This is a genomic window from Cellvibrio sp. GW822-FHT04B05, assembly GCF_058800985.1.
Genome location: NZ_JBXAMU010000002.1, coordinates 173,015 through 230,685, shown reverse-complemented (window position 1 = coordinate 230,685; position 57,671 = coordinate 173,015). Strand labels below are relative to the sequence as shown.

At 46.6% G+C, this 57,671-nt stretch carries 55 protein-coding genes (2 of these 55 running past the window's edge); 33 read left to right on the top strand and 22 right to left on the bottom strand.

Features of this window, described 5'->3' with window-relative positions; genetic code table 11:
* From AC1RJL_RS06645 to AC1RJL_RS06605, 9 genes are all read left to right on the top strand, one after another.
* Positions 1-336, top strand: partial view of a type II secretion system F family protein gene (locus tag AC1RJL_RS06645; RefSeq protein ID WP_492912171.1) — the final stretch only. It extends 885 nt beyond the left edge of the window; only the last 336 of its 1,221 coding nucleotides appear in the window; its start codon lies off the left edge, out of view; the stop codon is at positions 334-336.
* Between the two features lie 7 nt (positions 337-343).
* Positions 344-856, top strand: coding sequence for a hypothetical protein (locus AC1RJL_RS06640; RefSeq protein ID WP_492912169.1), 513 nt, complete (start codon positions 344-346; stop codon positions 854-856).
* A gap of 135 nt (positions 857-991) precedes the next feature.
* Positions 992-1,444 carry a type II secretion system protein gene (locus AC1RJL_RS06635; RefSeq protein ID WP_492912167.1) on the top strand — a complete coding sequence of 151 codons (453 nt, stop codon included), beginning with the start codon at positions 992-994 and terminating at the stop codon, positions 1,442-1,444.
* Positions 1,445-1,471: 27 nt separating this feature from the next.
* Positions 1,472-1,900: a pilus assembly FimT family protein gene (locus AC1RJL_RS06630; RefSeq protein WP_492912165.1), complete on the top strand. Its 429-nt coding sequence runs from the start codon at positions 1,472-1,474 to the stop codon at positions 1,898-1,900.
* Positions 1,884-2,333 carry a type IV pilus modification PilV family protein gene (locus AC1RJL_RS06625; protein ID WP_492912163.1) on the top strand — a complete coding sequence of 150 codons (450 nt, stop codon included), beginning with the start codon at positions 1,884-1,886 and terminating at the stop codon, positions 2,331-2,333. The genes AC1RJL_RS06630 and AC1RJL_RS06625 overlap by 17 nt, the downstream gene beginning before the upstream one ends.
* 41 nt (positions 2,334-2,374) lie before the next feature.
* Positions 2,375-3,127, top strand: a complete 753-nt coding sequence (locus AC1RJL_RS06620; protein ID WP_492912161.1) for a prepilin-type N-terminal cleavage/methylation domain-containing protein — start codon at positions 2,375-2,377, stop codon at positions 3,125-3,127.
* Positions 3,117-3,623, top strand: coding sequence for a pilus assembly PilX family protein (locus tag AC1RJL_RS06615; RefSeq protein ID WP_492912159.1), 507 nt, complete (start codon positions 3,117-3,119; stop codon positions 3,621-3,623). The genes AC1RJL_RS06620 and AC1RJL_RS06615 overlap by 11 nt, the downstream gene beginning before the upstream one ends.
* Positions 3,624-7,565: a PA14 domain-containing protein gene (locus tag AC1RJL_RS06610; protein ID WP_492912156.1), complete on the top strand. Its 3,942-nt coding sequence runs from the start codon at positions 3,624-3,626 to the stop codon at positions 7,563-7,565.
* Between the two features lie 21 nt (positions 7,566-7,586).
* Positions 7,587-8,003, top strand: coding sequence for a DUF2721 domain-containing protein (locus AC1RJL_RS06605; RefSeq protein ID WP_492912154.1), 417 nt, complete (start codon positions 7,587-7,589; stop codon positions 8,001-8,003).
* A gap of 46 nt (positions 8,004-8,049) precedes the next feature.
* Here the strand turns inward: AC1RJL_RS06605 and AC1RJL_RS06600 are convergent, their stop codons facing one another.
* The gene (locus tag AC1RJL_RS06600) at positions 8,050-8,586 is read right to left on the bottom strand and encodes a glycine cleavage system transcriptional repressor (RefSeq protein WP_492912152.1); all 537 of its coding nucleotides are present in this window, start codon (positions 8,584-8,586) and stop codon (positions 8,050-8,052) included.
* Between the two features lie 132 nt (positions 8,587-8,718).
* Here AC1RJL_RS06600 and AC1RJL_RS06595 point away from each other — a divergent pair, with 132 nt between their 5' ends.
* Positions 8,719-8,946 (top strand): YheU family protein, encoded by a 228-nt coding sequence (locus tag AC1RJL_RS06595; protein ID WP_492912150.1) that lies wholly within the window; start codon positions 8,719-8,721, stop codon positions 8,944-8,946.
* Between the two features lie 43 nt (positions 8,947-8,989).
* Entirely contained in the window at positions 8,990-10,042 is a 1,053-nt protein-coding gene (gene rlmM / locus AC1RJL_RS06590; RefSeq protein WP_492912148.1) for a 23S rRNA (cytidine(2498)-2'-O)-methyltransferase RlmM, read from the top strand.
* Between the two features lie 100 nt (positions 10,043-10,142).
* On the opposite strand, the gene AC1RJL_RS06585 is transcribed toward rlmM, so the two are convergent.
* The gene (locus AC1RJL_RS06585) at positions 10,143-10,544 is read right to left on the bottom strand and encodes a hypothetical protein (RefSeq protein WP_492912146.1); all 402 of its coding nucleotides are present in this window, start codon (positions 10,542-10,544) and stop codon (positions 10,143-10,145) included.
* A 107-nt stretch (positions 10,545-10,651) separates the two neighbouring features.
* Here AC1RJL_RS06585 and tusA point away from each other — a divergent pair, with 107 nt between their 5' ends.
* Positions 10,652-10,885 (top strand): sulfurtransferase TusA, encoded by a 234-nt coding sequence (gene tusA / locus AC1RJL_RS06580; protein WP_492912144.1) that lies wholly within the window; start codon positions 10,652-10,654, stop codon positions 10,883-10,885.
* 106 nt (positions 10,886-10,991) lie between these two features.
* On the opposite strand, the gene AC1RJL_RS06575 is transcribed toward tusA, so the two are convergent.
* A complete protein-coding gene (locus AC1RJL_RS06575) occupies positions 10,992-11,693 on the bottom strand; it encodes a hypothetical protein (protein ID WP_492912142.1) in 702 nt (233 codons plus the stop codon).
* A 210-nt stretch (positions 11,694-11,903) separates the two neighbouring features.
* On the opposite strand from AC1RJL_RS06575, the gene AC1RJL_RS06570 reads away from it, so the two are divergent.
* From AC1RJL_RS06570 to AC1RJL_RS06560, 3 genes are read left to right on the top strand one after another with little or no spacing between them, the layout of a single operon-like run.
* Positions 11,904-13,052, top strand: coding sequence for a 4-phosphoerythronate dehydrogenase (locus AC1RJL_RS06570; RefSeq protein WP_492912140.1), 1,149 nt, complete (start codon positions 11,904-11,906; stop codon positions 13,050-13,052).
* Positions 13,045-14,184 carry an ATP-NAD kinase family protein gene (locus AC1RJL_RS06565; RefSeq protein ID WP_492912138.1) on the top strand — a complete coding sequence of 380 codons (1,140 nt, stop codon included), beginning with the start codon at positions 13,045-13,047 and terminating at the stop codon, positions 14,182-14,184. The genes AC1RJL_RS06570 and AC1RJL_RS06565 overlap by 8 nt, the downstream gene beginning before the upstream one ends.
* A complete protein-coding gene (locus tag AC1RJL_RS06560; protein ID WP_492912136.1) occupies positions 14,184-15,119 on the top strand; it encodes a class I SAM-dependent methyltransferase in 936 nt (311 codons plus the stop codon). The genes AC1RJL_RS06565 and AC1RJL_RS06560 overlap by 1 nt, the downstream gene beginning before the upstream one ends.
* Positions 15,120-15,162: 43 nt before the next feature.
* Here AC1RJL_RS06560 and AC1RJL_RS06555 read toward each other — a convergent pair whose 3' ends face one another.
* Complete coding sequence (locus tag AC1RJL_RS06555) at positions 15,163-16,377, bottom strand: pyridoxal phosphate-dependent aminotransferase (RefSeq protein ID WP_492913444.1); 1,215 nt, start codon at positions 16,375-16,377, stop codon at positions 15,163-15,165.
* A gap of 95 nt (positions 16,378-16,472) precedes the next feature.
* Here AC1RJL_RS06555 and msrB point away from each other — a divergent pair, with 95 nt between their 5' ends.
* From msrB to AC1RJL_RS06535, 4 genes are all read left to right on the top strand, one after another.
* Entirely contained in the window at positions 16,473-16,874 is a 402-nt protein-coding gene (gene msrB / locus AC1RJL_RS06550; RefSeq protein WP_492912134.1) for a peptide-methionine (R)-S-oxide reductase MsrB, read from the top strand.
* Between the two features lie 232 nt (positions 16,875-17,106).
* Positions 17,107-18,207: an efflux RND transporter periplasmic adaptor subunit gene (locus AC1RJL_RS06545; RefSeq protein WP_492912132.1), complete on the top strand. Its 1,101-nt coding sequence runs from the start codon at positions 17,107-17,109 to the stop codon at positions 18,205-18,207.
* A 12-nt stretch (positions 18,208-18,219) separates the two neighbouring features.
* Positions 18,220-21,339: an efflux RND transporter permease subunit gene (locus AC1RJL_RS06540; RefSeq protein WP_492912130.1), complete on the top strand. Its 3,120-nt coding sequence runs from the start codon at positions 18,220-18,222 to the stop codon at positions 21,337-21,339.
* A 170-nt stretch (positions 21,340-21,509) separates the two neighbouring features.
* On the top strand, positions 21,510-22,193 hold the full coding sequence (locus AC1RJL_RS06535; protein ID WP_492912128.1) for a LamG-like jellyroll fold domain-containing protein: 684 nt from the start codon (positions 21,510-21,512) through the stop codon (positions 22,191-22,193).
* A gap of 68 nt (positions 22,194-22,261) precedes the next feature.
* On the opposite strand, the gene AC1RJL_RS06530 is transcribed toward AC1RJL_RS06535, so the two are convergent.
* The 3 genes from AC1RJL_RS06530 to AC1RJL_RS06520 form a co-directional block, all read right to left on the bottom strand.
* Positions 22,262-23,050 (bottom strand): protease inhibitor BamI-like protein, encoded by a 789-nt coding sequence (locus AC1RJL_RS06530; RefSeq protein WP_492912126.1) that lies wholly within the window; start codon positions 23,048-23,050, stop codon positions 22,262-22,264.
* Between the two features lie 78 nt (positions 23,051-23,128).
* Complete coding sequence (locus tag AC1RJL_RS06525) at positions 23,129-24,532, bottom strand: carbohydrate-binding protein (protein ID WP_492912124.1); 1,404 nt, start codon at positions 24,530-24,532, stop codon at positions 23,129-23,131.
* Between the two features lie 589 nt (positions 24,533-25,121).
* Positions 25,122-26,849 carry a proline--tRNA ligase gene (locus AC1RJL_RS06520; RefSeq protein ID WP_492912122.1) on the bottom strand — a complete coding sequence of 576 codons (1,728 nt, stop codon included), beginning with the start codon at positions 26,847-26,849 and terminating at the stop codon, positions 25,122-25,124.
* Between the two features lie 153 nt (positions 26,850-27,002).
* On the opposite strand from AC1RJL_RS06520, the gene AC1RJL_RS06515 reads away from it, so the two are divergent.
* Entirely contained in the window at positions 27,003-27,425 is a 423-nt protein-coding gene (locus tag AC1RJL_RS06515) for an HIT domain-containing protein (RefSeq protein ID WP_492912120.1), read from the top strand.
* A gap of 72 nt (positions 27,426-27,497) precedes the next feature.
* On the opposite strand, the gene AC1RJL_RS06510 is transcribed toward AC1RJL_RS06515, so the two are convergent.
* The 8 genes from AC1RJL_RS06510 to AC1RJL_RS06475 form a co-directional block, all read right to left on the bottom strand.
* The gene (locus tag AC1RJL_RS06510; protein ID WP_492912118.1) at positions 27,498-27,980 is read right to left on the bottom strand and encodes an HU family DNA-binding protein; all 483 of its coding nucleotides are present in this window, start codon (positions 27,978-27,980) and stop codon (positions 27,498-27,500) included.
* Between the two features lie 376 nt (positions 27,981-28,356).
* Positions 28,357-28,857, bottom strand: coding sequence for a DUF7931 domain-containing protein (locus AC1RJL_RS06505; RefSeq protein WP_492912116.1), 501 nt, complete (start codon positions 28,855-28,857; stop codon positions 28,357-28,359).
* A gap of 12 nt (positions 28,858-28,869) precedes the next feature.
* Positions 28,870-29,313 carry a GNAT family N-acetyltransferase gene (locus AC1RJL_RS06500; protein ID WP_492912114.1) on the bottom strand — a complete coding sequence of 148 codons (444 nt, stop codon included), beginning with the start codon at positions 29,311-29,313 and terminating at the stop codon, positions 28,870-28,872.
* Positions 29,314-29,317: 4 nt separating this feature from the next.
* Positions 29,318-30,472 carry a ribosomal protein uL16 3-hydroxylase gene (locus tag AC1RJL_RS06495; RefSeq protein ID WP_492912112.1) on the bottom strand — a complete coding sequence of 385 codons (1,155 nt, stop codon included), beginning with the start codon at positions 30,470-30,472 and terminating at the stop codon, positions 29,318-29,320.
* Positions 30,473-30,646: 174 nt separating this feature from the next.
* Entirely contained in the window at positions 30,647-32,026 is a 1,380-nt protein-coding gene (purB, locus tag AC1RJL_RS06490) for an adenylosuccinate lyase (protein ID WP_492912110.1), read from the bottom strand.
* A gap of 70 nt (positions 32,027-32,096) precedes the next feature.
* On the bottom strand, positions 32,097-32,720 hold the full coding sequence (gene hflD / locus AC1RJL_RS06485; RefSeq protein ID WP_492912108.1) for a high frequency lysogenization protein HflD: 624 nt from the start codon (positions 32,718-32,720) through the stop codon (positions 32,097-32,099).
* A gap of 42 nt (positions 32,721-32,762) precedes the next feature.
* Entirely contained in the window at positions 32,763-33,896 is a 1,134-nt protein-coding gene (mnmA, locus tag AC1RJL_RS06480; protein WP_492913442.1) for a tRNA 2-thiouridine(34) synthase MnmA, read from the bottom strand.
* A gap of 65 nt (positions 33,897-33,961) precedes the next feature.
* Positions 33,962-34,411 carry an NUDIX hydrolase gene (locus AC1RJL_RS06475; RefSeq protein ID WP_492912106.1) on the bottom strand — a complete coding sequence of 150 codons (450 nt, stop codon included), beginning with the start codon at positions 34,409-34,411 and terminating at the stop codon, positions 33,962-33,964.
* A 149-nt stretch (positions 34,412-34,560) separates the two neighbouring features.
* Between AC1RJL_RS06475 and AC1RJL_RS06470 the strand changes: the two genes are divergently transcribed.
* From AC1RJL_RS06470 to AC1RJL_RS06440, 7 genes are all read left to right on the top strand, one after another.
* The gene (locus AC1RJL_RS06470) at positions 34,561-35,007 is read left to right on the top strand and encodes a hypothetical protein (protein ID WP_492912104.1); all 447 of its coding nucleotides are present in this window, start codon (positions 34,561-34,563) and stop codon (positions 35,005-35,007) included.
* 395 nt (positions 35,008-35,402) lie between these two features.
* A complete protein-coding gene (locus AC1RJL_RS06465; RefSeq protein WP_492912102.1) occupies positions 35,403-36,527 on the top strand; it encodes an efflux RND transporter periplasmic adaptor subunit in 1,125 nt (374 codons plus the stop codon).
* 94 nt (positions 36,528-36,621) lie between these two features.
* A complete protein-coding gene (locus AC1RJL_RS06460; protein WP_492912100.1) occupies positions 36,622-39,702 on the top strand; it encodes an efflux RND transporter permease subunit in 3,081 nt (1,026 codons plus the stop codon).
* A gap of 113 nt (positions 39,703-39,815) precedes the next feature.
* Positions 39,816-40,916 (top strand): iron-sulfur cluster carrier protein ApbC, encoded by a 1,101-nt coding sequence (apbC, locus tag AC1RJL_RS06455; RefSeq protein WP_492912098.1) that lies wholly within the window; start codon positions 39,816-39,818, stop codon positions 40,914-40,916.
* Between the two features lie 256 nt (positions 40,917-41,172).
* Positions 41,173-42,268 (top strand): peptide chain release factor 2 gene (prfB, locus tag AC1RJL_RS06450; RefSeq protein ID WP_492912096.1). Its coding sequence is split into 2 segments (ribosomal slippage): positions 41,173-41,244 and positions 41,246-42,268, totalling 1,095 coding nucleotides; the frame shifts between segments, so codons are not numbered across the junction.
* Between the two features lie 119 nt (positions 42,269-42,387).
* Positions 42,388-43,890, top strand: coding sequence for a lysine--tRNA ligase (lysS, locus tag AC1RJL_RS06445; protein ID WP_492912094.1), 1,503 nt, complete (start codon positions 42,388-42,390; stop codon positions 43,888-43,890).
* Positions 43,891-44,310: 420 nt separating this feature from the next.
* A complete protein-coding gene (locus AC1RJL_RS06440) occupies positions 44,311-45,948 on the top strand; it encodes a glycosyl hydrolase family 18 protein (RefSeq protein WP_492912092.1) in 1,638 nt (545 codons plus the stop codon).
* Positions 45,949-46,030: 82 nt separating this feature from the next.
* Here the strand turns inward: AC1RJL_RS06440 and AC1RJL_RS06435 are convergent, their stop codons facing one another.
* Complete coding sequence (locus tag AC1RJL_RS06435) at positions 46,031-46,885, bottom strand: RluA family pseudouridine synthase (RefSeq protein ID WP_492912090.1); 855 nt, start codon at positions 46,883-46,885, stop codon at positions 46,031-46,033.
* A 28-nt stretch (positions 46,886-46,913) separates the two neighbouring features.
* Between AC1RJL_RS06435 and AC1RJL_RS06430 the strand changes: the two genes are divergently transcribed.
* From AC1RJL_RS06430 to AC1RJL_RS06420, 3 genes are all read left to right on the top strand, one after another.
* The gene (locus AC1RJL_RS06430) at positions 46,914-47,447 is read left to right on the top strand and encodes a YaeQ family protein (protein ID WP_492912088.1); all 534 of its coding nucleotides are present in this window, start codon (positions 46,914-46,916) and stop codon (positions 47,445-47,447) included.
* 5 nt (positions 47,448-47,452) lie between these two features.
* Complete coding sequence (gene trxA / locus AC1RJL_RS06425) at positions 47,453-48,316, top strand: thioredoxin (protein ID WP_492912086.1); 864 nt, start codon at positions 47,453-47,455, stop codon at positions 48,314-48,316.
* Positions 48,317-48,467: 151 nt separating this feature from the next.
* On the top strand, positions 48,468-49,403 hold the full coding sequence (locus AC1RJL_RS06420; protein WP_492912084.1) for a YidC/Oxa1 family insertase periplasmic-domain containing protein: 936 nt from the start codon (positions 48,468-48,470) through the stop codon (positions 49,401-49,403).
* A 33-nt stretch (positions 49,404-49,436) separates the two neighbouring features.
* Here the strand turns inward: AC1RJL_RS06420 and ylqF are convergent, their stop codons facing one another.
* The gene (gene ylqF / locus AC1RJL_RS06415) at positions 49,437-50,375 is read right to left on the bottom strand and encodes a ribosome biogenesis GTPase YlqF (RefSeq protein ID WP_492912082.1); all 939 of its coding nucleotides are present in this window, start codon (positions 50,373-50,375) and stop codon (positions 49,437-49,439) included.
* A 19-nt stretch (positions 50,376-50,394) separates the two neighbouring features.
* Entirely contained in the window at positions 50,395-50,712 is a 318-nt protein-coding gene (locus AC1RJL_RS06410; RefSeq protein WP_492912080.1) for a hypothetical protein, read from the bottom strand.
* Between the two features lie 123 nt (positions 50,713-50,835).
* Between AC1RJL_RS06410 and AC1RJL_RS06405 the strand changes: the two genes are divergently transcribed.
* On the top strand, positions 50,836-52,104 hold the full coding sequence (locus tag AC1RJL_RS06405; RefSeq protein ID WP_492912078.1) for a sugar efflux transporter: 1,269 nt from the start codon (positions 50,836-50,838) through the stop codon (positions 52,102-52,104).
* A gap of 27 nt (positions 52,105-52,131) precedes the next feature.
* On the opposite strand, the gene AC1RJL_RS06400 is transcribed toward AC1RJL_RS06405, so the two are convergent.
* Genes AC1RJL_RS06400 through AC1RJL_RS06390 form a run of 3 tightly spaced genes read right to left on the bottom strand, consistent with a single transcriptional unit; the run spans position 52,132 to position 54,826 of the window.
* Positions 52,132-52,815, bottom strand: a complete 684-nt coding sequence (locus AC1RJL_RS06400) for a hypothetical protein (RefSeq protein WP_492912076.1) — start codon at positions 52,813-52,815, stop codon at positions 52,132-52,134.
* 38 nt (positions 52,816-52,853) lie between these two features.
* Positions 52,854-53,273, bottom strand: coding sequence for a DNA polymerase III subunit chi (locus tag AC1RJL_RS06395; RefSeq protein WP_492912074.1), 420 nt, complete (start codon positions 53,271-53,273; stop codon positions 52,854-52,856).
* Between the two features lie 2 nt (positions 53,274-53,275).
* Positions 53,276-54,826 carry a leucyl aminopeptidase gene (locus AC1RJL_RS06390; protein WP_492912072.1) on the bottom strand — a complete coding sequence of 517 codons (1,551 nt, stop codon included), beginning with the start codon at positions 54,824-54,826 and terminating at the stop codon, positions 53,276-53,278.
* A gap of 233 nt (positions 54,827-55,059) precedes the next feature.
* On the opposite strand from AC1RJL_RS06390, the gene lptF reads away from it, so the two are divergent.
* Together lptF and lptG are read left to right on the top strand one after the other, a co-directional pair.
* On the top strand, positions 55,060-56,160 hold the full coding sequence (gene lptF / locus AC1RJL_RS06385) for an LPS export ABC transporter permease LptF (RefSeq protein ID WP_492912070.1): 1,101 nt from the start codon (positions 55,060-55,062) through the stop codon (positions 56,158-56,160).
* The gene (lptG, locus tag AC1RJL_RS06380; protein WP_492912068.1) at positions 56,153-57,211 is read left to right on the top strand and encodes an LPS export ABC transporter permease LptG; all 1,059 of its coding nucleotides are present in this window, start codon (positions 56,153-56,155) and stop codon (positions 57,209-57,211) included. The genes lptF and lptG overlap by 8 nt, the downstream gene beginning before the upstream one ends.
* A gap of 6 nt (positions 57,212-57,217) precedes the next feature.
* Here the strand turns inward: lptG and AC1RJL_RS06375 are convergent, their stop codons facing one another.
* On the bottom strand, positions 57,218-57,671 hold the 3' portion of the coding sequence (locus AC1RJL_RS06375; RefSeq protein WP_492912066.1) for an RDD family protein. Its footprint extends 23 nt past the window's final position; only the last 454 of its 477 coding nucleotides appear in the window; its start codon lies beyond the right edge, outside the window — the gene reads right to left on this strand; its stop codon occupies positions 57,218-57,220.

The following is a 57,671-nucleotide window of genomic DNA, read 5'->3' as shown; positions in this document are numbered from 1 at the left end:
AGCGCACGCGCCGTGGATAACCCTTATCTCGGCGATAAAATCCGCGGTATTCGCGCTGGTGTAGAGCGTGGTGAAGGATTATTCCAAACTCATTTAGTCAGCGGTATGTTTACACCATTGGTATTGCAAATGATTTCAGTAGGGGAGGAGAGTGGTCAGGTAGATGCGTTGCTGGCTGAAGTGGCTGCTTTTTATGAAAGCGAAGTGGAATACGATGTAAAACAGTTAAGCGATAGAATTGAGCCGATTATGATTGTGATTATGGCCGGTTTTGTCACTGTGCTTGCCTTGGGTATTTTTCTGCCCATGTGGGATATGTACAGCATTCAAAAGTGAGGCGCTTTTGATCCAGACTTACCACCATGGGCGATTCGAGTTTTTTGTGGTGATGATCGTTATCGCGATTGTCGCGCTTGCCGCATTTGGCCGTTATTCCTTAATGGCAGAGGATGCGCGAATTTTACGTATGGAAATTATATCTCACCACTTTATGACTGGCGCTGCCAACAGCAGGGTTCAGTTAATAATAGAGAAAGTGTCCAACCAAAATGGACCAATACAGCAGCTCGATATTGGCGGGCAAGCGCTCTATTTTTCTCCGCAAGGCTGGCCAGCCTCCATTTTCGGACCAGTTACCAATAACTATCAACCTACGGATGATGATTGCTATCAATTGTGGCAACTACTATTACAAAACCCTTCACCTATAGCAAAAGGCGAAGGAGGGGATAGTAGCAGGGATTATCGTTCATTTGCGCAGCCCAATAGCTGCCGCTATGAAACTACTGATCGACGTGCCTATTTTGATTATTACCCTCTGGATGGCAGGTTAATCTTTATATCAGCGGGGCATTAATCCTTTAACATTAATTAACTTATAAACTGGCATTCTTGATAGCTTTGACTATATTCGATTTAACTAAATGCGTTTTTGTTCGCAGGCACTGTAAGTGTTAGCGATGCATTAAAGCGGTAGCGTGGCTCTGTCGTATTGAGCCAGGTATATATTGTTTCACTATTTTCTTTTTATTGGTGCGGAGCTTTGTTTATGAAACAGCAATCTGGTTTTACGTTGATTGAATTAATTGCGGTAATTGTGATTCTCGGGATTTTGGCGGCGACAGCCATTCCGAAATTTGTGGACTTGTCGGCTGCGGCGGAAGATGCTGCGGTAAAAGGCGTGGCAGGTGCATTGGCAAGTGCATCGGCCCTGAATCATGCAAATAATATTGCTAATGATGCAGGTCTTACAATAACTTCTCCGTTAGTTCCAGTAGCTTCATGTCCTGATGTGGCAAATGCACTTGATGGAGGCTTACCCAATCCTGTTGGATCTTATGTTATTACACCCACAACCGCTATTGCAGAAAAAGCCTCAGAAGTGTGTACAGTTACTTACAAAGGTAAAACTGCCAATTTTACCGCCTACGGGGTTACTCCATAATTTTGCAATTCGAAACCATGAAAATTCATGAAAAAAACGCACAGAGGCTTTACATTAATTGAACTAGTTACTGTAATGATTCTGGTAGGTGTTTTATCGATTACGCTTTTTAGTCGGTTAGGTTCAGTTGGAACTACTTCCGTGCAGTCAGGCCGCGATGATCTCATCGCGGCCTTATTTTTTGCGCAGCAACAGGCCATGATGCGACCGAATATTACTCTAGTAGTTGCCTCTAATTCGATCAGCGTCAATGAAAATGGAGCGCCTATTTCTGTATCAAGTACACATTATCCTCTAGCCATGCCTGCCGGTGTTACCCTCACACCTGTCAATCTTGCTTACGATAAATTAGGCAGAACAACACCAACTGATATTACGCTGACTGGGTCAGGTAATAGCAGTGGTGTTTCCGCGAAGGTCAGAGTAGATGCGAGTGGTTATGCCTTTGCCAACTAATTCATTCAAACAAAAACTCTGCATTCAATTGGGTGTTAGTCTGATTGAGATGGTTGTATTTATTGTGGTAGTAAGTATTGCTTTGCTTGCGCTGGTGGGTGTTTATCGGCAGGCCACAATTAATAATGTTGATCCTATTGTGCGTGTGCGAGCGCTGGAGGCTGCGCAATCAAAACTCGATGAAATTCTTTCATTGAAATATGCTGAAAATACACCAACCGGCGGTGTTCCCGCATGCGCTGCTTGTGATGATACTCCCGATGCCAATATGAATGATGTTGATGATTACCGGGGTTGGAGTGACGCTCCTTATCCCGGTTATAATCGCAGTGTTACCGTAACAACCAATAACAATATTAAATTGATTACGGTGAGTGTAACCACGCCAACCGGTGAAACCATTTTATTGTCCGCTGAACGAGCCAATTTTTAATGAAAAATTGCCTGTGTAAAAATAGGGAAGTTTCAATAAAAATGACCGTTATCCAATCTGGTTTTACCTTGATTGAATTAATTACGGTGATGGTACTGCTCGCTATTCTTGCCACTATCGGCACAGGGTTTGTTGTAAAAACGACCGAGGCCTACCAGAGCACCCAGACCCGCGCATTGCTGGTTAATACTGCACGGCAGGCATTGGAACGGATGTCAAGGCAATTGCGCGGTGCTTTGCCTTATTCTGTGCGTACGACTAACGGTGGCCGCTGTATTGAGTTTATGCCTATAGCCGCAGGCGGAAATTATTTTACTCCCGTTCCTGATGAAGTAAATCTTGCGGCACCCAGTCAAACTATTAATGCCTCACCTGTGAATATTGACTTCGGGTCGCCTGTGTATGTCACCATAGGTGCTATGAGTCCCGAAGAAATTTATAACACTAATGCCTCCCGAGCAAGATATTTAAGCGGAGCAATTACGTTGGATACTGAAAAACAATGGAAACGTAATTCTATCAACAAGCGCTATTATTTGCTTGATAATCCTCAGGCGTTTTGTGTGGTTGGCACTGAATTACATTTTTATCAAGGCCTGGCGATTTCCGAAAATGATGTTTCCGTGGGGGCAGGTGCCAGCATAATTGCGCGCAATGTTTCTGCGACAACTCCATTTTCATTGCAGATGGGTAGTGAAAATCGCAATACTCGAATTAATATTTCATTAGATTTTTCCAATGGTGGCGAGTCGGTTACTTTTACCCAGGGAGTATTGATCCGCAATGTTCCCTAATTTCGTATATAGAAATAACAACCGGTATCAGCGCGGTTTTTTGCTGCCGCTCGCACTATTTATATTGGTAGTGATGGGCGTACTTGCATTGACAATCTCGCGCACCAGTATTCAAACTCAAACCTCCACTGTTCAGGAATTTACTAATATCCAGGCATTTTATGCAGCAGAAAGCGGTGCGCAGCGTGGAATGCAGGCGTTATTTTTATCAACCACTGCTCGCCAAGTGACAGACCAAACTTGTGCCAATATGGCGATCAACCATAATTTTGCTGGCGTAAGTGGCCTGCAAATTTGTACAGTCAGGGTAACCTGTATTTGTCTTTATCAAGACGGCAGTGCGTGTGTCCATGGAAATGCCGCTAATTATTTGCTTACATCTGCGCCGGGTGTAACGAAAAGCTTTTATACGTTGAGAAGTAATGGTACCTGCGGACAAGACCAATATCGCGCCGAGCGAATCATTGAAGTTGGTGCTTATCGGGAGCAGGAATAAATGCAAATAATATTTCATTTTTTCCATTATCCAATCTGTAAAAAAATACACTGGCTGTTTGTCTTTTTATTAATTGGATTTTGCTGTGCATCCAATGCGGCCACTTACAATCTTTCTACCGGTTCCTATCCCCCTTGCACTGGCGGCAGCGGTTGGAGCGTGAGTGGAACAACATACACCTGTGGCGGTGATGGCCGTGTGACATTAGCGGCCGGCGATGTCCTTACATCTAACACCAACATTACTATTTCTGCCAACAACGGTTTTTCGCTGAATAACAATACTATTGGTTCTTCTGCGAATCGGATTAATCTGGTTTCCACTTATGGGGCCTATAACGCATCAGCGACTACTACTATCTGGGGCAATATTACTAGCGACGGTGTTATTACTCTGGCAGGAACTACTGTTAATGGCACAGTCACTACCAACGGTAATATCAACCTCGCTGGTGGCGGAGTGACGGGATTGGTCAGGAGTAGCGGTAATACCATCACGACTAACGGTACTAATTTAAGTGGTGGTGCAACAGCGCAATCCGGTATGTCAATTACCGGCGGTACATTGGCCGGTAATTTTGTCATGACATCGGGTAATGCGATGACCTTGACAGGTGTAGTCATGACCAGCGGCAGTATTTCAGGCGCGAATAGAGTGACGATCCAGGGAGGCAGTGTATTGGGTTCAGCATCTTCTACCGTGAATGTCAGCACTACCAGCAATGAAATTAATGTTAACAATTCTATTGTCTATGGCAATTTAACAGCCGCCAGTAGTTCAACGGTAAATGTAACTAATGGCGCTACTATTTATGGAACATGTTTACCTAACTCAACTCCTGCAAATGCCTGTGGTGCTACACCTCCACCGCCGATGAATTGCCCTGCGGGAATATCCAGCGGTATCACCGGCAATTATTACAACAACATTAGTCTCACTGAACCTTCAACTGCATCGCGTTCTGATGCTCCGATTGATTTCAATTGGGGTGCCGCTGCACCTGGGCCAAACGGTATCAATGCCGATAACTTTTCTGTGCGCTGGACGGGTTATGTGCGGGTAACCCAGTCAGGTAATTATCGTTTCCAAACGGTATCTGATGATGGCGTGCGTTTATATGTGAATGGCAATTTGGTGATTGATCGTTGGAATAATCACTCAGCAACAACGGATACCACCGCCGATATCCTTTTAGTTGCCGGTAACGCCTATACCATTGTGCTGGAGTATTACGAAAGCGGTGGTGATGCAGTCATACGGTTGCATTGGCGTTTGCCCGGCGCAACTTCTTATGTAGCGATTCCCGGTGGGCCATTACCTACCATGGGAGCGGGTTTATATGAGTGTACACCTGTTGTCGTCCCGCCAATCAGTTCGTGCCCAACCAATTTGTCGGCAGGGATTACCGGTAATTATTTTAACAACCAAACGTTAACCGCACCGATAACAGCAACCCGTCTTGATGGTCCGATTAATTTTGATTGGGGAACCGGTGCCCCTGGGCCAGCAGGGATTGGTGATAATAATTTTTCAGTCCGTTGGAGTGGTTATTTACGTGTTACACAATCCGGTGTTTATCGTTTTCAAACGAATTCTGATGATGGTGTGCGTTTAACTGTAAATGGAGATTTAATAATTAACCAATGGAATGATCATTCAGTGGCGACACATACCAGTGCAGCCGTGAATTTAATGGGAGGAAATAATTATCCAATCACTATGGAATTTTATGAAAATGCTGGTTCTGCAGTAGCACAATTACTTTGGCAAACACCGGGCAGTAGTGCCTACACAGTTATTCCGAGGGGATCGACGCCAATATCAAATGCTGGTCTTTATGATTGTGTAACAACACCAGGGAGTTATTTGATTACTAATAATGCGCAAGGTATTACTTGTGCTGCGGAACCTGTAACAGTGATTGCACGGAATACCGCTGGTGTTGTTTACAATCCTCCCAGTGGCACAGTGGTAATATTAAGCACTACACCTGCCACAGGTGCTTGGGTGGGAGGGAATACCTATGTTTTCAGTGGCAACGAATCCAGTTTTACAAAATATTTGCAACAGACAACACCCTCCGTGTTAAGGATTGATGCCAACAGCGCAACGGCGACAGGTACATCCAATATAACTTTTGTTGATACAGTTTTAAGGATCGCGCTTAATTCTGCGCTTGCAAATATTCCTACCCAGGTTGCTGGTGTAAACGGTAATGCAATTGCCAAAGTAATCAGTACCAATCCAAAAACGGGTGTGTGTGAAGCAAAAGTGACCTCACGCACATTGCCTGTTGGATTGGCGTTCACTTGTAACAATCCCATCACATGTGTGGCAGGACAATCATTTACAGTCAACGGTTCGCCGATTACACCGAATAATAATGCTGCTCCTGTGACATACAGCAATATTAATTTGTCATTTAATGCCAATGCGGAAGCACCGATGACCATCAATTACTCTGATGTTGGTCAGGTGACAGTGCACGGTCGTTTAACGATTCCTGCATCGGGTGTTGATCCGGCATTAACGTTGTCGGGTAGTAGCAATCCATTTGTGGTAAAGCCTCATACGTTAGCTGTGAGTAGTATTACTAATTTATCCGATATTCCAACACCACAAACGACTAACAGTGGTAATGGATTTATCGTAGCGGGTGAAAAATTTAAAGTGTCTGTACAGGCGCGCAATGCGAATGGTGCCATTACGCCGAATTTCGGAAATGAAACTGCATCAGAAAAAGATGCGATTTCTTTGACCGCATCGACTTTGGTTCATCCTGTAGGAGGCACATTAAGCGCGTTAATTAACACGGGCAGTTTTGCTGTTGCAACCCCGGCGGGAACTTATGTCAATGCTGGCATTCAATGGGATCAGGCAGGTAGCATTCGAGTTATGCCAGCGTTAAGTGATAACGATTATTTATCAGCAGGTAATATTGCCAACTTTAGCGATGGCAATATTGTTGCGGGACGTTTTTATCCCCATCATTTCACATTGATTGATCCTACGCTTACAAATGTTAGTTGCAGCGTATTTTCCTACATGCAACAGCCACTGAACTTGAGTTACTCGATAGAGGCCAGAGGTCTTGCAAATAATAAATTAACTAATTACATCCCGGCTTATGGGGCTATGCCAACGATTAATTACGTAACAGAAAATGCAGATTCTGGTACAAATTTATCACGCTTCTCAGATAGTGCAACCCATACATGGGCTGCCGGTGCGTTATCGATTAATTCAACTACAGCTACTTTTAGTCGCCTTCTTCCTGGCCAAATTCCTGATGGTCCTTATGCAAGTCTTCAGGTGGGTTTGCAATTAACTGATACTTTTGATGCGCGCAGTTTGCAAAATTTAGATATGAATGCAGCTTCAACAGGTATTTGCAGTGGATCATCGTGTACTGCAATTAAGTTGGGATCGACATTCAATATGCGGTACGGCCGTTTACGCCTGGATGATGCATTTGGTCCAGAAACCGCTGCATTGCCTGTTAATTTTTTGACGGAGTATTGGATTACAACAAACACTACTACCGGAGAGGGGCGTTTTATAAGAAATGGTAGCGATAGTTGCACGACTATTGATCGCATTTATGTTAAGTACAGTCATATCGACGGAACAAGTCTATCACCCGGGGTTTTTGTAATGCCATTGAGTGGTGGTCAAACTACGGGCACCTATCCATTTGGCTTACCAACAAACAATTATATTTCTTTTAGTGGCGGTGATGCGGGACATTTTTTTACCGCCCCTACCAATAGTGCGCAAGGTCAATTTAATGTAGATATAAATTTAACTGAATATCCCTGGCTGCGATTTGATTGGAATCAAGATGGTAATTATTCGGATACCAGTTTGCCCACTGCGCGCTTTGGCTTCGGTAGCTACCGCGGTCATGACCGTGTAATCTATTGGCGTGAAAAATTTCAATAGTCATACCGAGACGATGTACCTATGGAAATGACCATTACCACCCCGAGTTTATTATTCCCGGCAATTTCATTATTGATGCTGGCCTACACCAATCGCTTTGTGGTACTGACCAATGTTATCCGGCAGTTAAGCAATCTTGAAGATGCACATTCAAAAGATGTGGTCGTGCGCCAAATAGATAATTTGCGTTTGCGGGTACAGGTCATTCGCCAAATGCAGGCTTACGGTGTGCTCTCATTTGTGTTATGTACTATGTCAATGTTTTCGTTATTACTGGGGTGGCACCTGACCGGACAATTTTTGTTTGCGGTTAGCCTGTTGCTGTTGGTGGTGTCATTAACCTTTTCGTTTTACGAAGTTAATATTTCAACCAAGGCAATTAATATCGAGTTGGAAAAATTTGATGCAAAGTTGCTGGAAAAAAATAAGCAGCCTTAAGCTGCTTATTTTCCATCTGAGTTATTATTCGAGGTCTGGTGGAGTTCTATGCATAAGGCTTTTCGGTCGATGATTCCAACCTGATATCCACTGCCAGTTCATCGGCAATTTTATCCAAATAGTCATAAAGCTCGTTCATATCGACTGATTTGGGTACCTCAATAATCCCGGTTGCTTCGAACAGGGGCTCTCCGGACCAAGGCATACTCGAACATGCCGTTTCCAGCTCACCCATGTTAATATGGCGGGCAGCAAAGGCTTGGGCAATTTCCCGTACAATCCCCGGTCTGTCATTACCCACAACGCTGAAGTTAAATTCGCGGCATTCCGGCTTGCTGGTGCTAACGGCGTTTTCGACAACAATTTTAAAGCCCTTGCTCGCCAGCTCATTCAGGGCAGTGCGCAATTCGTTCTGATGGGCATCGGCTACCGCCACTTGAAGGATTCCAGCAAATTTTCCGGCAAGTTGTGCCATGCGGCTTTCAAGCCAGTTGCCATGGTGTTCGCTAATGGTTTGTGCGAGTTGTTCAACAACACCGGGGCGATCATCGCAGAGAACAGTTAAAACCAGTTGTGTATTCACGGTGATTCCTTATTGTTAGGTAAATATGTTGCCAGATTGGATGAAGTGAAGATTACTCTGCTTGTCGCAACTGGACAAGACGGCTATTGCACCATAGGTTAGTTTCCTCAGAAACAGGTAGAAAGAAAGCAGATGATTATTCCTTTTGAACAATTATCGAGTGGTGCGTTACAGGGATTAATTGAAGAGTTTATTACCCGAGAGGGTACAGATTACGGTATGGAAGAAGTATCACTCAGTACTAAAGTTGAACAGGTTAAACAGCAATTAAAACGCCGTGAAATTGTGGTGGTATTTGATACTGCTACCGAATCTGTAAGTATCTTATCGCGCCGTGATGCTGAACTCCTGGAGCAATAATGCTCCTTTATATTCATGATGCTATTAGCTTAATGAGAAAACTGTGAATCATTTATTTTTACATTGTCGTGCCGGTTTCGAAAAAGAGTGTGCGGCAGAAATTACTGACTTGGCCGGTGAATTGGGCATTTATGGTTATAGCAAAACCAAAGATAGCAGTGCCTATGTAGTCTTTATCACGCACGAACCGAATGGTGCTGATTTGATTGCCAAGCAATTGCGCTTTACCAAATTTATCTTTGCTCGCCAATGGTTTGTAAGCGCGGGATTGATTGAGGATTTACCAGTCACTGATCGTGTATCGCCATTATTGGCAGTCGCTGAAGCGCTTCCGCGAACCCGTGAGTTGGTCATTGAAACTATTGATACTAATGAAGGTAAAGAGCTTTCCGGTTTAAGTAAAAAATTTACTGCACCGTTTGAAAAGGCACTTAAGGCAAACAAATTATTTCAACCGGGCAGTAATATGCGGTTACACCTGGTTTTTATTTCAGGTACACAAGCTTACCTGGGTGTTATCCCCAATTACAACTCGTCACCTTGGCCGATGGGAATTGCCCGGTTGCGTTTACCGAAGGAAGCGCCCAGCCGTGCAACGCTGAAATTGGAAGAAGCCTGGCATCACTTTATTCCGGCTGATGACTGGGATAAACGTTTAGCGTCCGGTATGCGAGCGGTGGATCTTGGTGCTGCACCGGGCGGCTGGACCTGGCAGCTGGTACAGCGCGGAATGTATGTTGAAGCAGTAGATAATGGCCCGATGGATAAAAACTTGCTGGAGACTGGTCAGGTATTGCACATTTTGACCGATGGTTTTTTGTACGAACCGAAAAAACCGGTGCAGTGGTTGGTGTGCGATATTGTTGATAAACCTGCGCGCGTGACCAGCATGATCATTCGATGGTTTACCAAGGCTAATTGTCGCGAAGCTATATTTAATTTGAAATTACCGATGAAGCAACGCTACATGGAAGTAAAAAAATGCGAAGAGCGTATCCGTACGGAATTGGAGAAGGCTGGCTTTAAAGTTGATATTCAATTCAAGCAGTTGTATCACGATAGGGAAGAAGTTACCGGTCATCTGCGCGTACATTAAGCCCGAAAATACAGTAAGTGGGCAAATATAGCCAGAAAGAACTATTGGCCGCGTGCCAATAGTTCACTTGATGTACTGAAAGAAAATTTTTAGCGAAGGATCAGTGATAGGACGTACGATCGTTTTGATCTGCCGCAGTATGTGCAAGTACCCATTCTGTGAGTAGTACCCAGTCTTCGATAAGCGTGCGCATTAGCACCATATGACTTGGCGGCAAATCAGGTTGCTTTAATGCGTCTTCTCCAATTGCGGTCAAAACAGATACTATTTTTCCAATAGTGTGGGCTTTTAATGAGGCCAATACCTCAGCATTGAGAAGCATTTCACCTGTATAGGCAGACTGCAAATCTTCATAGGATACCGTGGCAGTATTATCAATAGTTTGTTTAACAGCGTGCGCCAGCAGCGGATGATTATTTCGCAATAGGCGAAATGTAAGTTCCAAGGCTTGGCGACTAAAAAAGTCGGTGGGCATATAATCGCTTAATATTTTCCGAGACATCGAACAATGTTCCTCGGTGGTTAAGTACTCTCCTGGACGTTTTCCATTGACCTAAGAATAGCAATCGGTTGGCTATTTGCCGAAGAGTTTATAGACGATTTAAAACTATGAATTTAACAATTGATAAAAGTTTGGATACTTCCGGCCTGCTATGCCCGGAACCGGTGATGATGCTACACAAAATTATGCGCGAAGCTGCTAGCGGGAATGTTATTGAGATGGTCGCAACTGATCCCTCTACTGTACGTGACGTTCCCAAATTTTGTTTGTTTCTTGGCCACGAGTTGATCGAGCAAAAACAAACAGAAACTCATTATTTTTATTATATTCGTAAAAGTTAGAAAAATATTTTTTGCTACGTTTTGTTATAGAATTGGTTTTATTTCGACCATAACAAATAACGCCGCTAGTGCGGCGTTATTTGTTAGGTGGAACACTTGAATAAAATTACTGTATGCCATCTACCAGTAGCGAAATTGCAGCCATCGCCTCAGGATCTTCCGCTTTAATTTTGTTCGCAATTTGATGTTGGAAAAAATAGCGGAATGATTCACTGGCTTGTGCTTCGTACAAAGAGTCATCACCGGGTAAAACCGGGGTGCTGATCACTTTGGCCGGATCACTGATCATTGCATAGACACTGCCGTCAAAATGCAGGCTCCAGCTAACGACTTCAACCAGTGACAATCGCTTGCTATCGGGTATAGCTAATACAGCGTGAGTACCTATTGTATCGGGAAGTTCCTGGATTACATCATCGCCGCTCTCGCACAGGACTTCGTAATACTCAGCAGCAGTTTCCAGTTCGATCACCTTGTGCATCGGGGCCTCAAAGAAGAGCTCATCAATACCCGGATCGTAATATCCCTCCCAGTGGCCATTCAGCGGGTCGCACAGGTCAGGGCAGGGGACTATATCGTTTAGCCATGGAACCAGGCCAACAACTTCGCCATTAGAGCGCAGGCCCCAGCAAAGGATTTTAAGGCTATAGAGTTTTTCGGAGCTGGTATCGTTGGAGTAGAGCATTTCCAATCCGTCCAATTCAGGTGCGAGACGGATAAAGCGCTCTTCATGAAGGGCTGAATAGGTTTTCCTGGTGAAGAGATCAACCACATTATCCATGTTGTGGCCAGTGTGCGAGGTCTTCATAATACCACCCCCTAAAGTGAGGCAGGATCTGATTCAGGAATCAGCTGCCGAACAATGGTTTTAACGTCACCATCACTATATAAAGTATATGCTAAATACCCAAAGCACAACTGCTATGGGCAACTTTTTTATTCCATAGGTTTCTCTGGCGACAACTTTTATCGCTGATTCAATCTATAGGAGCCTTTTTTCGGGAATAAGCGAGTGGTTATGAGAATTATTGCGGATGAGAACATCCCTCTGGTAAATGAGTTTTTCGGTCATTTGGGAGACATTGTGTGTTTGCCTGGCCGCAATATGACTGCTGCTGCTGTGCGCGATGCCGATGCCCTGATTGTACGCTCGGTAACCAAGGTTAACCCATTGTTGTTGGCCGGAAGCAGGGTGAAATTTGTAGGTACCTGTACTATCGGTGTTGATCATCTGGACCAGGATTATCTTGATACAAATAACATCCGCTGGTCGAGCGCACCTGGTTGCAATGCCAATTCGGTGGTCGAATATGTGTATGCAGCGCTTTGTCATTTGGATATCAACTGGCTGCCAGTAAAGTTTGGCATTATTGGCTGCGGCAACGTGGGTGGTTTGCTTTACAAGCGACTTAAAGCACAAGGCGTTGATGTGCGTTGCTATGACCCTAATCTGACGCTCGCGCAAAACCCTGATCTGGTTTCGCTCAATGAGGTGTTGGCCTGCGACATTATCAGTATGCATACGCCGCTCGTTACTACCGGCCCGCATCCGAGCTTTCATTTGTTCGGACGCAAGCAATTACTGCAGTTAAAAAGTGGGGCAGTGCTAATTAACTGTGGTCGAGGAGCGGTTATCGACAATCAAGCGTTGCTGGATGTTTTAAATGAGCGCAACGATTTAAATATCGTATTGGATGTATGGGAACCTGAACCGGATATTTCATTAGAGCTACTCAACAAAGTATTGTTGGGAAGCCCGCATATTGCTGGTTATAGTTATGATGGGAAATTAAACGGTACAGAAATGATTTACCAGGCACTCTGCCGCCATCTTGATAGAACACCGCTCGCATCACTTGACGTATTAGTTCCGTCGCTTGCTAATAATGAATTGCGAATTGATACCAATATTCATCAATCCGGCGATATTTTCCAAATCGTAAAATCGCTGATCAAGCAGGTCTATGACATTGCCGCTGACGATTCGCGCTTGCGTGCACAGGCCTCCCAAGCGCTTGCAGGCAATGTAATTTTTGGCGAAGGTTTTGATGGATTGCGTAAACACTATCCTAAACGCCGCGAATTCCATAACTATCAAGTGCATTTGGATAATATCAGCGCTGCGGATAAACAATGGCTGCAAGTGTTAGGGTTTCACTGTGTTTAAACTTGGTTTAATCGTTAATCCTTATGCCGGTCTTGGCGGTAGCGTTGGATTGAAAGGCTCTGATGGCGATGCAATTCGCACTGAAGCAATTGCTCGTGGCGCAGAACCGCGAGCATTGCAACGCATGGAACGTGCACTGCAAATTATCAGCAGTTTTAAAGATCAGGTTGAGATATTGTGTTTTGCAGGAGATATGGGTGAAGCCAGCGCACGTGCCGCAGGTTTTATTATGCATGTTATTGGTGAGGCGCAGCAGCAACCAAGCAGTGCGCTGGACACTTGTGCAGCAGCCACAACCCTAATGCAACAAAATGTGGATTTAATATTATTTGCCGGTGGCGATGGTACTGCGCGTTTGATAGCCGATGTGGTGGGCAAAAGCCAGCCGGTATTAGGTGTACCTTGTGGAGTAAAAATGCATTCCGGTGTGTATGCCAATGCGCCGGAAGCAGCGGGTGAAATTCTCAAACAACTATTAACCGGGACACTGGTAAATATTGTCGAGCGCGATGTAAAGGATATTGATGAGGACGCTTTTCGTAATGGCCAGGTGCGCGCCCGACTTTACGGCACATTAATGGTGCCGGAAGACTCACAATTTTTGCAGCAAGTAAAAAACGCAGGCACCGAGCGTGATGAATTAGCTCAGCTGGATGTTGCTCATGAAATGATTGACCAATTACAACCCGACACTCTTTATTTAGTTGGGCCGGGTTCAACAACCCATCTTTTTTTACATGAGCTGGGATTGGAAGGAAGTTTGTTGGGGGTAGATTTATTATTGGATAATGAATTAATTGCTGCTGATGTGAGTGCCACACAAATTATTGCATACCTGAATCATTTTTCTGGTCCGGTAAAAATGATTATTACAGCAATTGGTGGTCAAGGGCATATTCTCGGCCGTGGCAACCAACAATTTACGCCTGCAATTTTGCGGCGTGTCGGCAAAGACAATATTTATATTATTGCCGCGCGTGGAAAAATCCTGGCGCTAAACGGCCGCCCGCTTTTAGTCGATACTAATGATCCTGAGCTGGATATTGCATTCGGCGGCTATCGCCCTGTGATTACCGGTTATCGCGAAACCATTATGTATCCTGTAGGTTATTCAGCAGAAGGCAAGCATTAATGCAGGTTATTGTTGATCGTCTTGAATTGCTCGCCAAAGAAGTTCATACCCAAACTGAAATTGATAGTCACCGTGTGTTTCACGGTCGCGGTCGTACTTTTCCGGCGTTGGAATTTGTGACGATTGATTTTTTCCAACCCGCGCTCCTGGTAACGCTTTTTTTTGAACCACCAGCATCGTGGCTGGATGAATTGATTTCGCGCACTGAGCCGCTATTTAAATTCACTTCAACAGTAATGGTAGTTCAGCGTCGCTATTTGCCCGGTGCACCAAGTGAAATTGTGTGGGGGACATTACCTGATTCTATCTATGCCCGTCGGGGAAAATCGTTATTTAATTTGCATTTGACGCAGCAGCAAAATTCAGGTTTCTTTTTGGATATTGAATCGGGCCGGATGTGGATTGAACAGCATGCGGCAGGTAAGCGAGTGCTTAATCTGTTTGCGTATACCTGTACTTTTTCAGTAGTTGCTATAGCGGCTGGAGCAGAGAAGGTTGTCAATGTCGATATGAGTAGCGCTGCGCTAAACCTTGGGCGAGCTAACCACCAGCTTAATAATCTGGCAAAAAATAAAAGTGAATATGTGGCAGAAAATATCCTGAAATCCTGGAGCCGCGTTAAAAAGCCCGGGCCATATGATCTGGTTATTATCGACCCACCGTCTTACCAAAAAGGCAGTTTTATCGCGGCAAAAGATTACGCCAAGGTAATTCGCCGTTTGCCGGAGTTGATGCCTACAGGTGGCTTGGTGTTGGCCTGTTTAAATGCGCCGGAATTAAGTGAAGGGTTTTTAAAACAACAATTTGTTGAGCAATGTCCACAGGCAGAATTTGTTGAACGCGTAATACCCCATGCTGATTTTCCGGATGTAGATCCGGAGCAGCAATTGAAACTCTTGGTTTATCAGCTTCCTGCCGGTTTAGCCGGAACATAAAAAACCCGGCGCAAGGCTGGGTTTTTTATAGATCGGCGCAAAATTACTGTGAGTAGCGCGATAAAAAATCGCCGAAGCGGGTAATCGCTTTGGTCAAATCATCTTCACGCGGTAAAAACACGATGCGGAAGTGATCGCGATCCGGCCAGTTAAATGCCGTACCTTGTACCAGCAATACTTTTTCCTGCAGTAAGAAATCCAGGATCATTTGTTGATCATCTTTAATTTTGTACATGTTCAAATCCAGTTTTGGGAACAGATACAAAGCGCCTTTGGGCTTTACACAAGATAGGCCGGGAATTTCTGCAATCGCTTTTAGTGCGGTATCGCGTTGGTCGCGCAAACGGCCGCCGGGAATAATCAGCTCGTTGATACTTTGATACCCGCCCAGCGCCGTTTGTACTGCATACATAGCGGGTACGTTGGCGCAGAGGCGCATAGATGAGAGCATCTCCAAACCTTCAATGTAACTGCGTGCGCGATGCTTGGCTCCGCTGATTACCATCCAGCCAGAACGGAAACCCGCCAAACGGTATGCCTTGGAAAGACCATTGAAGCTAACGCAAAGCACATCCTGCGCAAGGAGGCCCATGGGGATGAATTCTGCATCGTCATACAGGATTTTGCTGTAAATCTCGTCAGCAAAGATAATCAGGTTGTGGCGACGTGCGAGTTCAACAATCGCTTCGAGTAACTCGCGGCTGTATACCGCACCCGTAGGGTTGTTGGGATTGATCACCACAATGCCGCGGGTTTTATCGCTGATTTTGCTTTCGATATCAGCCAGGTCAGGAAACCAGTCAGCTTGCTCATCACACAGATAATGGCGGGCTTTACCGCCAGCAAGGTTTACCGCAGCGGTCCAGAGTGGATAGTCGGGGGCGGGCACCAGAATTTCATCGCCGTTATTCAGCAGTGCCTGCATGGCCATCACGATTAGCTCGCTGGCGCCGTTTCCGAGAATAATATCCTCAATTTCCACGCCTGGAATCTGCAGGCGCTGGCACTCGTGCATGATCGCTTTACGCGCTGCAAACAAGCCTTTGGATGCGGTATAGCCCTCGGCATTGGCGAGGTTATGAATGACATCCTGGATGATTTCATCCGGTGCCGAGAATCCGAATGGGGCAGGGTTGCCAATATTCAGTTTCAGAATTCGGTGGCCTTCTTCTTCGAGGCGATTAGCATGCTCCAATACCGGGCCGCGTATGTCGTAACAGACTCCGTTGAGTTTGTCAGATTTCTTAATCGGGTTCATTTGCAGTAAGATGCCTTGATTGCGGTCGCGCGTGATTGCGGTTGAAAACACTCGAATAATCGACCTTAACTAGTTGATCTGTCAAGGAAATCCTTATGGCTGATAACGAAAATCTGACTGACGCCGAATGGCGGGAAAAATTAACCCCTGAGCAGTACCGGATTTGCCGTGAAAAGGGCACTGAGCGCCCCTTTACTGGTGAGTATTGGCAGGAGTTTAGCGCGGGTAATTATCGCTGCCGCTGTTGCGGCGAACTCTTGTTTGATGCCGATACCAAGTTTGATGCAGGCTGTGGTTGGCCAAGCTTTTATGCACCTACGAGCAAAACAGCGATTCGTGAGCATATGGATACCAGCCACGGCATGTTCCGTACAGAAGTCTTGTGCCGAAAATGTGACTGCCATCTCGGGCATGTATTTACCGATGGACCTGCACCAACCGGGCTGCGTTACTGCATTAACTCTGCTTCGATTTCGTTTACACCCGAAGAAAAATAAATCCGGAGCCGGAGCGGCAAGCCCGGCTTTAACTTTCACTTTATTTGCACTATTGATCCAAAAGGTTCGATTTTGTAAACAAGTGTTAAATTCACATTATTGTTGCTATGGAACTTTATCCTGCGAATTAATTGATTCTTAATAACACTTATTTAGATAATTTTGGTAACCATTCATCGCCATAGAAATAGACAACTATAAACGGGCGAAAACCTACTCCAGGGAGAACTTCATGAAATTAACCCGCCATTTATTGAGCGGTCTGTGTGTACTTACGTGTGCATCTATTGTGCATGCCCAAGCGCCGGCAAACGCGCCGGTTGAAGTTATTATCCAGCCTGCAAGTATAAAAAATATTACTACCAGCATAGAGGCGCTGGGTACTCTGCGCGCCAATGAATCTATCACGCTAACGTCTAATGTGACAAAAAAAGTTACGCGCATTAATTTTGAAGATGGTCAACGGGTCGCTAAAGGCGATGTGTTAGTTGAGACCACCAGCGTCGAAGAATCTGCGCTGCTGCAAGAGGCGCGCTTTAATGCTGATGAAGCGAAGAAACAGCTTGATCGTGTCACTGCCTTGGTAAAAAACGGTGCAGCCTCTGAATCGTTATTGGATCAACGCGTTCGCGAATATGAATCGGCGCGTGCCCGTTACAACGCAACTGAATCCCGCTTGAAAGACCTCGTCATTTTGGCGCCCTTCAACGGTGTAGTGGGTTTGCGTAATGTCAGTGTCGGTGCACTGGTATCGCCTGGTGATCCGATCACCACATTGAATGACGACAGCAAAATGAAGCTCGACTTTACTGTGCCTGCTGTTTATTTGCGCAGCCTGGTAGTGGGATTACCTATAGTGGCGGAGAGTCGTGATTTGGGTGGCAAAGTATTCCAGGGTGAAGTTTTCAGTATTGATAACCAAATAGATGAAGTAACCCGCGCGATTAAGGTGCGTGCATTGCTGAACAATAAAAACCATGAATTAAAACAAGGCATGTTGATGAAAGTGGATTTAAAAGCAGGTGCCCGTGATGCCATTGTTATTTCTGAATCCGCTTTAGTACCGCTAGGTAGCAACAATTTTATTTTCCTGCTTAAGAAAGAGCAAAACGGTTTTATTGTAGAGCGTAAACAAATTGTAATTGGCGAGCGTCTTACCGGTGCGGTAGAGGTTCTCAGTGGTTTGGCAGCTGGCGATAAAGTTGTTACCCACGGCCTGCAAAAAATCCGTTCCGGGCAGCAAGTGAAAGTTCTTTCAGAAGAAAAGCCGGTTACCGAACATATTGGTAAGCCCACGCATTTATCTGATCTGTTACCCAAGAAAAAACAGTGAGGATAAACTGCAATGAAGTTATCTGATATTTCTATCAAACGACCGGTCTTTGCATCGGTCATTTCGCTATTATTAATTGCATTCGGGTTGGTTGCATTTGAACGGTTAACGCTGCGCGAATATCCGAATATTGATCCCCCGGTTGTTTCAATCCGCACCAATTATCCCGGTGCGGCCGCCAGCATTGTAGAAACCCGCATTACCAAAGTAATTGAAGACAGAATTTCCGGCGTGGAGGGAATCCGTTTTATCGAATCGTCGGCTGAAAATGGTGTTTCGAATATTGTGGTACAGTTTGATACTGGCCATGATATGGATTCCGCTGCAAATGACATTCGCGACCGCGTGAATGGTGTGCTCGATAATTTGCCTGATGAGGCAGATCCACCCGAAGTACAAAAAGTCAGCTCCGATGAAGACGTTATTCTCTGGTTTAATTTAACCGGCGAGAATATGACTATCCCCCAATTAACCGATTATGCGCAGCGATATCTTGTGGATCGTTTTTCTGTCATAGATGGCATCGCCCGTGTGCGCATTGGCGGAGAGCAGCGCTACGCAATGCGTGTCTGGCTTGACCGACGTGAACTTGCAGCGCGCAACCTCACGGTTAACGATGTTGAGACCGCCTTGCGTGCTGAAAACGTCGAGCTGCCTGCGGGAAGCATTGAATCGCTTGAGCGTCAATTTACGGTGCGTATGGCGCGTACCTATCGAACGGTGGATCAATTCAATCAACTGGTAGTCAAGCGCGGTGGTGATGGACACTTGATTCGCCTGGGTGATATTGCAAAAGTGGAAAAAGGCACCGAGGAAGATCGTAATTTATTTCGCGGTAATGGTATTACGCAAGTCGGTATTGGTATCGTAAAACAATCGACGGCGAATACGATTGATGTTGCACGTGGCTCCAAAGCAGAGCGCGACAGAATTAATGAAATTTTACCTAAAGGGATGAAGCTGGAAGATAGTTTCGATAGCTCGGTTTTTGTCGAACGTGCGATTCACGAAGTTTATATCACCCTTGGGATCGCTATAGTTCTGGTGGTGTTGGTGATATATGTTTTTCTCGGCAGCGTACGCGCAATGTTGGTACCTGCCGTCGCAGTTCCTGTTTCCATCATTGCAACTTTTACAGTGCTTGCCATCATGGGGTTCTCCGTCAATATGCTGACTTTATTGGCGCTGGTTCTGGCAATCGGTTTGGTGGTTGATGATGCTATTGTGGTGTTGGAAAACATCATGCGGCACATGGAGGAAAAAGGAAAAACACCATTGCTTGCTGCCTATGATGGAACCCGCGAAGTAGGCTTCGCCGTTATTGCCACAACATTGGTATTAATTGCGATTTTTGTTCCTATCGTATTTTTGAAGGGCGACATCGGGCGATTATTTTCCGAATTTGCTATCACCATGGCCGCCGCCGTTGGATTCTCTGCGCTGATAGCATTAACTCTTTCACCTATGCTCGCCTCCAAGGTGCTGGTGAAAAATACCAATAGAAATCGCTTTCTGGAAAAAATAAATGATGGTATGGGACGTTTGCGTATCCACTATAAACACGGAATCCGCTGGTGTTTGGGACGCTCCAAAATACTCGTTGCCGCATTTGCAATATTATTGTTGAGTTCTTTTTTCCTGTCGCAATTGATTCCCTCTGAATATGCACCGCCGGAAGATCGCGGCAACTTTAACGTGATGGTTAATGGACCTGAAGGGGCAAGCTACGCCTATATGGAAGAGTACATGACTGAGATTGAAAACCGTTTGATGAAATACGTTCATAACGGCGAAATTTCGCGCATGATGGTGCGTGCCCCTCGTTCGTTTGGTGCCGTAGAGAGCTTTAACAGCGGTATGGTAATTGTGGTGATGAATGACTGGGGAGTGCGCCGTAATTCTTTTGATGTGATGAGCGATATTCGCGCCGATTTAAAAGACTTGCCCGGTGTAACAACTTCCGTTGTGATGCGGCAGGGATTTGGCTCTCAAGCGCAAAAGCCGGTGCAGTTTGTATTGGGCGGCGGTACTTATGAAGAGCTTGCCCAGTGGCGGGATATTTTGCTGGAAAAACTGGAACAAAATAATCCAGGTTTAATTGGTATTGATTGGGACTACAAAGAAACCAAGCCGCAAGTTGAAGTGATTATTGATACTAACCGCGCAGCCGATCTCGGTGTGAGTGTCAGTAATATTGGGCGCACTTTGGAGGCAATGCTGGGTTCGCGTCGCGTAACGACTTACATTGATGACGGTGAAGAGTACGACATTATCCTGCAAGGTGAGCGCGATGAGCAGCGCACCACAACCAGCTTGCAGAATATGTACGTGCGCTCTGAGCGCAGTGGGGAGCTGATTCCATTGTCCAATTTGGTGACGTTAAAAGAAATTGCTGATGCAAGCCGTCTCAACCGCTACAACCGTATGCGCTCATTAACCATTGAAGCTAACCTTACTGAAAACCTGGCACTGGGCGAAGCCCTGAGTCACATGAATGGATTGGTGCGCGAGCATTTGCCCGGTACTGCGGTGGTGGATTACAAGGGGTTATCACGGGATTTCCAAACAGCGGGAAGCTCGGTGATGTTTATTTTCCTGCTCGGAATTTTGATTACCTTTTTAGTATTAGCTGCGCAATTTGAAAGTTATGTGCATCCCTTTGTAATTATGCTGACGGTGCCATTGGCGATATTGGGGGGCATGCTCGGGCTTTATTTAACGGGCAGTAGCTTTAATCTCTATTCGCAGATTGGTTTGATTATGCTGATCGGGCTTGCGGCGAAAAACGGTATTCTTATCGTAGAATTTGCCAATCAATTGCGTGATCGCGGTGTAGAGTTTACCGAGGCATTATTAGAGGCATCATCAGCGCGTTTGCGTCCAATTTTAATGACCAGCCTCACTGCTGTAGCAGGTGCTATTCCGTTGGTGATTTCATCGGGTGCCGGTGCGGAAACACGCTTTGTAATTGGTATCGTGGTGATCTCGGGCGTGATAGTGGCGACTGCTTTGACGCTATTCCTGGTTCCAGTCGCCTACAGTCTGCTTGCCCGTAATACCGGTTCGCCAGGTGATGTCGAGCGTAATTTGCTACAAGACCAAGCGCGTTATAGTGGTCTTGACGATGAATAATATTTGAGCCATCCGTTGATAAGGTGTACCTCCTGTTGGGGACACCTTATTTTGCTAATATTTATTAATAATAAAAGTTCAGCCATATTTTTGGTTATTAACCGGTATTCCTATTTATTCACTTAACAATAAAGGTGTAGCGACTAACCGCGTTACAAATTGGTATGGGAATGTTCCTCGCTGTATTAATATCTTGTACCGTTTTTTTACTTGCCTGCACATCACCCTCAAAAACTCTATCTGATGCCGTGGTGTGGGATATCAATTCCTTAAGCTGGATTGGTGGTAGCCATGTCGATGTTACAGGTAATCCCCGTATTATTAATTCGAGAAATAGAAACGCAGTACATTTTGATGGCGACGGCGACCGTTTGCTGGTAGATGCCAATCCCTTGGGCGATGCGACAGAATTTACCATCGAAATTATTTTTAATCCGGCAGATGCTTATCCGAACAATCTGGAACCACGTTTCCTCCATATTGAGTCGCCGGATAATCCGAACCGTCGCATCACAATTGAGCTGCGCTTGAATAATAAAAAGCAATGGTATCTGGATGCTTATATCAAATCGGAAAAATCGCAATGCACTTTAATCGATCCCACAAAAGTCCATCCTGTAGGTCAATGGGCTCATGCGGCGATCACTTACAAGAATCGTGAATTTATTTCTTTTGTGAATGGCAAACAGGAATTGGCAGGGCAGGTAGATTATTTGCCGATTGCAGACAATGCTAAAACCTCAATTGGTGCGCGAATGAACCAGGTGCATTGGTTTAAGGGTGATATTTTGCAGGTGCGAATTAGCCCAAGAGTATTGTTGCCGTCAGATTTTTTGAGCGTTCCTACTCCTTAGTTATTTTATGATGTTGCCTTGCATATAATATTGGCCCTCGATGAGGGCCATTTTTTTGCCCGGAATAATTAATGATTGTGCGATGGGTGCTTCTGATTTTTTGCGTAATCAGGATCGACATCAGCAGGATGGATTGCATCGCTTACTGATGTGTCTGCTTTGAATAATAGCTGGCTGGAAGCAACCCAACCCTTATTGCCGTGTGCTTGCAATACATAATGGCCATCAGGCGTGTCCACGCCTCCGACAGTTAATTTTTCGCCGCGGGTAAAACTCACATTGTATTTTTGCCCATCATCTCCTTGTATATGGCCATACCAACTAATGCTGTTGTAATCGTGCTTTTCAACTCTATCAATTGTGACTTTATAATCTTTTCCATTTTGATCGACGCGTACATTGACCTGGTCACCCGGAACCAGGGTTTCAATTTTTAAACTATCAAGCTCAATGAATTGACGTCCGTCATTAAATTCTGCCTGCTCCAATGGCAGCTCGCGTGGAATATTATCAGTAGGTGACCAACTGTCAGCGCGATTGACAGCAGCGGCAACTTCTTGCGGTGAAAACTCCTGGTTTGGCCTGCGCTGTTTCATTGTGGCAAGGCGTTCATCCAATTCAGGTGTGCTGGTAAAGGTAGTACTTGAGGATGCTACGTTTGACACTGATACCTCGTTATTTTTTGCCAGCTCATTTGGGTCAGAAACTGTAGCGCCGGTACTTTCATTACGTGCGGTTTGGATTTGCTGCTGTTGCATATTAGTTTCTATTGCGGGGCGTGAGAAAAAATAGACACCACCCAACACAATGCCACTGATAGCCAAGGTTGTTAACCAAAAGCGTTGTTGAGTTTGCATAGGAAATATCTCTGATTATTATTTTGAATATAGTAATGTGAAGATGACGCATCCTTGCGTGTACGCTACGTGACGATATCAGCGTTTAATCCGAATCCAGTTCAGGTTCCAGCCACCCACTTTTGCAAATATACCAAAGTTGTATGTGCCTGCATTGATGTGTACTGTGTGGCTGATGGTGGTCCAATTCTGCCAGCCACCGGTTGATGGGATAGCCAATTCACCGAGAAGAATTCCGCCACCGTTTAAATCCGCTGACAAACGTCCACCGCCAGGACTCGCTACGCGATACTCAATGGTGTAAGTCCCACTGGTCGGAATGGTGATGTTGTTGTAAGCCATCCAATCATTGGTATCGATCCAGCCAACGTTTAGACCGCCACCGGTGTCAGTTGTAGCTTCAGTCTGTACACCGTTATTGGCAAAATAGTTTTCTGCCTGGATCAAGGTATTGAATCCGCCGGTTGTGGACACAACAATCGAGCTGGCAGTATCGTTAAAACCATCGCTTACCAGGCAGTTGACATCAGCAGTTTTGGTGATTGAGTTACCGGTGAAATTATCGTTTTGGTAAAGCGTAACGCTGTAGCCCGCTTGTACACGCAACGACGAAATATCATCGTTCATAATTCCGCGTGATTGTAATTGTCCGAGGTTATAGCTGCCGACGCCAAGGCCTACGTTATAGCCACCGTAGTTGCAATGCTGCGCAACTTGAACCGGGCCAGAAGAACCTGCGGTTGGTCTGAAACCAGCTATTTCGTCGCGCACATTGTGGATAGCCAAGGCGCCATAGGCTTCATTGGTTTGGCCCACCGGGATGCCACAGGGAAGCCCACGGCAGGTCAGGTTGGGATTGGAGAAACGGTTTACGCGGGTGGTGTTGAATACACCTTCGTACGCCATGATATCAACGAAGACATTATCCACACCGTAACCAACACCATAACGGAAACGTGCGCCGGATTGATCACCTTGTTTGCGCGAATGGTTGAGTCCCATGTTGTGGCCAAGTTCATGTGCCATCACAATTGGGCCGCAACCTGGCGCTGTTACGTTCCAGGTCCAGTTTTTATCTACGGCTACATAGCCGACGCCGCAAGCGCCTTTTTGGTGAAGCTGCGATACAAAGTCAGCGCCCAGTTGGTCGCGCAGTGCGATGGCGGCATTGTTGAGGCGTAGGTTGCCCAGTACAGCGCCCATATCGGCACCGGCTTGTTCCATTTCGCGTACACCGACCAGACGTAGCTGCACATCAATCTGGCTATCGGCATAGGCCGCATTCATTTGGTTAACCCAGCTGTTCATAGCTGTTTGCGGATCACCGCTAAAATAATTTTTAGTGTAGTTATCGTACAGCACTAGCAGATCTACAGTAGCGGCCTGCGCGACGCTGGTAAATGCGCAGCTGGTTACGCTGACCAGTAAGAATTTTCTGGCCGACTTTTTGAGTTGAGTAAAATTGGCGCGATCAAAGTTCATTGCATTTCCTCTCAATTATTATGTGATGTGCTATCAATGCGAAGTGAATTCAATTTCCCAATCGCCCATTGATTGGTGAAATTGACCTAATGCCTGCATGAAATGCTTTTTTATCGAGTTATTAACTGCAAAAACGAAAAAATCATGCAGGGCAATGATGCAAAGTTAACATTCATTGAAAAACAGCCATTGCAACCTGCATCACAGCTTTTAAAAAGTGCCAGTTAATAAATAAAGTGGGAATTTGGGGCGGCAGGTGTGACTTTTTTCTCTCGATTGCCACTTTGTTAAGTGGAACGAAAATGTGATTTTTATGTATATCAGTTGCTGGCATCGCTAATTTTTACAGCAATTAGTTTTGTTCGATGTAAAAGTTTTTTTCGTGAACAGCATCAGAACTGATTCCAGTTTGTAAAATCCACTGGCCCAATAACTGGAAAAATAAGTTCGACTTTAGGTTTGTCGCGCAAAAGGTTATGACGTAGATATCAAGAGAGAAGTAATGGGGCAGGGAAGATGATGAATGCAGCGATTGTTTGGGAAGCGAGCCGCGGCTCCGGAGTTACCCGAGAGCTGCAGCTGATATTGGTTAGGCGTTCACGTTTGCTTTCAGGAAACCCACAATATCGTTTATCGGTATTTCCTGCTTTTCGGTAGCGCGGCGACCTTTATATTCGATGCTACCCGCTTCCAATCCGCGATCACCAACAACGATGCGATGTGGAATGCCCATCAAGTCAGTATCGGCGAGCATAGTGCCGAGGCGCGCCTTGTCTTCATCCATCAACAACACATCAAATCCTGCCTCTTGTAACTGTGCGTAAAGTTCTTCGCACTTGGCAGCAACGGCTGGCGATTTGCTCATATTGATCGGCACAATCGCAATATGGAATGGCGCGATTGAATCAGCCCAGATAATGCCGTTCTCATCAAAGTTCTGCTCAATTGCCGAGGCAACCACACGCGTAACCCCAATTCCGTAACAGCCCATAATCATAGTTTGCTCTTTGCCGTTTACATCCAGCACTTTGGCCTTCATGGCTTCGGAATATTTGGTGCCCAGTTGGAAAATATGGCCGACTTCAATCCCACGTTTGATTTCCAGGATGCCTTTGCCACAAGGGCTGGGGTCGCCAGCCACCACATTGCGGATATCGGCAACCAGCGGCGCGGCTACATCGCGATCCCAATTAACACCGGTCAGGTGGAAGCCATCTTTATTCGCGCCGCAGACAAAATCAGCGAGATGTGCTGCAGAATGGTCGACAATCACCGCAATCTTCAAACCAACCGGGCCGATAGAGCCAAGACCAACGCCTAGCTCAGCTTTGATTCGTGCCTCAGGTGCTAGTGTTAGCGGAGAAGCAATACCAGTTAATTTTTCCGCTTTGATTTCATTCAGCTCATGATCGCCACGCAATACCAGCGCTACCAATGGCTGGGTTTTGTCTTCGCGTACCTGGCCCAAAACGATCAGGGTTTTCACAGTTTGCTGTGGACTGACGTTAAGGAACTCGCTCACTTCATTTATGGTGTGCTTGCCCGGGGTCGCCACTTCTTGCATAACATGTTGCGCTGCAGGGCGTGGTGTTGACGGGGGCAGGGCTTCGGCTTTTTCGATATTAGCGGCGTAGTTGCTGGCGCTGCTGAAGGCGATATCATCTTCGCCACTTTCAGCCAATACATGGAACTCGTGGGAAAAAGCACCACCGATAGAGCCGGTATCGGCCAATACGGGGCGGAACTGTAAGCCTAACCGGGTAAAGATGCTGCAATAGGTTGCATGCATTACATCGTAAGTTTCTTGCAAAGACTCAGTGCTGGTATGGAAGGAGTAGGCGTCCTTCATAATAAATTCGCGCGAGCGCATTACACCGAAACGTGGGCGGATCTCATCGCGGAATTTGGTTTGTATCTGGTAAAAATTTGCCGGCAACTGTTTGTAACTTCTGATCTCATTGCGAATTAAATCAGTGATAACTTCTTCGTGGGTTGGACCAAGGCAGAAAGGGCGGTCGTGACGGTCAGTCATGCGTAGCAATTCCGGGCCGTATTGCTGCCAGCGACCGGATTCTTCCCATAATTCGGCAGGTTGTACTACCGGCATCAATACTTCCATGGCACCGGATTTATTCATCTCTTCGCGTACAATTTTTTCGACTTTACGCAGGACGCGCAAACCCAGGGGAAGCCAGTTATAGAGGCCGGAAGCCATTTTGCGGATCATACCCGCACGCAGCATCAATTGATGGCTGATAACTTCCGCATCGGAAGGTGTTTCTTTAAGTGTGGCAATTAAAAATCGACTCGAACGCATAGTTATGACTTCTTGGTAGCTATAATGGGTTTCAAAGCCGCTTATTCTACGGCGGTTGACGATATTGGTATAGCGCCTCAAGTGCTGTGTGGTCTATCTTGTGTTAAATAAAGTTTGTTGAATAAAAGCCTGTTAAATTAAAGGAAGGCAATCATGTTTGAACTTCACCCTCGTCTCGCGCAGGATTCCATCGTTATCGGTGAATTCGATTTATCTCTTTTGTTATTGAGCCGGGATGCCAATTATCCCTGGTGCATTTTGGTGCCCCAGCGGGAGGATATATTTGAAATCCATCACCTGAGTGAAGAGGAACAGCTGCAATTAATCCGCGAGTCCTGTCGGTTATCGGAAGTTATGACCAGTGTGTTTGATGCCGATAAAATGAATGTAGCGGCACTAGGCAACGTGGTGCGTCAGCTCCATGTTCATCACATCGCGCGGTTTACGGATGATCCCGCTTGGCCGCAACCGATTTGGGGTAAATTGCCTGGTAAAGAATATGGCGCTGACGAATTTTCCGAGAGAATCAAGCGTTTACAAAATGCATTGGTAGGGGAAGGGTTTAGTATTCTTTGATGAGGTTATTCACGTCGTCAAAAGCAAAAAACCCCGCTATTGCGGGGCTTTTTATGAAAGCATATTCACGATTTATATAGCGAATTCTTTCAATTTTTTCAGCGGACGTACTTTTACAGATGTGCTCGCTGGTTTTGCTTTGAAAGTCACTTCTTCTTTAGTGAAAGGATTGATGCCCTTACGCGCTTTGGTAGCTGGCTTTTTCACAGTAGTGATTTTCAGCAGGCCAGGCAGAACGAATTCACCTACGCCTTTTTTCTTGATGTGACCTTCGATCACATTGGTCAGTTCGTCCAATACCGCTTGGACCTGCTTTTTGCTCAGTTCGGTAGCGTCAGCAATTTGTTGCAGCACTTGGGTTTTGTTCTGACGTTCAGTGATTGCTTTTACAACTGTTGGAGCAACTTTAGCAACTGGTGCCTTTTTAGCAGCGGCTTTTGGTGCGGGCGCTTTTTTAGCAGCAGCTTTTGGTGCGACTTTAGGGGCAGCTTTAGTAGCAGGTGCTTTTTTAGCTGGAGCAGCTTTTGGGGCAGCAGGTTTTTTGGCAGCGGCCATATTGATTTCCTTCTATTTATTGATGAAGAGTGGGTATGTTTATCTTGTGAACAAAGATGCTCGTGTAGTAATAACCTATAATACCAACGTGAATTGCAGGTTCTGGTTGATCCCGGCAATACCCGTACAACAACGTGTATAACAAAAAGTACTGCATTTATAGGCTTACACAGCCGTAAACGCGGATTGACGCTATATATATAGGATAAAAAAGTAATCGGCAACAAAAAACATGCTGTTTTTCCGGTAAAAACTGCTTTTTTTGCGGGTTGTGATACTTGGCAACAGATTTGCCTGCTGGGATGTATGCTTTATTTATGATATTCAGTTGTGAAGATTAGACGTGAGAGTTAGATATAGGATTAGGTAAAAGAGTTTAGATGTGAAGCAACTGAAACTCAGGCTCAAGTTCACCGTATTGCCAAAGGTAATTGAACTCTTCGCGTAATGACTTGATCTCACTTGCCGCTGCAAGGTTGAAAAAACCGCGATGTACCGCATCATCATTTTTATAAAGTAACTTATCCATATCACCCAGCATATAGCCCATATCTTTATTGTCAGGTTCAACCGTCATTTTGCGCACGATAATTTTGGACGATAGCCGCTGTGCGAGACGAACAAGTGGATGTCCAGTCTCGATAGCTGGTTTGGTATTTTTAATGAGAATCTGTACATGGGTATTGCGACTGCTGCGCGCAAAATCGGATAACTGTTGAACAAAATCCGGTGTTGCATATATCAATGTATCCAGTTCGCGGGTGAGGATAGCAATTGAAAGACGGCTTTGTGCAACCAATTGCTCACTGTGCGCACGAAAATCGGCAACGCCATCCAGCAGCCACAAGTCCTTACTTGCCGATGATTGTTCAGCCATCCTGTTGCTCCTCTAAGCCAAATACATGCTGATATGGGGGATGCCTGCATCCATAAACTCATCCCCTTGTGCGACAAATCCTAATGTTTCATAAAAGCGGCGGCGATCAATTTGTGCGTGTAAATAGATATTACTTCCCGGCACATTTTTTTTGCAAAAGTCGATAATGAAACACATCAATTCGTGGCCTAAACCTTGGCCGCGAAACGGTTTGCGAATGGCAACACGGCCAATATGGCAGAAGGATTGTCCGTCAGTTTCTTCGTGCAATAACCGCGCACAGCCCAACGCTTCATCGGCGGGGGAGAACACTAAAAAATGTATTGCCTGCCCGTCCAGTCCATCCCACTCATCTGCCGCTGAAACATGTTGTTCCTGCATAAATACTTCCGTACGGATTTTTACCAGATCCGTTTGATGATTTTGCCAGTGGGTAGGATGAATTGTATGGTGCATGGTTTTATTCATCGACTAACAGTGTTTCCTGGTTTATCAGTTGAGTAATGGCTGCGCGATTTAGTGGATCTTGCACCAACTCTTTTAGTTCGCGCCAATTAATCTCAACTTCTTTACACACAAGCTCTGCCAGTTCGCGCGAACAGCAAATCGCTTCACCATCGGCAAATAACAAAGTGCCCTTGGCATCGCTGTGGAAAGCGAGGCGGGCTGACGGATGGCGCCATAACAAGTCACCATCGGCCAATGCGGATTGCCATTCATCTGCATCAATATCCATCGGCTCTTCGTCGGTATGATCCAAATATTTGCGTTCGGTCATAAACTTGCCGAACCAATGTGCGATATTTTCTGCCGTTAAATGTTGCTGCAAAATTTTCTGTACTTGTGCGATTGCCTCGGTTCCAATTTCACCGGGATTGTTTTGCAGCTTTAAATCCGGATCGCTAAAACGTAGATCATCAACTATAGACAGTGCAACCTCTTGTCCGACTTCCGCAATGATATCGGCATGACTTGGCGCGCGGAAACCGATTGAGTAAGTCATGCAGTCATCACCTTGGGCGTTGCCCCAATGGGCAATGCCGGGCGGGATGTACAACATATCGCCGGGTTCAACGACCCATTCATCAGTCGTATGGAACTCGCGCAGGATTTTTAAACGGGTACCTTCCACGCGCGGTGAATTGTTGTCGCACATCTGGCCGATTTTCCAGTGGCGCTTACCCAAGCCTTGCAGTAAAAACACATCGTAGTAGTCAAAGTGGGGGCCGACACCACCTTGGTCCGGTGCGTAGCTAATCATGATGTCGTCCAGGCGCCAGTTGGGAATAAAACGAAATGCATCCAGCATTTGGTTCACTTCCGGCACATACTGGTCTGCTGCCTGAACTAGTAATGTCCAATGACTTTCCGGTAATATTTCAAAGGTTTTTTCATCAAAAGGTCCATTGCGTAATTCCCAAGGTGTCTCACCTTTTTCTAACACGATGCGCGATTCGACTTCTTCTTCCAATGCCAAACCCGCCAACTCATCAGGCGAGATTGGTGATTCAAAACCGGGGAAAGCGTTGCGAATAAGTAGTGGTTTTTTTTGCCAATAATCACGCAGAAATTCTTCAATCGGCATATCGCCAAGATGAGTGAGTGGTGTAGTCATACTTTTACCTTGTCAAATCAATTTTTTGCTTCGTAGGTTGGGCAACCATGCCCAACATAATTATTTCAAAATTAAGATTGTGCCCAATTCATTTTTTGGGCATGGTTGCCCAACCTACGAATAAATACATCTCAAAAATAAAGGGCTCTTGAAGAGCCCTTTATTTTTCACAGGTTAAATCGCTTTGGCTTGATCTACCGCATTACCAATATAATTGGCGGGCGTTAAATCGCGCATGTTCTGTTTGGCGTGTTCGGGAATATCCAATGTCTCTACGAAAGCAGCAAGCACTTCGCGGTTGATGGTTTGACCGCGGGTCAGTGCTTTCAATTTTTCATAAGGCTCAGCAACATTGTAACGGCGCATAATCGTTTGGATTGGCTCGGCTAATACTTCCCATGAATTATTCAAATCTTCCGCAAGCCGCGCGCGGTTGATTTCCAGCTTACTCATGCCTTTTAAGGTTGATGCGTAAGCAATCATGCCATAGCCAAAACCAACACCCATATTGCGTAATACGGTTGAGTCAGTCAGGTCGCGCTGCCAGCGGGAAATTGGCAATTTTTGCGCGAGATGAGTAAAAATGGCATTGGCAATGCCGAGGTTACCTTCCGAGTTTTCAAAATCAATCGGGTTAACTTTATGCGGCATAGTAGATGAACCGACTTCGCCCGCAATGGTTTTCTGCTTGAAGTAACCGAGGGAAATGTAACCCCAGATATCGCGGTCAAAATCGATCACGATAGTGTTGAAACGTGCAATCGCATCAAACAATTCTGCGATGTAATCGTGCGGTTCGATTTGGGTGGTGTAGGGGTTCCAATTCAAATCCAGGCTTTCAACAAATTCCTGGGCATTGGTTTGCCAATCCACATCAGGATAGGCAGACAAGTGCGCGTTGTAATTGCCTACCGCGCCGTTAATTTTGCCAAGTAATTCAACTTCTTTAACGGTTTTTAATTGGCGACGCAAACGTGCAACCACGTTTGCCATTTCTTTGCCCACGGTAGTGGGTGATGCGGTCTGGCCGTGCGTGCGCGAGAGCATGGCATCTTCGGCGTAATCATGGGCCAGTTTGGCGATGCCATCGACGATAGCTTCGGCATCTTTCAGGAATACTTTGCGACCTTCACGCAACATAAGTGCGTGAGAAAGGTTGTTAATATCTTCTGATGTACAAGCGAAATGCACAAACTCCAGTACTGCTTCAAGTTCGGCATTGCCGGCAAATTTATTTTTAAGGAAATACTCAACCGCTTTTACATCATGGTTAGTGGTGCGCTCGATATCTTTGATTGCCTGTGCATCAGCTTCGTTAAAGTTGGTCACAATGTCATCGAGGACTTTATTGGTCGCGGCGCTAAAGGCAGGTACTTCGGGAATGCCTGTGTGGCGGCTCAACTGCTGCAGCCAACGGACTTCAACTTCTACACGAAAACGAATCAAACCAAATTCGCTGAAGATGCTGCGCAGTGCAATAGTTTTGTTTCCGTAGCGACCATCTACCGGAGAGACGGCATTAAGCGCGGAAAGAGTGTTAAAGGTATTGTCCATTGTGATTCTCGTTTAAAGATTAAATTTAACAATAAAAGCGAATTCAAAGTGCGGCGATACGATGAATGAATTACATCCGGCGCAATAAATTATCTACCTGTTCTGCAATGTGCTTGCGATAAAACAGTAGCTGTAGACGGTTGCCGCCAACTTGTCGCCATAAAATGGCCGAGCGCACCGAGGCGAGCAGCAGGGCACGGATCTGGTTGGCGATACGTTGTTGTTGCAAGTAATTGTAGTCGCCATTCACTTGAATACGAAAACGGAAGGTGCTCAGGGTTTCGGTATAAAGCGTGCCTAAATTAGCGATGACATTTTCGTGTGTAGACGAAAAATGCTGTGCTTGTTGTGCTACCTGTTCCAGGCGGCTACCGATAACACCGAGCATATCGCGACGGCCTGCAAGTTTTTTCTGCAAATGTAAGACACCTAAACCATAGCGCAGTGCATCGCGATGTTTTTGTGAATTAGGTCGTAAGAGTTCACGCATCACTTCCAAGCCGGTACGCAGGTTTTCCAGATTATCACCGTATACCGCAAGGGTACTCGCAGGATTTAAATCAAGCATGCTTTCTATACTGCATTTATAGGCATCGGGCGGGACATGGCCAGTTTTGGCAACTTGTTCAACCAGGGCGGTTGCTTGAAATACGCCTGCAAGGGCGATGGTAATATCTTGCCAGTTTTTGCTCACGCGAAACTCTCTCAGCTACTTGGGATAGGGTTCTATCAATCTTTAATGGTTATCGGTGGATTCGATAACCGCGCCACCGAGGCAGACATCATCACTGTAAAACACCACTGACTGGCCGGGAGTCACTGCGCGCTGGGGCTGCTCAAAAGTCACATCCAGGGTGCCATTGACCAATAGGGTTACCATACATACCTGATCAGGTTGGCGATAACGGGTTTTGGCCTTACAGGTAAAGGTAGATGAGGGCGGGGTACCATTAATCCAATGGGCCTGCTGGGCGATTAAATGATTGGTATATAGAAGAGGGTGGTCTGTGCCCTGTACGACAAATAACACGTTGCGTGTCAGGTCTTTTTGTGCGACGAACCAGGGTTCCTCATTAGCGCCTTTTACGCCGCCAATCCCAAGGCCCTGACGTTGGCCGATAGTGTGATACATAAGGCCCATATGTTCGCCGATAACGTTGCCATCCGGCGTTTGGATCTCGCCTGGCTGTGCAGGCAGGTATTGCTGCAAGAAGTCTTTAAAGCGGCGCTCACCGATAAAACAAATCCCGGTGCTGTCCTTTTTGTTGTGGGTAACAAGGCCATGTTCTTCCGCAATCCGGCGCACCTCGGGCTTTTCCAGCTCGCCTACAGGAAACAGGGATTTCGCGAATTCAGCCTCGCCCACCGCGTGCAAGAAGTAACTTTGGTCTTTGTTGGGATCGAGCCCCTTTAATAGATGCGCATGACCATCGCGGTCGGTGCGGCGCACATAGTGGCCGGTGGCAATTAACCCGCCGCCCAACACACGGGCGTATTCCATAAAGACTTTGAACTTGATTTCGCGGTTGCAGAGGATATCCGGGTTGGGTGTGCGGCCGGCTTTGTACTCCGCAAGGAAATGCTCGAATACGTTATCCCAGTATTCAGACGCAAAATTGGCGGTATGTAGTTTGATACCGATACGCTCGCAGACCATTTCAGCATCAGCCAGATCGGTTTTGGCTGTACAGTACTCAGTGCCGTCGTCTTCATCCCAGTTCTTCATGAACAGGCCTTCGACCTGATAACCCTGCTGTTTGAGCAGGAGGGCAGAGACTGAGGAATCAACACCGCCGGACATTCCAACGATCACTTTTTGGCCCGGGCCTATAGATGAGTCTGAGACGGGGGCGGGAATAGCATCTGACATAAGGCGTAACTGCTGGGAAAGGAGAAAGGCGGGCATTTTACCCGCCCCAGCCCATCACTGCCACCTTAGCCGGCAGTATCGCCAACAACATGGAGCGGAAAGCGGCGTCCGGAGAGGTATTCCTCGATGATTTGCAGCGTCATGGGACTGCGCAACTGGTCTTTGCGGGCGAGCAATTCCTCATAGGTCAACCAGACTGCTTCGATAATGCCGGTATCCAACTGGCGGGCTTGGTCATGGCTCACAGGTTCACCGATAAAGGTCGTCCGCAAATAGGTGATACCGTTGCCCGGTGCGGTGTAAAGATTAACACCAACCACTCCGGTCAACGCTACGGTCCAACCGGTTTCTTCCAATGTTTCGCGAATAGCTGCGGCTTTTAAAGTTTCATTGGGGTCCAGATGTCCGGCAGGTTGGTTGTAAACTTTTTTCCCGTCGGCTTCTTCGTACACCATTAAAAAGCGATTATCACGTTCAATAATCGTAGCGACGGTTACATGCGGTGCCCAGGTCATAAACAATCCTTAGTGAGTTCAAAGTTGCAAATGCTAGCAGACTTGGTTGCTGGTTCGGCTAATTTCGCGGGTTGATTTTTCGCAGGTTCTTTGATTGAATCCATTTCGATCCGGGATGGATTCAATTACTACAAATAGCAGGGAAGATTATGACAACTACCGCACTAATTTTTTATCCCAAGCCCTATGTTGGCTTTAATAAGACCCAATTGCTCGAACGCCAATTGGCAGCAGCCGGCGTAATTGGGTCGAAACTCAAATCCACTTCTGTTTTCTCTATGGGGCCAAATTTTCGCCAATTTATTCCCAAAGTTGACTCTATCTATAAATTCCAGTACGGGATGATTCGTATCCAAATTCTGGCTGTGGGCGTCTGGGCTACAGCAACTGGTAACCTTAAAGTTGATGAATATTCAAATGTCGTTTTGGTAGAAGGCGACACGATTGATCATCCTCTCGATAGATATATTCCATTTTGTGAGTTGCTCTTTTGCATAACGGGAGACGAATATCAGGTTGGTGTGGTCTACGAGCCGTTTCGTGGAGGCACAGCTGAGATGCGTGAAAATTACCTGTTTGATATGCACACAGCTTGATGATTGATTCTTTAGTCTTGTAACACTCCTGTGTTTTCACCATTACTGACATCTCTTGTCGCGCATCGGTGGACAATAGCCCTTATCGTTGAATGATGAATGTCATAACTTTGTGTTATGCCTAACAATTCGTTGGACAATGATCAAAAAGAGAATATTATTTGCCGACCGACCAGATGGTCGGCTGGTTTTCTCTGACAACCAGACGCAAGCTGCACATTTACACTTTGTGACAACTTGTTATTTTTGGTTTTACATATGGCTGTGCAACAATTCTTGGGCCGAAAAATGCCGAAGTTATGGTTGGGATACCGTCGATTTATCGTCTTCCCTCCGCATGTCTTGTCCAGTCCTGGTAGTGATCTCTTTTTTCTCCTCTCAATGGTTCCTCATCTATGAACAATGCGAAATCAATCGGCGTTGCTGTGGCAAGCCTTATAGGAATTGTGTTGATTGTTGGCGGTATTAAAGGCGGCCAGATTTTCACTATGGTGAAGGCTGGGGAAAACACCCCTCCACCCACCGAGACCGTCAGTACCTTTAAAGCGGAAGTTCAGAAATGGCCCAACAGTTACACTGCTATGGGTACCGTTGAGGCATCAGAGGGGATTCGAATTACTGCCGAAGTTGCGGGCAAAGTAAAAGAAATTCGCTTCAAGTCTGGTGAGCAAGTTGAAAAAGGTACCATTATCCTGATTCAGGAATCGAGTAATGAACAGGCGCAGTTGAGTGCTGCCGAGGCGCGGTTACGCTTGGCCAAATCCAATCATGAGCGTTTGGTTGAGCTGCGCAAACGCAATACGGTTTCACAAAGTGAACTGGATACTGCAATTCAACAAATGGAATCAGCAATAGGCGATGTTGGTGATTTAAAAGCCACCCTCGATAAAAAACAAGTGCGTGCACCTTTTGATGGTCGTTTGGGCATTCGTCAGGTTGACCTCGGCCAAGACTTGCAAGTGGGTGGTGAAATCGTGTCCCTGCAAGCTACCAATAGCGTGCGCGTGAATTTCCCGGTTCCACAGTTCTGGTTGGTACAAATGACTCGCGGTCTGCCGGTGGAAGTGAGTGTGGGTGATGGTTCTGCTGCAACCATTAGCGGTCAGATTACTGCAATTGGTGCGGAAATCAGTTCTGTGACCCGCAATGCCATTGTGCAATCTTATTTGGAAAACGACAAAAGCCAATTGATTCCCGGCATGGCGGTTGAAACAAAAGTAACCCTGTCTGATCCGCAAGAAGTTCTCGCTGTGCCGAGCACCGCTGTTATTTACGCTCCTTTCGGTGATACCGTTTTTGTTATCGAGAAAGACCAAAAAGCAAACACTTATAAAGCACGTCAGCAATTTGTGCGTTTAGGTAAAGCACGTGGCGATTTTGTAGAAATTGTTGATGGTTTAAAAGCAGGTGATGTGGTTGCCAGTGCAGGTGCATTTAAATTGTTAAATGGCCAAGCGGTGACGATTGGCAAATTACCCACTCCGGAATACAAGCTTGAACCGACTCCTGCTGATAGCTAATTCGTTTTGTCCGCTCGCTTCTATTTTTTTGCGGAACGAGTTATGAACACCAGACGATTTACTCCATAAGCCAAAAAGTCCATGAGTCTAACTTATGAAATTTACCGATATTTTTATTAAGCGGCCGGTACTCGCCATAGTGGTGAGTCTGCTTATTTTAATCCTGGGAATTCAGGCAGGCAGTAACCTGACTGTGCGCCAATATCCCCGCAGCGATATTTCCGTCATTATCATTAACACCGTTTATGTCGGTGCTAACGCTGAATTAGTGCGCGGATTTATTACTACACCGATTGAGCGCGCAATTGCATCTGCTGGCGGTATTGATTACATCGAATCGCAAAGTGCAATGGGTATGTCTACCGTCACTGCGCACTTGCGTTTGAACTACGACCCGCTGAAAGCCATGACTGAAATTTCAGCCAAGGTAAATCAGGTGCGTGGTGATTTGCCACCTGAAGCAGAAGTGCCTGCGATTCGTATTGAAGCGGCGGATTCACAATTTGCGGCGGCATATATCAGTTTCAGTTCGGAAATTCTTGAACAAAACCAAATCACTGATTTTTTAACCCGCTCGATACAGCCGCGCTTAACAGCTGTTGCAGGTGTACAAAAAGCGGATGTTTTGGGTGGTAGAACGTTTGCGATGCGTATTTGGTTAAAGCCTGAGCGCATGGCCGCATTGAATGTAACGCCAGTACAAGTGCGCGCTGCATTAGCCGCAAACAATGTGCAGGCCGCAGTAGGGCAGACCCGCGGTTCATACACGCAAGTAAACTTGCGCGCCGATACAGATTTAAAAAGTGTTGATGAATTCAAGCAATTAATTATTCGAAATTCTGCCGACGGGATTATTCGCCTGAGTGATATTGCCGATATTGCGTTGGGGGCAGAAAACTACGATACAGTGGTTAACTACTCCGGTGACACTGCAGTTTTCATGGGGGTATGGGTTGCACCTAATGCAAATGCCCTGGATGTAATGAAAGCTGTCAATAAAGAAATGGAGGCAATTAAAGCCGAACTGCCGACCGGTTTGTCGGGAACGGTTGCCTATGACTCTACTGAATATATTGATGCTGCTATCCATGAGGTAATTAAAACCCTCACTGAAACGCTGTTGATTATTGTGATCGTGATCTTCCTGTTTTTGGGCTTCAGTCGCTCGGTTATTATTCCGGTATTGGCAATTCCACTTTCACTGGTGGGCGCGCTGTTTATTATGCAGGTCTGCGGTTTCTCACTGAACTTACTGACGTTACTCTCTATCGTGCTCTGTGTGGGCTTGGTAGTGGATGACGCGATCGTAATGGTGGAAAACATCGAGCGCCACATTCAAGACGGGATGAAACCATTTCAAGCCGCAATCGTTTCTGCCCGTGAATTGGCCGGCCCGATTTTGGCGATGACCGTCACACTGGCGTCGGTGTATATCCCGATCGGTTTGCAAGGTGGCTTGATCGGTTCGTTATTCCGTGAATTTGCGATTACGCTTGCCGGGGCAGTGACTATTTCGGCCATTGTGGCTATTACTTTGTCACCCATGTTGGGTTCGCGCATGTTAAAACCGCACACCGGTTTAAAAGCTCCGCTGGAAAAACCCTTCGAGCGTTTCCGCACCTGGTACGGTGAGAAACTGCAAATCAGTTTGCAGAACCGTATAGGCGTTTATATTTTCTGGATCGGCATCACCCTATTGTGTTTCCCGTTATACAACATGTCTCCCAAAGAATTGGCGCCAACCGAAGATCAGGGTGTTATTTTCGGGATTGTTGATGCACAGGCTAACTCAACGGTCGATCAATCATCGCATTACGGAAAGCAAGTTAACGAAGCCTTTATGGCGATTCCGGAAACCGACTTTACCTTCCAACTGACAATGCCAACGGGCGGCTTCTCTGGTTTGGTTACCAAGCCATGGGCCGATCGTGATCGCGATGTTTTCCAAATGATGCCGGATGTGCAACAGAAATTGTCCGAGATTGCCGGTGTGAAAATTCTGCCAATTACACCTCCGGCATTGCCAGGTGGTGGTCAGTTCCCGGTGGAAATTGTGCTGGCATCTACTGCGGACATCAAAGAGATTTATGATTACGCACTGAAAGTGCAGGAAATCATGGTCAAGTCTGGCCTGTTTTATTTCCAGACACTGGATGTAAAAGTGGATCAGCCGGATTACAAGCTCAGTATTGATCGCGAGAAGGTCGCGGACCTTGGATTGGATCTGCAAACTGTGACCAATGATGTAGGCACATTATTAGGTGGTGGTTACGTCAACCGCTTCAATATGGCTGGACAAAGCTACAAAGTGATTCCGCAAGTTAAGCGTGTAGAGCGTTTAAATCCGGATGATTTGGCGAGCCTTTATGTGACCGGGCCTGATGGAAACTTGATTCGTCTTGATCAGGTTGCCAGTATCAGTCACACCACAGAGCCGCGTACGATCAACCGTATGCAGCAGTTGAACGCGGTAAAAATCAGTGGTGTTCCCGGTGTTCCATTGGGGCAAGCCCTGGCTCATGTTGAAGCTGAAGCGCGTAAAATTTTGCCGAAGAGTTACACCATCGATTACACCGGTGAATCGCGTCAGTTAATTCGCGAAGGGAATACTTTTTTGCCAGCGTTCCTGATGGCAATTATGATGATTTTCCTGGTGTTGGCAGCCCAGTACAACAGCTTCCGTGATCCGCTGGTTATTCTTGCCGGTTCGGTACCTTTGGCGATGTTTGGTGCGCTCTTGTTCACCTTCCTCAAGATACCTATGCCGATTCCATTCTTTACCAATGGATTTACCAGCACCTTGAATATTTATTCACAGGTAGGTTTGGTAACGTTGATGGGATTGATTGCCCGCAACGGCATTTTGGTAGTGGAGTTCGCCAACAAATTGCAGGAGCAAGGGATGGCCAAACTCGAAGCAATTCGCGAGGCTTCATCATTGCGTTTACGTCCGGTAATGATGACCAGTGTGGCGACTATTGCTGGCCATACACCGCTGATATTTGCGTCCGGTGCAGGTGCTGAAGCGCGTAATGCGATTGGGATCGTATTGGTGTTGGGTATGACCATTGGTACGTTCTTTACCTTGTTTGTTTTGCCATCGGTGTACATGTTGCTGGCGAAAGATCACCAGCATGATCGTGAAGAGCTGGAACAGTTGGCAGAAGCAAACTAACTCGACCAGTAACAAAAAAGGGTGCCATTTGGCACCCTTTTTTGTTAGGGTGCGCCGCATTGATCCACCATGGCATCATGTGCTGTGGTTTATTGTTTTAAGAGGATATTCCTGTGTCTGTTATCACCCACGCCATTGTTGAAGCGCAGCTTGCCAAGATTGTTGAACCTACGTTGGGACGCGATCTGTTTAGCATGCATTGTGTTGAATCCATTACGATTCTCGGCAATAAAGTCAGCCTTAAATTACGGTTGGGTTATCCGGCAAACTCGGTAAGCGTTCCTTTGGCTCAATCGATTAACCAAGCACTGAGCGAATTGCCGGGTGTTGATCAAGTCTCAGTCGATATCCAATGGGAAGTTCCTTCCAGTGCCGCTGCAAATTCGCAACAGGCTATTCCACACGTTAAAAACATTATTGCTGTCGCATCGGGCAAGGGTGGTGTGGGCAAATCGACAACGGCAGTTAACCTTGCGCTGGCATTAGCTGCAGAAGGCGCCCGTGTCGGTATCCTTGATGCGGATATCTACGGCCCAAGCCAGCCTCAAATGCTGGGCGTGGGGCAGCGTCGCCCGGAAATTGTAGGGCAGCAAGGCCAGCAACAAATGGTGCCGATCAGCGCCCATGGTATCCAGTCGATTTCCATGGGGTATTTAGTGACTGAAGAAACCCCGGTGATGTGGCGCGGCCCTATGGTTAGTGGCGCATTGCAGCAATTGTTAATGCAAACCCGCTGGGACAATCTGGACTATTTGATCATCGATATGCCGCCAGGTACCGGTGATATCCAAATCACCCTTGCGCAAAAAGTCCCTGTAACCGGTTCTGTCATTGTGACCACACCGCAAGATATTGCGCTGCTCGACGCCAAAAAAGGTATTGAGATGTTCCGCAAAGTGAATGTGCCGGTGTTAGGTGTGGTAGAAAATATGGCGATCCATATTTGCTCCAACTGCGGTCATGAAGAACATATTTTTGGCGCGGGCGGTGGCGAGCGTATTGCGCGTGATTACCAAACCGAACTGCTTGGTTCATTACCGCTGAATTTATCGATTCGCGAAAATGCGGATAATGGTAAGCCCTCAGTGGCTGCGGATCCCGAATCAGCAATCAGCCAAAAATACCGCGCAATTGCACGCAAGCTGAGCGCTAATGTGTGGCTCTATAATCTTGATAACCAGACATTACCGGACATTGAAATTTCTGACGATTAATAGCTTTTCATTCGACAACAAAAAGCCCTCGATGAGAGCTTTTTACCGGTTACTTCGGTGTATAAGAGTGCCCAGATAGCCCGGTAAAGGCCGCAGTGAAAAATAGTTTCACCTGTGCCAGTGGAGGTCAGATGTATTAGCCAGGCTTCATTAGGCCCGCACGCGATTTGGCCTCATCGGCCATCTCATGTAGAATGCGCGCCTCGCTTTTTCTTGCCTTTTTAACAGGCGCAACCTCTTAGAATTCGCACCTATTATGGAAATCAATCCCTTATTAAATGCCCTTAAAGACCTTGCTGAGCGCACCAATGTGCTTAGGGGGTATCTTTGACTACGATCTTAAAAAAGAACGCCTGGCAGAGGTTGAGCTCGACCTTGGTGAGCCAAGCGTATGGGATAACCCGGAGCGCGCCCAGGCATTAGGCCGTGAGCGTTCATCACTGGAGATGGTGGTAAAAACCATCGATGATCTGGATACCGGCGTGCGCGATTCGCGCGAGTTGCTCGAGATGGCCGTGGAAGAAGATGACGAGTCCATGGTTGCCGATGTACAAGCGGAATTGGATCGCCTCGACAAACAATTGGGTGTATTGGAATTCCGCCGCATGTTTTCGGGCGAGACAGACGCGAACAATGCGTATCTTGATATCCAGTCCGGTTCAGGCGGTACCGAAGCACAGGATTGGGCTGAAATCGTTTTGCGTATGTATTTGCGCTGGGGTGAAGCCAAAGGTTTTAAAGTGACCCTGGAGGAATTGTCCGCCGGTGATGTTGCTGGTATCAAAAGTGCCACCATTTATTTTGAAGGCGAATATGCTTTCGGTTGGTTGCGTACCGAAACCGGTGTTCACCGTTTAGTGCGTAAATCGCCATTCGATTCCGGCAACCGTCGCCACACTTCATTTTGTTCGGTATTTGTCTCGCCGGAAATTGATGACAATATCGAAATAGAAATCAATCCGGCAGATTTGCGCATCGATACCTATCGTGCGAGCGGTGCCGGTGGTCAGCACATCAACAAAACTGACTCTGCTGTACGTATTACGCATATTCCAACCAACATTGTGGTGCAGTGCCAGAACGAGCGTTCGCAACATGCCAACCGCGATAAGGCGTACAAAATGCTGCGTGCAAAAATGTACGAGCAGGAAATGCAGAAGCGGAACGCAGAAAAACAAGCGATGGAAGATAATAAGTCTGACATCGGTTGGGGCAGCCAGATTCGCTCTTATGTATTGGATGATTCGCGCATTAAAGACCTGCGCACCGGCGTGCAAACCTCAAATACCCAAGCAGTATTGGATGGCGATCTCGACCAATTTATTGTCGAAAGCTTGAAGGCCGGTTTGTAATGTAGGGGCAGCCGCTTGCTGCGCCCAAGAATATTTTTAATGTAGGGGCGCCGCTTGCTGCGCCTTAATGTTTAACAACAGGGCGCGGCAAGCAGCGCCCCTACAAAACAGTGAAGACTATGAGCAACGAAATCAATTCAGCACAGCCAGATGCACAAGTGCATGACGAAAACAAATTGATCGCAGAGCGCCGTCAAAAGCTGTCTGCGATTCGCGAAAAGGGCAATGCATTCCCTAATGATTTCCGTCGCGGCGACAAGAGCGTTGATCTGCAAAAACAATTCAGTGAAAAAACCAAAGAAGAATTGGAAGCGCTGAATCATGTAGTCAGTGTTGCCGGTCGTATCATGGCAAAACGCGGCCCTTTTATGGTTGTGCAGGATGGTGAAGGCTCAATCCAGTTGTATGCAGATAAAGCAGCGCAAGAGGTTATTAAAGACAAATGGGGTTTGTGGGATATCGGCGATATCGTCGGTGTGAAAGGTGCGCTGCATAAATCAGGTAAAGGTGATTTGTACGTTAATTTGGAGGAGTATCAACTGCTTACCAAATCCTTGCGTCCGCTGCCGGATAAATACCACGGTCTGAGCGATCAGGAAATTCGCTATCGCCAGCGCTATGTGGATCTGATTGTGAACCCGGAAGTGCGCGATACTTTCCGCTTGCGTTCACAATGCATCAGTTTTATCCGCAATTACATGATCGGTTGTGGTTTTATGGAAGTGGAAACGCCAATGCTGCATGTGATTCCCGGCGGTGCATCAGCCAAGCCATTTATTACGCACCACAACGCACTTGATATGGAAATGTTCCTGCGTATCGCGCCGGAGTTGTATTTGAAGCGTTTGGTAGTAGGTGGATTTGAACGCGTATTTGAAATTAACCGTAACTTCCGCAACGAGGGTGTTTCCACTCGTCACAATCCGGAATTCACTATGATGGAATTCTATCAAGCCTACGCTGATTACAAAGACTTGATGGATTTGACTGAGGATTTGTTGCGCAAACTGTGCGTTGACGTTACTGGCGGCACTACACTGAAATATCAAACCAGTGAATATGATTTTGGTAAGCCTTTTGCACGCTTGTCAGTATTCGATTCGGTATTGCAGTACAACCCGCAAATCACACGCGAGCAATTAAGCACTATTGAAGGTGCGACTAAAGCAGCAAAAGATTTGGGTATCGAGGTTAAAGATTCCTATGGCTTGGGTAAAATCCATATCGAAATCTTTGAAGAAACTGTTGAGCATAAACTTGATCAACCCACTTTCATCACCGAGTACCCAATAGAAGTGTCACCACTGGCACGTCGCAACGATGACAACCCGGCGGTTACTGACCGTTTTGAATTCTTTATCGGTGGTCGTGAGTTAGCGAATGGTTTCTCTGAGTTGAACGATGCGGAAGACCAGGCTGAACGCTTTATGCAGCAAGTGCGCGAAAAAGATGCAGGCGATGATGAAGCCATGCACTACGATGCCGATTTTGTGCGCGCACTGGAATACGGCCTGCCACCGACAGCAGGCGAGGGGATTGGTATTGATCGCTTGATCATGTTGTTCGCCAATGCACCGTCGATTCGCGATGTATTGTTGTTTCCGCACATGCGTCCGGAATAACAGTGAAACAGAAAATAGCGCCTTCAAGGCGCTATTTTTTTGTCTGTACTATTCTATGCTTTAATGCGATTTTTTCGGATAAAAAATATTGGTTCACATTTTGACATTTTTTATAGCGTCAAAATGGTAGTTGGTTCGTGTTTTTATACGACAAACGCTTGCATTGCACAAAAGATATACTTATTCTCCTTCCCAGTCGCTTGTCTTGATGTAAGTTGTTCTCCCGCCTGTACCAGAAATTTCCCTCGATATTGATGTCGCTTTTACTGTACCGGATTCTGTGTATTTGCAAATGACAACGTTGACAATCGCTGACTGACGAATATTGGTGTTGCGTAGCAACTAACGACGGTGAGAAAGGTTTGTTGTTATTCGTCAGTCATTCATCCTTAACTAACGATAATTAAATAGGTAACGTCGATGAAAAAAATAATCTCGCTGGGAGCACTACTTAGTGTGTCCTTGCTGTCAACTGAAGTGTTGGCAGTAAATTGTTCTGGTTTGGCGCAATGGAATAGTGCCAGTGTTTATACCCAAGGGAACAAGGTCCAGCATTTGAACCGCGGCTATACCGCTAATTATTGGACGCAGGCTAACAACCCGACCACTTCCTCAGGTCAATGGGCGCATTGGACTGACAATGGTGCTTGTGATGGTGCGACTTCCAGTGTTGCTCCAAGCTCAGTGGCACCGAGCAGTTCACGTTCGTCGACCCCGAGTTCAATAGCGCCGAGCAGTGTTTCTTCTTCGTCCGTTGGTAGCGTGGGTTCTTGTCCGGCCTTTGTTGCGGGCACTAATTACGCGGCTGGTGCTGTGGTAACTAATGCTGGTGGCGCTTACACCTGCCAGGTTCCAGGTTGGTGTGCATCAACAGCTACCTGGGCCTATGCACCTGGTACCGGTACTTACTGGCAACAAGCCTGGACTGCTGGCGGCAACTGCCCTGGTACTAGTACTTCCAGTGTTAGTACATCACGCTCCAGTTCCAGCAGCTTGGTACCTTCCTCCAGTTCATCCAGTGTTAGCACATCACGCTCCAGCGTTTCATCTGGAAGCAGTAGTTCGGTTGTGACTAATAACGGTAGGGATTTGGTGGGTTATTGGGAAAACTGGCATTGGCCGTTGGAAGTACCAGCGACAATTCCTAATTACACGGTATTGAATATTTCATTCCCATCAATCAACGCAAATGGTTCACTCTATCTCGGTAATGACGGTGGAGTTCAAAACAATCCAACCGCAGCACAAATTACTGCAGCAAAAGCCGCGGGCAAAAAAGTATTGCTGTCGATCGGTGGAGCTAATGCGACTTTTGTGCTGAATAACCAGACACATGAAGATAATTTTGTAAATTCTTTCATCGCGATTAAAGATCAATTTGGTTTGGACGGTATTGATATCGATACCGAAAAAGGCTTGCATACCAATCCAAACGCGCAAATCAGCCAAACCAGCCCACAATATTCTGCGGATTATCTGGTGCGTGCGATCAAACGTTTGAAAGCGCGTTATGGTACGAGCTTCCTGTTGACCATGGCTCCTGAAACTGCGCACACCATTGGCGCTAACCTTCCAAATAACTGGTTGGGTCAATACAATTGGGGTGTTTATTTGCCATTGATGAATGCACTGCGTGACGATATCAGTTGGGTCCAAATGCAGTACTACAACACCGGTTCCATGCCTGGCAAAAATGGCCAGTTCTATAATGCTTCGACTCAAGACGGTTTGGTAGCTTGGACGGAGGCATTAATTGAAGGCTTCCCAGTTGGTAGCACTGGGGTAAATTATCTGGGCCTGCCTGCTAACAAAGTTGTGATTGGTTTGCCTGCATCTACTTCACCATCTGCAGCGGGTAGCGGTTATACCAACCCTACTGTTGTGAAAGCAGCAATACGTTGTTTGCGTTCCGGTGATTGCGGTAGCGGTTACAAACCAGCAAAAACCTATCCTGATCTGCGTGGTGTTATGGCGTGGTCTACTTGGGAAGATTATTTAACGGGTTATGCTTTCTCAAATGCTATTAAAGCATGTGCGTTGAATAACCAATGTAATTGATAGCGTTAGACCTTGAATAAAAAATCCCCACTTGCCGCTAGGCCAGTGGGGATTTTTTTCGATTGCAATATATTTTTATTTACTATTTAAACTGCATTTCTTTTGGCAGTTCAATCGTGACAGGTTGTTTAGTATTAGGGCAAACAAATTCCAGGCGATAAGCCAGTAGCTGCAAACCGGCGCTGGCTTTTGTGCCATAAAGTCTATCGCCCACAATCGGGTGGCCAATATTGGCGAGGTGGCGACGAATCTGGTGTTTGCGGCCGGTTTCGATATGCACATCCAATAAGGTTTTATTATTTTCTACGCGCATTTTTTTGATGTGGGTAATTGCCGATTTACCATCCAGTTCATAATCCAGTGTCATACCGTTTGCCGGTATGTCGCAATCGTCGACTACCCAAGCCTGATAAAATTTGCAAATATCACGCGCCTGGAACAAAGTAGATAATTTTGCGGCACTTTGGCTGTCGTGTGCGAGGATAATCAACCCTTGCGCATCGGCATCAAGGCGATGCACTAAAAAACATTCCCGCTGCCGTTGCCCTTGATTGGGTTGGCCATTCACTTCAACCCACCGTAAAATGCTACAGTGATCACCCCATTGTGAACCTTGCGAAAGCATACCGGCGGGTTTGAACCAGATACTGTAATTACCTGCATCGTAAATCAAATTGGCGCTTTCAGGTTTGCGCGAGAGTACCTGCTCATCGTAAAAAAACTGGATCCTTGAGCCTTTATGCAAAACCTTGGTTGCGCGACGCAGACGCAATGTTTTGCCCTTCAGTGTCCACCAGACGGCGCCTTTATTCATTGCATCCTTAATGCGTTGCTTGGATAGCCCCGTGCCTTCTGCCAACAAATCCAATGCGGTTTGTTCGGCTTGGGTAACGGTGAATTCGAATTTTTGCGGTATTTCAAATGAAGTATCGGACATTATTTAGCTTTGATTAAGTGAGAAAATTGTGGCAGTGAAGGCAACTATTTATAAAGCGAACCTGAGCTTGTCGGATATGGATCGCAATGTGTTTGGCGATTTTAACCTGACTATCGCTTTGCATCCCTCCGAAACAGTCGAGCGCATGATGGTGCGCATTCTAGCCTTTTGTTATCGCGCTGCGGAAAATTTAACCTTTACCAAGGGCCTCTCGTCGATGGAAGAGCCGGATTTATGGTTGAAGCACGACAACGGCACTATCCTCGAGTGGATCGAAGTAGGGCAGCCGGCACCGGATCGGTTAAAAAAGGCATCAGGCCAGTCGCAATCGGTGAAGGTATTTAGCTATGGCCGTGGTATGGATGTGTGGTGGAAAACCAACAGCGCCGCCATTCGTGCGCTGCCTAAGGTGAATATCCATCATTTTGCGGCAGATGAATTGCAGTCACTCACAGCACTGGCCGACAAAACTATGAACCTCACCGTCACTATTACCGAATCAATCGCTTATGTTTCTACTGCAACCGATAATGTAACGGTTAGTTTGCGTGAAATGGAGTAACTCGAATGAATAGTCCTTTGTTATCAATCGTCGACATTACGCTCGACAATGCGCAACAATTTTTAATTGATGAATCATTTAATCGTCCGATCGTGATCGATTTTTGGGCAGATTGGTGTGGCCCATGCAAAAATTTAATGCCCATTTTGGAAAAGCTCGCTACCGAATATGCGGGTGCATTTTTGCTTGCCAAAGTAAATGCAGATGACCAGCAAATGATTTCATCGCAATTTGGTGTGCGCAGTTTGCCGACGGTAATGATTATGCAAAATGGCCAGCCGGTTGACGGTTTCACTGGCGCTTTACCGGAAGTTCAAGTGCGTGAAGTGTTGGCCAAGTATTTGCCTAAACCTTGGGAGGCTCCGCTTGCGCAGGCACAAGCGCTGATGGCACAGGGAAATTTTGCTGATGCATTACCACTGTTGCGTCAGGCATATGATGCCTCGCAGCAACTGGCAAGTATTGCGTTACTGATGGCGCAATCGCATGTGGAACTTAACCGGCTTGATAACGCAGAAGCTTTATTGGCGACGATCAAAATGGCTGATCAAGATGCGCACTATGAGCAATTAATCGCGAAAATTGCGTTGCAAAAACAGGCAGCTAAAACACCGGAGCTTGCAGCGTTGGAAGAAGCTTATGCTAAATCGCCACAGGATTTAACTGTACGTTATCAACTTGCGCTTCAATATTATCAAGAGACGCAATATAGACCGGCGCTTGAACACTTGTTGGAAATCATTCGCACTGAGCGCAATTTTGCCGAGGGTGAGACACGTAAAACATTTACTGTGATTATTGCAGCACTAGGCAAAGGTGATCCTTTGGCAATTGAGTTTCAGCGCAAGTTATTTACTTTGCTTTACTAGGCTTTACCTCGCGGCAAATGGTTGCTGCCATCAAAAGTGGGTACACTGGTACACCTGTAAAAAAACCGTAACAAGTGAGCCCCATGCCGTGTTCGCCATGAGAGTTTGCTGCAATCACGGTCACCTTGCTGCTAGAGGATTATGATAGACAATGAGTAAACGCTATTCCCTGATCGCATTCCTGGCCATATCTGTGGCTTTGTTCGGGTGTGGCAAGTCCAAACAGGTTGAGCAACTGCCAGTATTTTGTAAGCAGGATGGTTCACATCTGTTTATCAAGCAGGGCAACCTCCGCATGGAGATTATGCCGAAGGTGGGGGCTCGTGTTTCTTCGCTGAAATTTAATAATCACGAAATCCTGGTAGGCATTGCCGATGTCGACAAGATTACCGATTGGGGCACTGTGTTTTGGTCAAGTCCGCAAGCGGAATGGAGCTGGCCTCCTATTGATACACTGGACAGCAAACCTTACACGCTAAGTTCCGACACTGACCGTTTGGTGTTGACCAGCGGTATCGATAAAAAAACCGGTTACCAATTCACCAAGACTTATATTCCTTCGGGCGATGACCGGATTGCAGTTACCTATCGCATCACCAATTACAGCGACCATGAAAAAAGTGTTGCGCCGCTTGAGGTGACCCGTTTACCTACGTCCGGTAGTTTGTTTTATCCGCGCGGCGATGGAGAACCTATCAGCGGGATTTTTTACCCGCTCGATGCGCAAACTATTGATGAATTGACCTGGTATCAGTACGACGCTAAAAAGATTCGTACTGATCATCACAAGCTTATGCAAGACGGTAGAGAAGGCTGGTTTGCCTATGTTGATAAAGGCTATTTACTGGTAAAAGAGTTTACCGATAGCCCGCCAGCGGCAATCGCCAACGGTGAGCGCGAGATCGAAATATTTGCCCATGTCGAGCATATTTTTATCGAGATGAAGCAGCAGGGCGCATCGGTTTTGCTGGCACCGGGCGAGTATCTGGATTGGACTGTGGTGTGGCATGTTAAGAAATTACCAGACGAGTTAGCAAATACGCTTGAGCCGCATGCGCTCGCTGATTATGTGCGCAGTTTGTTGTAAATGAATTGGTATCACCGATAAAAAAATCGCCGTTTAGCGGCGATTTTTTTTGGTTTTCAAACGGCGGATGCGATCAGCTTCTTCTTTTTCGATGCGCTTTTTTTCGTCGTCTGCTTTTGCAGCCGTTACTTCCTGTTGCGTCATTTCCGGCGTTTCCCAGCTGATCGGTCCGAGTAGGCCTGCACGCAATTCGGTAATTAATATTGACGATACTTTCTGGATTTCTACACCACCGCCTTTGCGGGTGCAGCCGCGTTTTATGCCGATGGCATCCAGCAGTTCCAAATCTGATTCAGGCAATTCATCCAGCCCATAGCGTTTTTTCAATGCATCCGGATAAGCTTTGAGTAAATACTCGGCGGCGTAGAGGGCGATATCAGCGTAATCAAACACGGTATCTTTGATCGCACCGGTAATCGCCAGACGATAACCGCAGGAGGGTGGCGATAATTTTGGCCACAAAAATCCCGGCGTATCGGTCAACAAGATGCCGTTTTCCAATTTGATTTTTTGTTGCGCTTTGGTCACGCCGGCTTCGTTACCGGTTTTTGCAATGACACGTCCGGCAAGCGTATTAATGATGGTTGATTTGCCGACATTGGGAATGCCCATAATCATGGCACGCGCCGGACGCAATTCGCGCTGGCGCTCACCGACCAGGCTGGTGCAGACGTTCAAAAGGTTGCGGATTTGCTCAGGACGTTGCTGGCTTACAGGAAGGGCTTTTACACCAGCTTCCTGCTCCATCTTTTCAACCCACATAGCGGTAATTGCAGGGTCAGCCAAATCGGCTTTGTTCAATAATTTAATCAGCGGAGTATCGCCACGCAAACTTGGCACCAGCGGGTTTTCGCTGGAAAAAGGAATGCGTGCGTCTATGACTTCGATGACCACATCCACATGGGGCATAACTTCCGCAATTTCTTTGCGGGCCTTGTGCATATGGCCGGGGAACCAGTTAATTGTTGACATGATGTGCTCTGGGGGATTTTTAAAACGTATCCAGTCGTTCACTGGAATCAAAGTGGTGCAGCAATAAGCATTCGTCGTCGGTTTCACCTTCGCAAATAGCCACAGAAATCGGGGCGATTACTGCGCCGTAGGCGGCGTCCTGGTAGAGCGCAGCACTTAACTCCTGCCAGAGTTGCGCCGGAAACTCGGTGAAAAAATTGAAGCTTAAATAGAGTTTTCCTTTTTCTTCAATTGCATCTACCTCAGGTGATCGAATGACGCGAACCCGTTGCAGGAATTGGTCGCGGTCAAATTCGCGGCTATGTTTGGGCTGTATTTGAATGCTAATGCATTGCATTGGGCAGATCCTCGGGTGCAATTGCGGGCGATTATACAGAAAGCGCACACTGACCACCCTTAAATAAGTCAGTTAATAAACGGCCGAACTGGTGGTTAAAAAGCATTAATCCGCTTTCTCCCCATGTTGGACGTAACCGGTTTCAGCTATGATGCGCGCTTGTCCCTCCCTGCGGTATTGAGTGTGTCCTCTCCCTTATTTCGTCCGATTGCACTGGGTTTATACCTGTTGTTTTTTACCGCTGGTGTTGTCGGTGCTTTAGTGTTGCCGACCTTTAGCCTGTTTCTCGCCAAAGAAATTGCGGTGCGGCCGTTACTGGTCGGTTTGGCATTCGCGGGGATTGCATTGGCGAGCATTGCCTACAACCATTGGATCGGGCATTGGTCCGATAAACTTGCTGACCGACGTCCGCTGGTCGCTTTTTGTTGCTTGCTCGGTACTGTGGCCTGCGTGATTTTTGCGCTATCGCGCAATTATTGGTTGGTGGCATTTACAGCGATTTTCTTACTCAGTTTGTCGATGGTTTCATTCTCGCAAATCATGGCCTACAGCCTGGATTACGCCGAGGCAGAAATTCCTGTCGAGCGCATTCCATTGTTTAACGCGATCATGCGTGCGCAAATTGCTTTCGCCTGGGTTGCGGGTCCGCCAGCCGGATTCTTATTGGCGACCTATTTCGGTTTTGATGTGAGCTATGGTATCGCCGCGGTTTTATATGTGCTTGTCGCGTTGGCGAGCTTTAAATTATTACCGCGCCTGCCCAAGAAAAATAAACCGGTAAATCCTGCCGGTGAACAGCTTGGGTTACCGGCACTATCACCAGGCGTTAAGCAGTCACTCTGGCTGTGTGCGATTGCATTTTCATTGTTGTGGGGTGTGAATAATGCCTATCTCATCAGTTTGCCAATCCATTTGAAAGATAACTTGCATTTGGAAGCACAATGGATGGGCTGGGTGATGGGCACTACGGCAGCCTTGGAAGTGCCTTTTATGTTATTGGCCGGGCATTATGCCAGCCGTTTTCGTTTGATCAGTTTGATTCGCTGCGCTGGTGTGGCAGCGTTGCTTTTGTACGTCGGTGTGTATTTTGCGACTGAACTTTGGCATTTATTTGTGCTGCAAATCTTTAACGCAATTTTTATCGGTGTATTAGCAGGCTTAGGTATTTCGGTCATTCAGGATTTAATGCCTGGGCGGTCAGGCGGCGCCTCCGCGCTCTACACCAACACCACTCACGTGGGCAATTTGCTGAGTAGTCTAATGGTAGGGCTAGTGGCGGATTATTACGGTTATCACCAGGTATTTTTGGTGAATATAGTGCTGGTATTTATCGCGATATGGGCATTCGGCAAAGTAAAAACATCGCGTGAACTGGCGGCGACAACGAGGTGAGTTAGCGACTAATTAATCGCTACCGATTTAATCTTCATCTTCATTCAATAACTTTTCCAAATCTTCCACGCTCATCGCAAACAGGCGATGGCGCAGTTCGCGCTCAATCTGCGGCATCATACTGAGCATCACTTCTTCTACCAAATACTGGCGTGGCTTGTTAGTTTTATGCGCAATATTTTTGGTGGAACTGATAATTTTTTTCGCAGTTTCGTATTCAAACAACGGCGGCGGATTATTGCCGTGCAGGCGCTCGCGAATATGCTGGGGCAAAAATGGATTTTCACCACTGGCTTTGGCAAGCGTGCGCTGCGATTGGTGTGCGGTTGAATGAGTATCGCTGGTCAGATGCGATGCGAAGCCCGGTTTTTTGGTGTCTTGCGATGAAGGTGCGATTCCCTGTTCATGTACAGCCGAAACCTTCTGCTGTAATTGTTGGGCAATACTGGTCTCGCTACGTGTTATGCGGTCTTCGGATGAAGTAGATACTTTGAGCGGATTTAGCTCATCAAATAAAAAACCTTGCCCCGGCAAAACGGATTCGTGTCGGGAAAACAGAGTTGGTGATTCGGAATGGAATTCTTCATTGAGAATTTCATCCTCATCTTCCATATCCTGCAGAATCGGAATGTCATCCTCTTCCAGTAATAATCCCTTTATTGATTCCAGCTCCTGCAATATTTCGGCTTTGGTCTTATTCGCATTGGCCATGATGCATACCTGACAATCGTATTATTTGTGTGTTCGTATCACAACTTTCGAGTTTCAATCGGATAGCCGCGGCTTTTGTAAAAGCTGAAGCGCTCCCGACTGGATTGCAAACTCTGTTGTTCCTGAATCACCACTTCACTCAAGCGCTCAAAGCGACTGAAGTAGGGCGGGGTGGTCTTGCTCAAGTTAAGCAATAAACCTTGATGATCGCCAGCGTCCGGAGTGAAGGTAATTTCCACGGGGGCGGGTTTGTCGCCATTGATCAGCTGGTGTGGGATAAAACTTTCCGGCTTGAACGTCCAGAGCAACTCATCGAATGCGTGAGCGTCCGTTTCATCGTCCATGGCAACCAATACACGCACGCCCAAACGCTGCACTTTGTCGATCAAGCGGCAGGCAAACAACCACCGGGCATCACTGGTTGCTTCCGGCAAAATATAAAAATCAACTTGCGTCACGATCAAACCTGATCCAGCAGGTATTGCACCAGCAGACCGACCGGCCGGCCAGTCGCACCTTTGGCACCGCCGGAGCGCCATGCGGTACCGGCAATATCCAGATGTGCCCAGGCAAATTTCCTGGCAAAGCGCGACAGGAAGCAGGCCGCCGTTACGCTGCCCGCTTCGCGGCCGCCGATATTGGCGATATCGGCAAAATTGCTATCGAGTTGTTTTTGGTAATCGTCCCAAAGCGGTAATTGCCAGGCGCGGTCAGCTGATTCTTCACCCGCTTTCAGCAGGGATTTGGCGAGATCGTCGTTATTGCTGAACAAACCGGTTGCGTGGTTACCCAGCGCGATTACACAGGCACCGGTCAGGGTGGCGATATCGACTACAGCCTTAGGCTTGAAGCGCTCGGTGTAGGTGAGTGCATCGCAGAGCACCAGGCGGCCTTCGGCGTCAGTATTGAGGATTTCAATTGTTTGGCCGGACATGGAAGTCACAATATCGCCGGGTTTGGTGGCATTGCCATTGGGCATATTCTCCGTAGCGGCAATCACGCCAACCACATTGATCGGCAGTTGTAAGTCCAGCAGAGTCTGGAAGGTGCCCAAGACGCTTGCAGCGCCGCACATATCATATTTCATTTCATCCATGGCTGCGCCGGGTTTCAGGCTGATACCGCCAGTATCAAAGGTAATCCCTTTGCCAACCAATGCGATGGGAGCCTGTTTTTTGTTGCCGCCTTTGTATTCCAGCACGATTAATTTGGCTGGCTGGTCGCTACCGGCAGCGACCGATAGGAAAGAACCCATGCCCAATTCTTTCAGCTGTTTTTCTTCGAGTATGTTGACGCTCAATTTTGCCTGTTTGTGGGCGAGGCGTTTGGCTTCGCTGGCAAGGTAAGTCGGAGTACAAATATTGCCCGGCAAATCGCCCAGTTCGCGTGCCAGATTAACGCCTTTGGTAATCGCTTGACCGAGTAGCAGGCCTTTAGTTGCGCCGGCAATTTGCGCCTTGGTTGCACCAAAAATAACTTTTTTCAGTTGCAGGCTGAGTTCGGCGGGTTTGCTTTTCAGTTTATCCGCACGATAATCCAGCAGGCTCAGGCTTTCTGCGACCAGACGTGCCTGCCATTCAGTGCTGTGCTGATCGACACTGACTTCTGCCAATGCCAATGTAATTTCGGTACAGGTTGTCGGACGCAATGCATCGGCGATTTTTTGCACGGCGCGGCGATAGTTGTCAGCGCTTACGTGACCGTCTTTAGTCGCACCAAAACCCAATACCAGCAGGCGTTCTGCAGCGATGCCCTGCGGATTCAGCAACAGCAAACTCTGGCCTGCTTTCCCCTGAAAGCCTTCGCGCTTGAGCAGTACTTCCAACTGCTGCGCATCGGCGCTGTTAATAGCGCTTGCGGACGGCGAGAGTTTTACACCTTCATAGCTGGCGACGACCAAACATTGGGTCGCTTGCTTGATGGGCTCGATCGCTTTGGCAGAGAATTGGATCAGGCTGGATTTGATAGTCGCAGGTTTGGCAGATTTTGCAGAGGCTTTGGCGGCGGTCATAGAAAGTCCTTGGTAAAAAAGGAGGAAAATTCGCTCAAGACAAATCGGGCGCGGTGCGTGATAATGCCATAATTCGCGCAGGGCATGGCGGCAAAATTCGGTGAAAATCGGAACCTTGTCGCTTAACGCAAGTCACTAGTTACACCTGCGCTGCGTATCTATAGATGTTGGCGGTAAAGCTGGATAAATTTTGTACATGCCAGTCGCTAATATCGAATGACAGGATTATCACTTTGATTATTTTTCGTTATCTCTCCCGGGATTTGTTAGTCACCAGTTTGGCGGTGAGCGCGATTTTGCTCACCATCTTCCTCTCGGGGAAATTCAGCAATTACCTCGACGATGCCGCGCAAGGCAAACTCGCGGTTGATGTGCTCTTCACCATCATCGCCTACCGCATGCCCAATCTTCTCGAACTGATTTTACCGCTCGGATTTTATTTGGCGATTTTGCTCGCGTATGGGCGAATGTATATCGAAAGCGAAATGGTCGTTTTATCGGCAACCGGAATGAGCCAGTGGCAATTGGTGAGGATTACACTGGTGCCTGCTGCATTTGTCGCGCTTATTGTGGCGGCATTTAGTTTTTGGTTGAGTCCCTTGGGGGCGCAGCTCACCGAGCAAACACTCGCGGAGCAGCGCAACCGCAGCGAATTTGAAAGCTTGCAGGAAGGGCGTTTCCAAGCCATAGGGCAGGGGCGCATCATGACTTATGTTGAGCGAGTAAGTGACAACAACAAACGTTTGGAAAAGGTATTTGTTGCACAGCAGGATGGCCAAACCAATTCCAGTATTGTGGTAGCTGAAACCGGTGAGCAAGCCTATATCCCGGATTATGGCCAACGTTATCTGGTATTGCATAACGGCCATCGCTATGAAGGTATTCCAGGAACGAGAGAATTTAAAATTACCCGCTTTAACGAGTGGGGGCGCTACTTACCTCCCACAACCAGTGAAGCGGAATTTGAAAGCGAAGCGGACGGTAAAACGACCGCTCAATTATTGCGGGCAAATGATTTGGAAAGTAAAGCTGCATTGCAATGGCGTATTTCTATGCCGCTCATGGTGTTGATTGCGACTTTACTTGCTGTGCCGCTGAGTAAAACCAACCCTCGCCAAGGGCGCTATTTAAAAATGTTGCCTGCCATTTTGATTTATATTTTTTATCTCGTCTTTCTGATTAATGCGCGCGGTGCTATTGCAAAGGGTGATCTACCTGTGTGGTTAGGTGTTTGGGTTGTACATATACCATTTTTGGTTATTGCATTATTGATGTTGAATTGGCAGGCGTTATTGCACTCGCGTTCCAAATCGACGAGGGCTGCCCATGCGTAAAATTACCAACTATATATCGCGCACGGTTTTTCTCGCCATCGCCCTGACATTGCTGGTCTTTATTGCTCTGGATTTTATTTTCGGTTTGATTAGCCAACTGGAAAAAGTAACCCAGACATACACCGCACCGGAAGCATTTTATTATATGGTACTCACCGTACCGCGCCGTTTGTACGATTTAATTCCTTACGCTTGCTTGATTGGATGCCTTGCCGGCCTTGGTCTGCTAGCCAGTACTAGCGAATTAACTATCGTGCGGTCTGCCGGTGTATCGGTAAAACGTATTGCCTGGATTGCTTTGCGTCCCGCTTTGGTGTTCATTGCTATCGCATTACTGTTGGGTGAATTTGTTGCGCCCTACACCGAACAAATGGCCGACAACCGTCGGCATTTTCTAAAGTACAACATCACCCAGCAGGCGCCGCAAAAAGTGTGGAATCGTGAAGGCAATGAATTTATGTATGTCAGCGCGGTGCTACCCAACGGGGTTATTTACGGTCTAACACGTTACAAGTTTAACGACCAACACCAATTGGAATCGGCCAGTTTTACCAAAGAAGCGGTTTATCAGGATGGTTATTGGGAGGAAAAAGATATCTCAATTACCGTGTTGAATGACGATGCTGTGCAGAATGAATTAGTGGCAACGCGTCGTTGGGAAACACCGTTAACACCGCAGTTGTTCAATATTCTTGTGCTTGCACCAGAAGATATTTCCATGCGCAACCTGCATTACTATACCAATTATCTGGAAGCGCAAAATCTTAAAGCGAGCAATTACAGCTTGGCCTTCTGGCAAAAACTTTTGCAGCCAATCGCAACAGCTGCTCTTGTATTAATTGCTATCTCATTTGTCTTTGGTCCATTGCGTAGTGTAACAATGGGGCAGCGGATTTTTACCGGTGTGGTATTTGGTATTTGCTTTTTGTTACTACAAAAACTGCTCGGTCCATCCAGCTTGGTATTTGGATTCCCGCCGCTAATCGCAGTACTAATTCCAATCGTATTGTGTATCGCATTAGGAATTTATTTGCTCAACAGGGCGAGATAAAACCGATTATTTTTTTACTTCTTTTACAAGCAGCAATGTCCGTGTTTTGCTGATTTTATCATGCAATGTTTGGCGTTCGGGGTTGGTGTACATCAGCCAATAGCCGATGCCTAACAGACAGAGCGAAAATGGAGCGCAGAGAAAGCGAATAATACATTGCGTATAGCTTGGGCAATTGAGGTCGTCATTATTGACGACTTTCATTCGCCAGGTTTTCATTCCCAGTGTTTGCCCTGATTTATGCCAAAAATAACAAAAGAAGTAGCCGATCGTTATTATCCAGCCGACAAAAACGACTACACCGAATGCTCCCCAAGTGATGCGTTCTCCTGTTGCAGGCACTCCTTTAATGGCTACGTTAATCCCGGTCATAATTGCACCATATAAAATGCTGATAGCCATGAGTAGCAAGCTGTCGTACACCATCGCTGCAAATCGGCGCAGCAACCCGGGAGTTGAG

Excerpts from the sequence above, each read along its gene's own strand:
- AC1RJL_RS06440 (WP_492912092.1), top strand. The coding sequence starts at position 44,311 with ATGAAAAAAATAATCTCGCTGGGAGCACTACTTAGTGTGTCCTTGCTG.
- msrB (WP_492912134.1), top strand. The coding sequence starts at position 16,473 with ATGGCTGATAACGAAAATCTGACTGACGCCGAATGGCGGGAAAAATTA.
- AC1RJL_RS06435 (WP_492912090.1), bottom strand. The coding sequence starts at position 46,885 with ATGTCCGATACTTCATTTGAAATACCGCAAAAATTCGAATTCACCGTT.
- AC1RJL_RS06525 (WP_492912124.1), bottom strand. The coding sequence starts at position 24,532 with ATGAACTTTGATCGCGCCAATTTTACTCAACTCAAAAAGTCGGCCAGA.
- AC1RJL_RS06545 (WP_492912132.1), top strand. The coding sequence starts at position 17,107 with ATGAAATTAACCCGCCATTTATTGAGCGGTCTGTGTGTACTTACGTGT.
- AC1RJL_RS06575 (WP_492912142.1), bottom strand. The coding sequence starts at position 11,693 with ATGAAGACCTCGCACACTGGCCACAACATGGATAATGTGGTTGATCTC.
- AC1RJL_RS06620 (WP_492912161.1), top strand. The coding sequence starts at position 2,375 with ATGACCGTTATCCAATCTGGTTTTACCTTGATTGAATTAATTACGGTG.
- mnmA (WP_492913442.1), bottom strand. The coding sequence starts at position 33,896 with ATGTCAGATGCTATTCCCGCCCCCGTCTCAGACTCATCTATAGGCCCG.
- AC1RJL_RS06500 (WP_492912114.1), bottom strand. The coding sequence starts at position 29,313 with ATGCACCATACAATTCATCCTACCCACTGGCAAAATCATCAAACGGAT.
- lysS (WP_492912094.1), top strand. The coding sequence starts at position 42,388 with ATGAGCAACGAAATCAATTCAGCACAGCCAGATGCACAAGTGCATGAC.
- AC1RJL_RS06630 (WP_492912165.1), top strand. The coding sequence starts at position 1,472 with ATGAAAAAAACGCACAGAGGCTTTACATTAATTGAACTAGTTACTGTA.
- AC1RJL_RS06610 (WP_492912156.1), top strand. The coding sequence starts at position 3,624 with ATGCAAATAATATTTCATTTTTTCCATTATCCAATCTGTAAAAAAATA.
- AC1RJL_RS06505 (WP_492912116.1), bottom strand. The coding sequence starts at position 28,857 with ATGGCTGAACAATCATCGGCAAGTAAGGACTTGTGGCTGCTGGATGGC.
- AC1RJL_RS06555 (WP_492913444.1), bottom strand. The coding sequence starts at position 16,377 with ATGAACCCGATTAAGAAATCTGACAAACTCAACGGAGTCTGTTACGAC.
- AC1RJL_RS06515 (WP_492912120.1), top strand. The coding sequence starts at position 27,003 with ATGTTTGAACTTCACCCTCGTCTCGCGCAGGATTCCATCGTTATCGGT.
- lptG (WP_492912068.1), top strand. The coding sequence starts at position 56,153 with ATGCGTAAAATTACCAACTATATATCGCGCACGGTTTTTCTCGCCATC.
- tusA (WP_492912144.1), top strand. The coding sequence starts at position 10,652 with ATGAATTTAACAATTGATAAAAGTTTGGATACTTCCGGCCTGCTATGC.
- AC1RJL_RS06595 (WP_492912150.1), top strand. The coding sequence starts at position 8,719 with ATGATTATTCCTTTTGAACAATTATCGAGTGGTGCGTTACAGGGATTA.
- AC1RJL_RS06615 (WP_492912159.1), top strand. The coding sequence starts at position 3,117 with ATGTTCCCTAATTTCGTATATAGAAATAACAACCGGTATCAGCGCGGT.
- AC1RJL_RS06535 (WP_492912128.1), top strand. The coding sequence starts at position 21,510 with ATGTTCCTCGCTGTATTAATATCTTGTACCGTTTTTTTACTTGCCTGC.
- AC1RJL_RS06605 (WP_492912154.1), top strand. The coding sequence starts at position 7,587 with ATGGAAATGACCATTACCACCCCGAGTTTATTATTCCCGGCAATTTCA.
- trxA (WP_492912086.1), top strand. The coding sequence starts at position 47,453 with ATGAATAGTCCTTTGTTATCAATCGTCGACATTACGCTCGACAATGCG.
- ylqF (WP_492912082.1), bottom strand. The coding sequence starts at position 50,375 with ATGTCAACAATTAACTGGTTCCCCGGCCATATGCACAAGGCCCGCAAA.
- AC1RJL_RS06390 (WP_492912072.1), bottom strand. The coding sequence starts at position 54,826 with ATGACCGCCGCCAAAGCCTCTGCAAAATCTGCCAAACCTGCGACTATC.
- AC1RJL_RS06410 (WP_492912080.1), bottom strand. The coding sequence starts at position 50,712 with ATGCAATGCATTAGCATTCAAATACAGCCCAAACATAGCCGCGAATTT.
- AC1RJL_RS06570 (WP_492912140.1), top strand. The coding sequence starts at position 11,904 with ATGAGAATTATTGCGGATGAGAACATCCCTCTGGTAAATGAGTTTTTC.
- AC1RJL_RS06560 (WP_492912136.1), top strand. The coding sequence starts at position 14,184 with ATGCAGGTTATTGTTGATCGTCTTGAATTGCTCGCCAAAGAAGTTCAT.
- AC1RJL_RS06510 (WP_492912118.1), bottom strand. The coding sequence starts at position 27,980 with ATGGCCGCTGCCAAAAAACCTGCTGCCCCAAAAGCTGCTCCAGCTAAA.
- AC1RJL_RS06465 (WP_492912102.1), top strand. The coding sequence starts at position 35,403 with ATGAACAATGCGAAATCAATCGGCGTTGCTGTGGCAAGCCTTATAGGA.
- AC1RJL_RS06405 (WP_492912078.1), top strand. The coding sequence starts at position 50,836 with ATGTTGGACGTAACCGGTTTCAGCTATGATGCGCGCTTGTCCCTCCCT.
- AC1RJL_RS06625 (WP_492912163.1), top strand. The coding sequence starts at position 1,884 with ATGCCTTTGCCAACTAATTCATTCAAACAAAAACTCTGCATTCAATTG.
- AC1RJL_RS06585 (WP_492912146.1), bottom strand. The coding sequence starts at position 10,544 with ATGTCTCGGAAAATATTAAGCGATTATATGCCCACCGACTTTTTTAGT.
- AC1RJL_RS06460 (WP_492912100.1), top strand. The coding sequence starts at position 36,622 with ATGAAATTTACCGATATTTTTATTAAGCGGCCGGTACTCGCCATAGTG.
- AC1RJL_RS06420 (WP_492912084.1), top strand. The coding sequence starts at position 48,468 with ATGAGTAAACGCTATTCCCTGATCGCATTCCTGGCCATATCTGTGGCT.
- AC1RJL_RS06400 (WP_492912076.1), bottom strand. The coding sequence starts at position 52,815 with ATGGCCAATGCGAATAAGACCAAAGCCGAAATATTGCAGGAGCTGGAA.
- purB (WP_492912110.1), bottom strand. The coding sequence starts at position 32,026 with ATGGACAATACCTTTAACACTCTTTCCGCGCTTAATGCCGTCTCTCCG.
- AC1RJL_RS06495 (WP_492912112.1), bottom strand. The coding sequence starts at position 30,472 with ATGACTACACCACTCACTCATCTTGGCGATATGCCGATTGAAGAATTT.
- AC1RJL_RS06530 (WP_492912126.1), bottom strand. The coding sequence starts at position 23,050 with ATGCAAACTCAACAACGCTTTTGGTTAACAACCTTGGCTATCAGTGGC.
- AC1RJL_RS06540 (WP_492912130.1), top strand. The coding sequence starts at position 18,220 with ATGAAGTTATCTGATATTTCTATCAAACGACCGGTCTTTGCATCGGTC.
- AC1RJL_RS06475 (WP_492912106.1), bottom strand. The coding sequence starts at position 34,411 with ATGACCTGGGCACCGCATGTAACCGTCGCTACGATTATTGAACGTGAT.
- AC1RJL_RS06470 (WP_492912104.1), top strand. The coding sequence starts at position 34,561 with ATGACAACTACCGCACTAATTTTTTATCCCAAGCCCTATGTTGGCTTT.
- AC1RJL_RS06520 (WP_492912122.1), bottom strand. The coding sequence starts at position 26,849 with ATGCGTTCGAGTCGATTTTTAATTGCCACACTTAAAGAAACACCTTCC.